Source organism: Jejuibacter sp. L23 (assembly GCF_050815825.1).
In the GTDB taxonomy this organism is placed as follows: domain Bacteria; phylum Pseudomonadota; class Gammaproteobacteria; order Enterobacterales; family Enterobacteriaceae; genus Jejubacter; species Jejubacter calystegiae.
Genome location: NZ_CP138199.1, coordinates 1,952,835 through 2,010,505, shown reverse-complemented (window position 1 = coordinate 2,010,505; position 57,671 = coordinate 1,952,835). Strand labels below are relative to the sequence as shown.

The window sequence follows — 57,671 nt, the reverse complement described above, 5'->3', positions numbered from 1 at the left end:
TTTCACTCGCGGCGATCCATCCTGCCGTAAGCGTTCTGTGTTTACAAATGCTTTAACATATCAGTTACACATGCCAGCCCCTGGTTCAGCTTAAGTTTTCTTATAGGTTGCACTGGCTCACACTTTTACGGGTTGCACCCATAAAAAATGTTAAGCGCGTCAGTAAACACCGCCCCTTCGGGTAAATCCAGAAAAAAATAAATCCGCATCTGTCATTAACAATTTGCTCTCTTTCAGTGTTGCTATCTCCGTCACATTTAACGTGGTTGCACAAAGTTGCAACATAATAGATATTGCCGGGTAGCAATATTTTTTCACAGACCCTAACGAGCAGAGACAGGAGTACAGGCATGGCCAGCACCACAATGGGGGTAAAACTGGATGAAGAGACCCGCGAGCGGATTAAAACCGCAGCCTCGCGAATCGATCGGACACCACACTGGCTAATTAAGCAGGCTATCTTTAATTACCTGCAGCGCCTGGAAAATAATGAGGAGCTGCCCGAACTGCCTGCATTACTGGCTGGCGCCGCCAATAATAGCGATGTCGACGACGCCAGCGCCCCGGTCGATGAAACACCCCAGCCGTTTCTGGAGTTTGCCGAACAGATCCTGCCTCAAAGCGTCAGCTGCGCCGCCATTACTGCCGCCTGGCGCCGCCCGGAAACCGATGCCGTACCGATGATCCTTGAGCAGGCCCGTCTGCCTGCCGATGTGGCCCAGAAGGCCCATACCCTCGCCCATCAATTGGCCAACAAGCTGCGTAATCAGAAAACCGCAGGCGGCCGTGCTGGTATGGTACAGGGGCTGTTACAGGAATTCTCACTCTCCTCCCAGGAGGGGGTGGCGCTGATGTGCCTGGCCGAAGCACTGCTGCGTATTCCCGATAAAGGCACCCGGGACGCGCTGATCCGCGACAAAATCAGTAACGGTAACTGGCAGTCGCACGTAGGCCGCAGTCCGTCGCTGTTCGTCAATGCCGCTACCTGGGGACTGCTGCTGACCGGGCGACTGGTTTCAACACATAATGAAGCCAATCTCTCCCGCTCCCTGAACCGTATTATCGGCAAGAGCGGTGAACCGCTGATCCGCAAAGGTGTGGATATGGCGATGCGCCTGATGGGCGAGCAGTTCGTCACCGGCGAAACCATCGCCGAAGCGCTGGCCAATGCCCGCCGTCTGGAAGATAAAGGCTTCCGCTACTCCTACGATATGCTGGGCGAGGCAGCCCTGACCGCTGCCGATGCCGACGCCTATATGCTGTCGTACCAGCAGGCGATCCACGCTATCGGCAAGGCCTCTAATGGTCGTGGTATCTATGAAGGTCCGGGAATTTCCATCAAGCTTTCCGCCCTGCATCCCCGCTATCGCCGTGCCCAGTTCGATCGGGTTATGGACGAACTCTACCCACGCCTTAAGGCGCTGACCCTGCTGGCGCGCCAGTACGATATCGGGATCAACATCGACGCTGAAGAGGCCAACCGGCTGGAGATCTCTCTCGATCTGCTGGAAAAACTGTGCTTTGAGCCGGAACTGGAAGGCTGGAACGGTATTGGTTTTGTTATCCAGGCTTACCAGAAGCGTTGCCCGTTCGTCATCGACTATCTGATCGATCTCGCCACTCGCAGCCGACGTCGCCTGATGATTCGCCTGGTGAAAGGCGCCTACTGGGACAGTGAAATCAAACAGGCCCAGGTAGAAGGGCTGGAAGGCTACCCGGTCTATACCCGTAAGGTGTACACCGATGTCTCCTACCTGGCGTGCGCCCGTAAGCTGCTGTCAGTGCCGAATCTTATCTATCCGCAGTTCGCCACCCATAACGCCCATTCACTGGCCGCTATCTACCATCTGGCCGGTCAGAACTACTACCCGGGACAGTATGAATTCCAGTGCCTGCACGGCATGGGCGAACCGCTCTACGAACAGGTGGTGGGAAAAATCAGCGACGGTAAGCTGAACCGCCCGTGCCGCATCTATGCGCCGGTGGGCACCCATGAAACGCTGCTGGCCTATCTGGTGCGCCGCCTGCTGGAAAACGGCGCCAATACCTCATTCGTCAACCGCATTGCCGATAGCACCCTTTCGATTGACGATCTGGTGGCCGACCCGGTCATGGCCGTCGATAAACTGAGCGCCCGGGAAGGCATGCCCGGACTGCCGCATCCGAAAATTCCGCTGCCGCGCGATCTGTACGGCGAGGATCGCGCCAACTCGCTGGGGCTGGATCTGGACAATGAACATCGTCTGGCTTCGCTTTCTTCCGCGCTGCTCAACAGCGCCAGCCAGAAGTGGCAGGCGCTGCCGATTCTGGAGCAAGAGGTAAAGGTTCACGAAAGCGAGCTTCAGGCGGTGATTAACCCGGCCGAGCCGACGGATATTGTCGGCTACGTGCGCGAAGCGCGGGATGAAGAGGTGGAACAGGCGCTGGATACCGCGGTGAATCAGGCCGATATCTGGTTCGCCACCCCACCCGCCGAGCGCGCTGCGATCCTCGAGCGTGCCGCCATTCTGATGGAGGATCAGATGCAGCCGCTGATCGGCATTCTGGTGCGAGAAGCGGGTAAAACCTTCAGCAACGCCATCGCCGAAGTGCGGGAGGCCGTGGACTTCCTGCGCTATTACGCCGGTCAGGTCAGCCATGACTTTGACAACGAGACTCATCGCCCACTGGGCCCCGTGGTCTGCATCAGCCCCTGGAACTTCCCACTGGCGATCTTCACCGGACAGGTAGCCGCCGCACTGGCCGCCGGTAACTGCGTGCTGGCGAAACCGGCAGAACAAACGCCGCTTATCGCCGCCCGGGGTATTGAACTACTACTGGAAGCAGGAGTACCGCCAGGCGTGGTGCAGTTGCTGCCGGGCCGCGGCGAAACCGTCGGCGCGCGCCTGACTTCCGATGACCGGGTTCGCGGCGTGATGTTTACCGGCTCTACCGAGGTCGCGACCCTGCTGCAACGCAACATCGCCAGCCGCCTCGATCCCCAGGGCCGCCCGACGCCGCTTATCGCCGAAACCGGCGGCCTGAACGCAATGATCGTCGATTCATCCGCCCTGACCGAGCAGGTGGTACAGGACGTGATTAGCTCCGCCTTTGACAGCGCCGGTCAGCGTTGCTCCGCTCTGCGCGTGCTCTGCCTGCAAGAAGAGGTGGCCGATCACACCCTGAAGATGCTGAAGGGCGCCATGGCCGAATGCCGTATGGGTAATCCTGGCCGCCTGACCACCGATATCGGACCGGTGATCGACAGCGAAGCCAAACAGAATATCGAACGCCATATCCAGACCATGCGCGCCAAAGGACGCAGGGTATTCCAGGCCGCTCAGGAAAACAGCCAGGACGTGCGCGAATGGCAGAGCGGCACCTTTGTGCCTCCGACGCTTATCGAGCTGGAAAGCTTTGACGAGATGAAGCGCGAAGTGTTTGGCCCGGTGCTGCACGTGGTGCGCTACAGCCGTGCGAAACTGAGCGCGCTGGTTCAGCAAATTAACGATGCCGGTTACGGCCTGACGCTCGGGGTTCATACCCGCATTGATGAAACCATCGCCCAGGTCACCTCACAGGCCCACGTAGGTAACATGTACGTTAACCGTAATATGGTTGGCGCCGTGGTCGGCGTCCAGCCTTTCGGCGGAGAAGGTCTTTCCGGAACAGGTCCGAAAGCGGGCGGTCCGCTCTATCTCTACCGTCTGTTGAGTAGCCGTCCGGAAGAGGCGGTGTTAACCACCCTCGCCCGCCATGACCGGATGTACCCGGCCAATATGCACCTGAAAGCAGCGCTGCAGGAAGCCCATAACGCCCTGACCGACTGGGCGGAAGAGCGTTCGGAATTCCGTGCTCTGTGCCAGCGCTATGCCGAACAGGCCCAGAGCGGTAGCCTGCGCGCCCTGCCCGGCCCCACCGGCGAGCGCAATACCTGGACCCTGATGCCCAGAACCCGGGTGCTGTGCGTGGCGGATAATGAAGAAGATGCGCTGATCCAGCTGGCGGCGGTTACTGCCGTAGGTAGCCGGGCGCTGTGGCCCGACGAGCCGATGCAGCGTGAACTGGCAAAACGTCTTCCCCAGAGCGTCAGCCAGCGTATCGACTTCGCCACCGCCGATAAGCTTTTCAGCCAGACCTTCGATGCGACTATCTTCCACGGTGATTCCGATCAGTTGCGTAAGCTGTGCGAATTTGTCGCCGCCCGGGATGGCGCCATCGTCACGGTACAGGGTTTCGCCCACGGCGAAACCAACCTGCTGCTGGAAAGGCTGTACGTTGAACGTTCGCTGAGCGTCAACACCGCAGCGGCAGGAGGGAACGCCAGCCTGATGACAATCGGCTAAGGCTCCGCTACAGTGAAAAGGCTCCTTATTAAAGGAGCCTTTTTCAGGGGAGTATTATGAAATATCGTTATCTTATTGCCGCCAGCCTGTTGCTGGGCCAGTCTGCCTGGGCCGCAGACTGCGCAGAGGCGCAATCGCAAACCGAAATGAATCAATGTGCCGCCGATGAATATAAAAAAGCGGACCAGCAGTTGAATCAGAGTTATCAGTCGCTGCTTAAGCGCGCCAACCCGCAGCAGCAGGAGCTGTTAAAGCTCTCGGAAGAGGCGTGGATCAAAGTACGCGATGCTGACTGTAAATTTGTCAGCTCCGGGGCCGAAGGCGGTAGTGCCCAGGCACTGGTATGGAATCAATGCCTGACGGACAAAACCCGTGAGCGCAGCGGTTTTCTGGAATCCTTTTCCCATTGCGACGAAGGGGATCTGAGTTGTCCGGTGCCCTCCCGGCGCTAGCGCGGACGAACCCCTTCCAGAATCATTTGCTGCACGCTGGCGACGGTCTGACGAAAGAAGCCGTCGTCTGCTAAGGTCTGGCCGGTAACCGCCTCAACCTGAGTGGAAAAATCAGCATAGTGCTGAGTCGTCGCCCAAATCATAAAGATCAGATGATGAGGATCGACCGGCGCCAGTTTACCTGCGGCCACCCATCCGCTGATGATCGCCGACTTTTCCGCCACCAGCCCTCGCAGATCCCCTTCCAGCTCTCCCATTAGCAAAGGCGCACCCTGCAGCATCTCCAGACAGAATAGCCGGGATGCCTGCGGATAATCCCGGGATACCTCCATCTTCAGCCGGATGTAGTCGCCAATTGCCGCCAGCGGCTCCAGATCGGTACGAAAGGCCCGCAGCGGCGCCAGCCAGATATCCAGAATCTGACGCATCACCGCCACATAGAGCGCCTCTTTCGACGGGTAATAGTAAAGCAGATTGGTTTTCGATACCCCGGCCCGTTCAGCGACCTGCTCCAGGCTGGCGCCATGAAGGCCGAAGCGTGAGAAATAGTCCAGCCCGGCGCTCAAAATCGCCGTTTTCTTCGCCGCGACCGCCTGTGAACGCCGCCCCGGTGTTGTTGCGCTGCCAGCCATGCGCTCACTCCCTGCCAGTTTTGGCGACAGAATAGCAAAACAGAACGCCGACAGCACCGTCGCCGACAAAGAAAACCGCCGGGACTCTCACCCCGGCGGCGGCAGAGGCAGGGTTAATGCCCCATGGTTAACAGCCCGGCAGATTATTCGCTGTTACGCGCGCCGTGGCTGTTTCTTCCCCCTTTTTTACCGGCCTCAGAGGCACGCTGTGGGTCATTCTTGAAGTTCCCACCGCTGCGCTGGCCACCTTTGCGGCCCGCTTCGGATGCTCTTGCCCGGTCTTCGGCAAAATTGCCTGAACCGCCACGATGGTTTGCCATTTCTGACCTCCGGAGTAAGTGAAATGGTGAGAGAGCATTACACCAACAAGATTTGATTCCGCGGCTGGCGCCCGACGCCAGTATTACCCACGTAATAACAAGGGTAGCCCAGCCGCCCCGACCGATCGGGGCATGGTTACATTTTGTAATACCATAACGAAATTACCGCCCCGTCCGGTTTCCTGACCAGGCTAACCCGCTCTTATGAAGTCAAAAAGCCGGGCAGAAAAAATGTGTCCTGATGCTACAGAGAGGACCGTATTTATGGTGCCCACTTGCGGTAAGTCATGGAAAGTGCGCTCTGGTTTGCACTCTGGCCAGCACGTCATAATCTTTATATTAATGCGGCGTTATGCCGCTTACATCATAAAACTGAGGAGTAAGACGAATGGCTAAAGTACTGGTGCTCTATTATTCCATGTATGGACACATTGAAACGATGGCCCGCGCTATCGTTGAGGGTGCTGAAAAGGTAAATGGTGCAGAGATAACGCTGAAACGCGTACCAGAAACCATGAAGCCTGACGTCTTCGAAAAAGCGGGTGGAAAAACCCAGAATGCACCGGTCGCCACTCCCCAGGAGCTGGCCGATTACGATGCCATTATCTTCGGTACCCCGACGCGCTTCGGCAATATGTCAGGCCAGATGCGCACCTTCCTGGACCAGACCGGGGGATTGTGGGCTTCCGGCGCGTTGTACGGCAAGCTGGCCAGCGTTTTCAGCTCTACCGGCACCGGCGGCGGCCAGGAGCACACCATTTCATCTACCTGGACTACCCTCGCCCACCACGGTATGGTGATCGTGCCCATCGGCTACGCCGCCCAGGAGCTGTTTGATATCTCCGTGGTACGCGGCGGTACCCCTTACGGCGCAACCACCATCGCTGGCGGTGACGGTTCCCGTCAGCCGAGCGAGGAAGAGCTGGCAATAGCCCGTTACCAGGGCGAGTATGTCGCAGGGCTGGCAGTCAAACTGAATGGTTAAGTCGGACCCCTACGGGAGGAAAGCATGTTAAATCAAGAGTCTAAAAAGCATAACGTTGGTGAATGGGCATCCTTGCGTAATACATCGCCGGAAATTGCCGAAGCGATTTTTGAAGTCGCAAAATACGATGAGAAAAAAGCGGAACAGATTTGGGAAGAAGGTAACGATGACGTCCTGGCCCTGGCCTTTTCCCGCACGGATAAAGATTCCCTGTTCTGGGGCGAGCAAACCATCGAACGTAAGAACGTCTGATCCTCCTGATATCAGCCCTCTCCCGGACCGGGAGAGGGTCACACCATTACTTGCCGGCAGCCGCCTGACGCATCACCTCATTGAACTTATCCATTGGGCAGAAGCCGTTATCGTCTGTCGGGCATCCCGCCAGCTCCAGCGTGACCCGCTGCGGAGGATTTTCCAGCGACAGCGGCTGGGCCTTACGCAGCTGATCGCTGCTCTGATAAACATACTCCACCTTCATCAGCTCGCGATTAGCGCGCCCGTCATGCCAACGCTGAAACACCAGTTTGCCCCCTATCGGGGTGTGCTCGTACTGCCCCGGCAGTTGATAAGGACGGAAATTAAGGGCGCTTAGCAGCGAGGCGATGTTGGAGTCATGCCCCACCAGCACCGTCAGTGCCGGAGCCTTGTCGGCCGACGCTTCCAGAGTCTTATCAATATAGTTAATCAGCGGCGCCGCCACGTTGCGGGCAACCTGGGGCGAAGTAAACAGCGACTCCTGGTAGCTATTTTTCAACGCCGACAGCAGTTGCCACTGGCGATCGCTCTTAATCTCGCCCCAGGCAACCTCCTGCTCCGGAAAGCCTTCGTAATACTGAAGGGTAAACGCATCCACCAGCGAATTCCCTACCTTAAGCGGCCCGCTAACGCCCGGCTCCTGGTTCAGCCTGGCGCTGAAGCTGTCTTTACCACCGCTTAACTCGCACTGATGCTGCTCTTTACAGACCGGGGAATCTTTATAGTCGGCGATCTCCTCCAACAGCTTAAAGCTGTCATCCAGCGCGTAGCGACTACGCTGGGCCTCCATCGCGCTAACAGCAGCTTTACTGAAAGCGGGATCGTCACGGGTGATCACCGGATTAAAGACCGGATCCATGGTGCCCATTTTAGCCTGATGATGAACCTGAATATTACAGCCCGGAAAGGCGCCAGCGGCAAAGAATTGCGCCGTCGCTACCGTGCGTTGCAGGCTATTCGCGTAGATATACGCCTGACTGTCACCGGGGCAGTCATCTCCTTTTACCAGCCCCTGCTCCCCCAGCCACTGGCGCATATAGCGGCCCATGTAGATTTCCAGTACCCCGCCTTTGGTCGTCAACTGACCACCCGGGACTTCCCATTTCGGCCAGGGATGGGAGGTAGACTGCTCCAGGACGCTGCCATTATTCGCCAGCGGCGCCCGCAGATTGTGACGGCTCATCATCAACACCTGACGCAACTGGTATCCCTCTGGAGTCTCCTGCGTGGCCCCCAGCGCGGGTAAAGTCAGTAGTGCTCCCAGGACGCCACAAATTATTCTTTTTTTCATTCGGTGATCCCTTTTTATTCACGTTTATTAGCGCCATGAGTGTGACAGATATTATTGGCTATGCCTCTGACGCCTGGCACAAAATAGCGTAACAGCCAGTCTGAACATTGCATTGCCAGGAAAAATCTTAAAAAAAATGAAATAATCCGAAACTGTCTATACTGACTTTATGTGCTGAAAGATCCCGGTACTTCGGACTTAGGTATATTTTCAGGTCAATGCTATCTTCTACCTGCCTCTCCCGGCAGGTTTTTTTTAGCCAAAAAAAACGGGCCCGCAGGCCCGCCTCCCTATACGGATACGATTACTACCCGGAACGAGCGAGCGATGCCAGCGAGCGAATATCATTGCCGGTCGGGGACTGGTGTACCCGCAGACCGAACTCATCAATGATGGCAAAGATATGGTCGAAGATATCGGCCTGAATCGCCTCATATTCCAGCCAGGCTACGGTATTGGTAAAGGCATAAACTTCAAGCGGCAGACCATTATCATCCGGCTGGAGTTGACGCACCATTTGCGTCATATCCCGACGGATACGTGGGTGGTTATACAGATATTCAGTCAAATAGGCGCGGAAGGTGCCTAAATTGGTCATACGCCGCCCGTTAAGCGGTGAAACCTCTGCCTGGCAATCGCGGTTAAACTCGTTCAGCTCTTTCTGTTTGGCATCCAGATAAGGCTTCAGCAGATTGCTGCGGGTAAGACGCGCTTCATCTTCCGGTGACAAAAAGTGAACGCTGGTGGTATCGATATTAAAGCTGCGCTTAATGCGACGCCCACCGGAGGCGGACATCCCACTCCAGTTTTTGAATGCGTCTGAGACCAGGGCATAGGTCGGAATGGTGGTAATGGTTTTATCCCAGTTCTGCACCTTGACCGTAGTCAGGCCGATATCGATAACATCGCCATCGGCACCATATTTCGGCATTTCCAGCCAGTCGCCAAGTTTCAGCATGTTGTTGGCCGACAGCTGAATCCCCGCCACCAGCCCCAGGATAGGATCCTTAAATACCAACATCAGAACCGCTGCCATGGCGCCCAGACCGCTGATCAAAATGGCCGGCGATCTCCCCATCAGCAGCGAAACCATCAGAATACCGACCACAATGGCGGCAATCAGCTTCACGCTCTGAAAAATGCCTCTTAACGGCAGTTGCGAAGAAAACGCAAAGCGACGCGACAGCCCCAAAAAGACATCCAGCAGCGAGAACAGCGCCAGCAGCGCATAGAGCATAATCCACAACTGGGCGCACAGAGAGAGGATCTCGCCAGCTTCATTGCGATGCAGCCAGATCACAGACTGAGCATTGACGATCACCCCCTGCAGCAACAGCGCCAGGCGGTGAAATAATTTATTCTGGGTAATGACCTGCAGCCAGAGCTTTGAACTGGCCTGGGCTTTTTTTTCAAAAGTTCTGAGGACAACCCGGTGCAGAATAAAATGAATGACTAATGCGGTAACAAGAATAATCGCCAGTACCAGTATCAGTGATGCGGTCTGGTTCAGTTCTATTCCATATCGCTTAAAAAACGAAGCTAACTCCTGCATAAATACTCCTTATTGTTCAGGCGCAAGTATCATGCCTCCTCCCGTGAGGGGTTGCAATTGCTTTGCCTGAACAGAAGGCAAACAGAGATCTGCCTGGAGTACGCAAGAAAAGTGACCGAAATGCCTGTCAGTACTGGCTGCCGCCAGGTTATCAGCGTTAAAATGCATTGTAGATACACTTTTTAACTCAGAGGGCTCCACGCCATGACAGGAAAACGCATTCGCAGGGAACAGCTCACCATCCGCCGTATGATCGCGCTGTACCAGCGCCGCTGTCCTCAGGCTCAGCCCGACGCAGAACACTATCAGAAGCTGTATGGTTATGCCGTGAAGCGCCTTGAGCGCTGCGCTTTTGGCGAAGAGAAACCAGCCTGCCGCCAGTGCCCGATTCACTGCTATCAACCGGCGCAGCGCGAAGAGATGCGAGAAATCATGCGCTGGGCCGGTCCACGTATGCTGTGGCGTCACCCGGTTCTGACCGTGCGCCATCTGATAGACGATCGGCGGCCGATCCCGCCGGTTCCGGAGAAGTTCCAGCCTAAAAAGCGCAAAGGTTAATGTCAGTATCCGGGCACTTCATCGGCCCGGTGTAGCGCCCGGGCATCGGACTCCGCCGTTTTTTCATGCTTCATCATGGTAAAGGCGATCAGAAACAGGCCAATCATAAAGGGCAGTTCATAGAGCTCTTCAATCAGATCCTGCCAGGCGTGATGGTGCAGGAACAGCGGCGCCAGCAGACGATGATGCTCGACGGTATCGGAAATCAGGAAAGTCACCACAACGACCACCATGGTCCAGAGCGGTAACCTTTCGTGACGGAACCGTTCAGCGACATTGCGGCGCAGTGCGGGTGAAAAGAAAAACGCCAGTACCAGCGTACCAATCAACACTACCGAAATAGCCCGGAATACCATTCTGGGCCCTTCCGGAAAGTAGTCGCGCCCCCAGCTAATCCCTCTGCCAAATAGCGTCAGCCACCACACCACCGACCACAGCCAGAACTGGCGCGATCCCTCCTCAAGGCTCCCCGGACGCATATAGAACAGCGTAAACAGCGCGCCGAATAACAGCCAGCAAGACTGCGCATCCTCTACCCATGCCACGGTTTTTCCACCAAGTAGTGGGAAGTGCACATCGGCAAAAAACGGGAATATCAGCGCAGCAGCGCCCAGCAGTAGCGGGGCGGCAGAAATTTTTTTGTCAAAAACCATAAGGCCTACAGGAATAACGAAAATTAAGGTTAACTTAAGGATACCGACTCTGTACGGGGCCGTTTTTTTCGTTACGTGCCTTTTATAAGTAAATTCTTAATTAAGCAGCATTTAAAATCAAAGAAATAGCCAAATCTTAGCGCAATGATGGAAACAAAATGACATTAATATAAATAATAATTAATTATAAAAACTCAAAAAATGACCATCAAGATGCATCCCATGGTAAGTTACTAAAACGCTCTTATGACAGCGAGCAGGAAGCACAGGATAGTCGCTGCGCCGTAGTGCGACAAACACGCCAACCATGACTTTGATTAAACGCAGAACGCTTTCTGCCATACTACCAGAGCGACGAGCAAGGCAGCGATACGAAGATAAAATAGATAAATGAACTTCGATTAGTCGATGAATCAATTAATGATTTTTAATATCCGATCTACGAGATATCAAATTTATGACGAGAACACAATGCTTTTGTTGTATGGGATGCGGGTTAAACTGCAGATTAATTAACAACCAAATAGATAATAATAGATTCTGCCATGATGAAAAATTAATAATCTGGCCGGATGAGAACTATTATTTCAAACTGGCAATTAACGAGCTTATTTTTAAGCCGTACCACAGGTCGATGCATGGGGGCATTATCGTTATCGATTTTTCCAGCGCAAACCTGCATCTGTTGATTCATAAACAGTGGATTCAGGTATTCAATAACATCGCATTACCCGTGTTGCTGGTCGTGGAACAGGTCATGCTGCCACTAGCCAACTACTGGCTAAAAAAGAACCATAAGGTGTATATCATGGTGGTGCAAAACAGCCAGCATAGTATCTTCAACCGCAGATTCAGCCTGATACAACAGAACCGATATCCACTGCCTTACCAGGGCCCCGTCTTTACAGAAAGGGAAGTCATGGTATTAAGGGCGAGATCGGAAGAAAACAGTACAAAAGCCATTGCCCGCCGACTGGGATGTAGCGTGAAGAGCGTCTATCAACACCAGTATTCGATAGGACGTAAGTTTGGAGGAGCGGCACAGCTACGCCGCCTGCGCGCCATGCACGCGCTGGTGTAACCGGCGCGCTCAAGCGCCCCTGTCACGGAGGCTGCCCGGCAAAGCACCCCTGTCCAAGTTTATGGTAGCGCCCCAGAGCGACAATATATTTCCGTTTGTGAGCGTTAATCGCGTTATTGCGCCACACATCGCCCGGCAGTAATGCCAGTTGGATCGCGCTCTCATCATCGCCCTGACATCCCTGCTGCACAATCACCCTGAACCAGGTATTGCCGCTATTTTTTAACGTTCCCGCCGCTTCATCCACCTCATAGCGAAAGACCATTTTGCGTGGACGCACCACCAGAATAGCGCTCACTGAAACCACCGGAACCGCATCCAGCCCCTGGCGCCGCTCGCGCCAGGGAATTAGCGTAACCGGTGTCTCTTTAAATTGCACCCGGTAGTAGCGTTCGCGATCGTCCTGAGGTCCCCGGTAGTAAAACTTAAAATAGTCCCGATGCCCGGACTGCAGGGTAAAACGTAGCGGCGAGTAAACCACCTCCAGCTCGCTGCCATCCACGCGCCGCTCTCCCCCAGCCCCCGGTCGGTCGATTTTCCAGGCCGTTATGGTGTACAGGTTGGCCCGCGGGCTATCATTCAGTATCGGCCATGAGATAAAACTCTGCTGCGGCGTCATATCGTAGACCGTTGAATCCAGCCGTATCGCCCGTGCCGGTAACGTCGCGGCACAGGCCAGAGCCAACAGAACCAACCGCCACCATCGCTTAAAACACACCCCGGGCCTCCTTAACGATCGACGCCTGTCCAGGTTGCAGTCACTTCCACCTCGCCGCTGGCGCTGACCGTACCCATCCAGTCCATACCATCCACCGTAAACTGCGAGCGTGAATCATCCATCGGAAACTGTAACTTAAGCGTGGCGGTAAAGAAGAAACCGTCATCCACCGCCGCATTCCAGGCAGTCTGCACCCAGTTGGCATCAGTCATATCGACGGCGGCATCGCCGCAGCTGTTGCGCCTTTTAACCGTCGCCCCACTGGCGGAGGTCCAGGAGAGCCAGGCCGGAATCGGTACATGCAGCGTACCATCCGTGGAGCTGAACAGGCAGTAAGGCACGCCGCGAATAGTCGTGGTATCTCCCACCACTCTGGCCATAATGCTGTCGGCCTGGCGCGACGCCGAAGTTGTCACCTTATATTCGAACTCAATAGGCTCCTGGTCGCCGATCTTCCCGGAGCGCGACGGATGGGAATTACCATCGCTGGAGACAATGCTGATGCCATACTCTTTGGGGATGATATTGAGCTGGCTGGAGGCAGTAAACTGATAGAAGCCAGACTCCGGGGTAACGGTATTATTAAAGTAAAAGGTGAATAGCGAATCTTTATTGGTCAGATCCTTCCCGGAATTTAGCACTTTACTAAAGAAAGCATTCGACAGAAAAACATACACCGAGTCGCCGCTGGTGGTAAAAACATTGGTATAGGTGGTGGAAGTGGCATAGCGCGTCCAGCTGGCGCCGTCGCCGCTGTACATGATTTCGGCGCTTCCTGGCGTAAAGCCCAGTTCAGCGGTATCCACTACCATCCGAAAATTCAGGGATGCGGTAACGCGCTGGGTCTGGCGCAGCGAATAAGAGACCATTTTGCATATCACGCCGGAATTACCGGAAACTACCCCCAACTGACAGAGATCGCCGCCGCCGTTAATGCTGGGGCTGCCATCGCTGGCGACCCAGATTTCCGACATGGCACCGGTGCTGTTAAGCGTCAGATGGCCCACTTTGGTGGCTGTCAGGGTGTAATAACGCCAGTTTGCACCAGATTCCAGATCCCGGCAGCGTACCCCGGAGGCATAGTCATATTCGGTCGTGGTATAACAGATATTCAGGACGAAGGCATCGCTGGCGCCCACCGCCTGTTGACGAAAATACTCATAAGCTGCCGGAGAAAAAGAGGCAAAACCATAGCTGCCGTTATAGACGTTACTGCCAGAGCGGGCGTGATAAAATCCCTCATCATCCATCACATCTGCACTGATATAGCCAGACGAGGGGCAAGTGCTGCCGCTGGACATACAGCGGATCCCCTGAAACGGCTGCACGATCGGCGACTGGCTTAACCACATATCAAAATAACGGTTGGCATAAGCCCAGCCCACATATCCCATATAGCCCAGGCTGGTCTGGTTGGTGGAATAGCGGGTCCAGATATTGGCCCCGGAAAAGCGCGGATCCAGGGAGTAAGGGGTAATAAAGTATTCATTATCGATATTGTTTTCGATAAACAAATAACTACTGGACCCCGAGCCGCTATTGGTGGCCGTTACCGCCAGCGCCGGCATCGCCAGCAGCCATCCGACGATCGACAGCGCAACCTTCCCTTTAGTAAACATCCTGATACTCTCCTGAACGGGAGGCGGTTCGTTTCTGGGGATCGCACTGAATATCGCCGACCCAGACCGCGCCACGCGCCTCCTTAAGATTTAGCTCTGCTTCGCAAACCGCTCCCCGGCTGTCGGTCAGGGTGATGATGGGGTAGCGTTTATCCACATCCATGGCGAATTCACCCCGGTCATCGGTACGGGTTTTACCGATATGGTTATGAATATCAGCGCTGGCGTAATAGCCGCCGCCCGGTGTTCTGACCCGGCCAAACACGGTGACCAGCTGCCTGATCTGCGGGTTGATCACCCCCACATTACCCGGGTACAGCACCACGCGACTGGTACGCCCGCTAACGATATCGACGCTGTCGCGGGCGTGCTTATCATTCATCAACTCAACCCGATATTCAGCGTAAGGCGGCAGGCTGATGAAATTCCGCTTGCCGGTCAGCGGATAGTTGCGGCCATTGATCTGAGCGATCATGCTGCCCTTTTCGCTAAAGCCGGTATTGACCACCACCCCCGCACGCTGAGACCCTTTGCCTGCGGCCAGGTTGTCTTTAGCCCAGGCAATGCTCCCCTGAGAGCTGAGGCTGAAATTCGAACTACTGTACGATGAGCGGGTGGCGGAAAGCGTACCGGCGTTATATTTCGTGTCGTAGTTCAGATAACCGCTGGCGGCGAAGTCATCAGAGCGATAACGGTTATCATCCCCGGATTGCTTAATCCGCTTCGAAAGCGATGCGCCCGCCTGGGTAATCACGCTATTGTCGATATTCTTGCGCAGCGTCAGGTTAGCCAACATACTGCCGTTTTCGCTCGATACCCCGGCGCTCAGCCAGGTGGAAAGCGGCAGTGAGATATCGATATTCACATATTTGTCACGCAGGCTTTCGCTGCTGTCGTACTGATAGCGCTGAATACCGGCGCGCAGCGATACCGAAGCATAGCGGTTGGAAAACAGCGACTGACTGTAATCCACGTTGGTATAGCGATTGCGGGTGTAGCGGTTATCGGTACGGCTGACGGTCAGTGAACCGAGCCACGGCGTTAGTTTGCGCAGATTGGCCGTTGCGCCCAGGGTTAAAAAATCATCCTTTTGCATCGGCAGACTGTCGCCAATATGGCTGAACTGCCGCGATCCCCACAATGAACCGTAGCCTCCCGGCAAATTGAGGTTAAGAGTCGAGATGCTCTGCCAGCTGCTGTCCGTCGCCAATAGAGCCTGCTGATTCAGACTTAGTAACTCATTAAAAGCGATGGAAATTTCGCTTTCAGTAACGCCGTTATTATCGAAGCCGTAAAGCGTGGTTTTAAGATTAACGCCCGACAGCCAGGGCTGACTGACCGCCGCCGCCACGCCGGAGATCCAGGTCTCTTTCTTACCGTAGTTAAGATTAGTATGACGTCGGTAGTCCATACGGTTGTATTCCAGCATGCCGCCAAACAGCTGCCATGAAAGGTCTCCCGTCACGCTCGAACTCCGGGCGAAGGTCTTGTTGATCTGCGCGCTGCGGGTACTGGCCACCCGGCCGTTGACCACCACCTGGACATCCACGTTATAAACGCCGAACGGCAGGCGCGAGGTGTCGATCTCGTAACTCCCCATGGGGAAGTTCTGGATACTGAGCAGCTTACCGTCGCGATAAACATGCACCTCCCCTGCTGCGGGCAGGAAAACCGTGACCGGCAGCAGCGACAGGGTATTATCCTCCACCCGGGTGCTGCTCTTATTGCCGTAGCTCATCCCATAGATACGACTGGAGTTCAGCGCGCTCATACTGGCAATGGATTGCAGGTTCCAGGTATCCACCATTCCCATGGCCAGACGATGACCGCGATAGTCGCGCTCGTACATGGCGCGGTACATTTCGCCACTGCGATCGCCGGTGCCCAGGCCATACAGCGAACCATTCAGATTAATATGATGCTCGCCCCAGGCCCAGGTGTTATCCAGAGTCATGTAGCTGCTGGCGTTATCCGTGCTGCGATACTGATTGTAATAGCTGCCAATGGTATAGTTCAGCACGCTGGATAGCCCCCGGGCGCTGGATTCCCCCAGAATATTAGTACGCGGCAGAATAGCCGCCGTCATCGCTTCTTTATTAACGGTTAGCTCCAGATAAAAAGATCGGGTATCCAGCGACAGAGCGGCATCTTTATTTAAGTAAACCCGCCGGCCGTCACCGATGCTTTTGTCCTGAAGCCCGGCCAGCAGCGACTTTAACTCTTCCGTCAGCTCGATACGTTCAGGGAGATCGCTCAGGGTCATACTGCTAATGCGAAATTCATTCTCTTTAATCGTTAATAGCGCATCGGCAATTTTCTGCTGGCTGCGTCGGGTATCAGTATCACCGGCAAAGCGAATGTAGACTGGCACCGTCATTCCCTGATACAGCGCGCTGGCAAACACCGCGGGAATCACATAATCGTTAATCCTTACCGGCGTCGTTTTTGATTCCGGAAACGCCGGGTAAGCAGAAAGCAGCAGGCCGACAAATAGCGTCCCTTTAACATACCCCTGACTGTCCATATCATTTCTCAGTTAACGTTTATATATTGTCCGTCATGCCAGATGCCAATACGCGTCCGTTTATTGGCGAGATCGGTGTATTTGATTTTTACCGTTACGCCCGGCATCAGGTAGTAACGTTCACGGCAACCCTGACCGCTCTCTTTTTGCTTATCCCGACAGGGCCCATATGAGATAACACGAAAAGAGACATTGCCGGTGTTGGTCACGGAGTCTCCGCTGTGGGTGTAGTCAAAATGTTGCTGGCGCGGCGCCACGACAAGGATGGTGCCGATAATGGCGGAAGTTGTGGCCTGGCCGGTTTTGTTATTTTTATCCTGCCCATATTCCGTCACAGGTTCGTCGGTCCAGGAAAGGCGATAGTAGCGTTCGCGATCGTCGGCCGGTCCCTGATAAAAGAAGCGGAAATTCTCTTTTGCCAGGCCGGGCATAATCATGCTGGCAGGAGTTGAAAGCAGTTCGCCTTTGCTTTCCATCGGGATAGTTTCGCCACCGGCCATGGGAGACGAGATACGTTCGACTCTGACGCTGACATAACGCGCCATATCCGTGGCGTTAATAATCTCTTTTGCCAGACTGGAAGCGTCAGAGCCCATCATGGCGGTCACTTCGCCCACGTTGATCGCCCGGGCGGAAAAGCTAATCGGGAGTGAAATAAGTAGAGGCAGTAACGTAGTCAACTTCATCGGAGATCCTTAAAAGGAGGTCAACGACCTCCTTACTCATACAAATGGGCTGGCGCGTGCCCGGAAGGATTTAGATGGTCCACACGGCGGTGAACTGAACGCGGACGTCACCGCTCCAGTAGCCGTCTGTCAGATCCTTGAATGCCGCCACGGTAGAGCCATCGGAAGTGGCGGAGTCAACGGAAAAGGTGAAGTTGCCCTGGGTACTAATGCGATCGCTGCCGGCATAAGCGGTGCTCACGGCCAGCGCATCCAGACCCGCAGAGACGTTATTCGCCGTATCGATCATGGTGGTGGCGGCCGTCTTGCTCAGCTTGCTGCCGTTCCAGTCAACGCCGATATCCAGAGTGGAAGCATCGGTGCTGCGGCTCAGGGTGTTACTCACAATCTGAGAAGTCAGCGTGAAGTCAGTCGCGCCGGACTGCCCCTGAATCGTGATATCAAAAGCACCGCTCTGGGTATTAAACGCTTTAATACCTTCAGCGTATTTAAAATTCAGGGATTTCAGCGGAGTGACCACCAGCGCGCTGGTGGTATCTTTAATTGCCGTTGCATCCCAGCTGGCGGTTGCCGAAGCGGTTACATCGGCCATTGCCTGAGAAGAGACCAGCGCCGCGGCGACAAAACCCGCCAATACGATTTTGTTCATTTGTATTTCCTTGAAATAATTAAATTGAGTCCTTTACAGGAATTGTTTCATATAACAATAAAGGTAATTCCATTTCATCCCGAAATAATCGTATTAAGCCTGCCTCCTATTTTATTCTGCAATATACACTTAATGTTATAGACCCGCTTGAGCTTTAAATTAAGCACAGCGGCAATCTGCTTAACGGTGCATCCATCAAGAAATAGACGAAGCACCATAATCTCCAGCTCACTGAATTTTTTGCGGCGCGGTTCACGAATTATTCGCCCACAGATAATACGCTCTATTTTCTGCTCGATTACGGATTTACCTTCGGCTACATAGATCACCATAGCGATATCTACGCTAACGCTGTACCAGTAAGAGGCCAGTGCCTCCGTGCTTTTATCTGCAACCAGAATCAGCTTCAGTCCGGTCTTAGTAAGGTGTTCGAGCCACAGACCGTTAGTAAAGCGTCTGATGTGATACCAGGAGAAATCAACAAAGATAAATCCCCTGTGAATATGGCTGCAACCTGGTCTGGTAAGTAATGTGTCAATTCCCAAAACCAAATAAAAATTACTCTCAGGCCATACACCATATTTACTATCAATACAGTTCAGCTTCTTTACGGAGTCAAGATTGCCGAGTTCACAATTAAAATGACAACTCAGACAGTGTACGGATTTATTTATCCCGGTCAGCATAGATGGAATATTTCCCCGGTAACGTCCTGTTAACTCGCTGTGATGACTATCTTATTTATTCATTGGTTACCTGACAACTTTATCTTTAATGTTTAGCGTCATTAAAGTAAATGGAAAAATCCTAATTGAAAATACTCATAAAATCACAACAGGCTTCTATTCCTGATGATGGCCATTGCCAGCTTGCACTACAATTTTCCAACCATTCGGATTTTCTCATCATGATACCAGGAATTTTCCCATGAATTTCGCTTATTAGGGTTAAAACAGGAAAGCACGAAATGTTAAAAAGCATCTTCGAACGAAATCTAAAACGCCGTATGGCCCTGGCAACGCCAGGGCCTTATTGGCGACAATGCTTTTTTTTTAAGTCAGATCATTATCGCTACTGATGTGATAAACAGTAAAAACCTGTCCCGATAGCGCTTCACGGCTCCAGCCCACATCATCGTCCCAGTACCTCTTGCCTTACGCTAATGTGATCACACGATCATTTTTGACCATTCTTGTATGGTACATAAGAAAATTCTGGCAAGAATACGGTGTATATAAGATGAAAATAAGAAATTTACGGTGGTGGATGATAGCGCTGGTGTCGCTGGGAACAATTATTAACGCCCTGGCGCGCAGCTCACTCAGCGTGGCGGCGCCCACGCTGTTCACGGAAATACACATTAATGAACAGCAGTACGCCTGGATCCTAAGCGCTTTTCAGCTCGCCTATACCATCGCTCAACCTATTTGCGGGTTTTTGATCGATATCATGGGGCTGAAGCTGGGCTTCTTCATCATGATCGTCATCTGGTCGGTGGTGAATATGGCGCATGCGACCTGTCACTCCTGGGGCGGTCTGGCTTTTCTTCGCGGTTTAATGGGGCTAAGCGAAGCCTCAGCGATTCCCGCTGGCGTGAAGTGTAATTCCGAATGGTTCCCGGCCCGGGAGCGCGGGATCGCTGGTGGGATCGCCAATATTGGCACCTCCATTGGCGCTATGCTGGCGCCGCCTCTGGTCGCCTGGGCTATTATGGCTTACAACTGGGAAATGGCCTTTGTTATCACTGGTGCAATGGGGCTGGTGTTTGCAGCTATCTGGTGGTTTGGTTATAACTCTCCGGACAAACATCCAGCGATAAGTGCCAGCGAAAAGGCGCTGATAGATAATGGCCAGGAGGTACACCTCAAAGCGACGGCGGCCCGCCCTTCGATTAAATCTATCCTGACTCAGCGAAACTTCTGGGGGATCGCCCTGCCCCGGTTTCTGGCCGATCCGGCCTGGGGCACCATTAACTTCTGGCTACCGGTCTATCTGATGACCGTACGCCATTTACCGCTGAAGGACATTGCGCTGTTCGCCTGGCTGCCCTTTCTGGCTGCCGACTTTGGCGGTATGGCGGGCGGCTTTCTGAATAACCTGATGATGAAGCGTTCGGCGATCTCCACGGTAAACGCCCGTCGGGTTGGCTTTACGGCAGGCGCTTTTCTGATGCTGCCGCTGGCGCTGGTCGGGTTTGTCGAAAGCCCTTACCTCGCCATTGCCCTGGTCTCTGTCTGCGGTTTTGCCCACCAAATGCTCTCCACCCAGGTCATTACCATGGCAACAGACCTGTTTCCCCGCAATGAGACTTCGACGGTCAGCGGCTTCGCCGGAACTGCGGGCTGGAGCGGGATTCTACTCTGCACGCTGATTATGGGTTCCCTGGTCCATACCGTGGGCTACAACCCGTTCTTTATGATCCTGAGCGTAATGGATCTTATTGGCGCCATCCTGCTCTGGACTCTGGTGAAGGAGCCGGTCGAGTCAACCGCGGTGCTGCTTACCGAGAGCTAGCGGTGTAACAAACACAAAGTGCCTCTTTCACCGGCGATCACGCCAACGTAAGAGGCACTCTGAGTTAAACAAATCGATATCCCTGCTTCATGACAGGAAAAATGGTTCTTATATTAGCGCGTCACGGTAAATTTAATGACATACAGTGACATTCTCCCCTGTTGCAAATTTAAAAATAAACTAAAAACTATCTCATTATAAAAAAACACACTTCCCCCATTTCGTTTACCACAACGCAAGATGCCAGGGTATAATATCCCCTTTCCTTCTTACACCATTCAGGAAGATTAATGAACGCTGTATTTTTACGGATATCCCCTGTCGCCCTTGGATTGCTTCTCTGCTCATGGGAAAGTACCGCACAAACCACCGATCTGTTTCATCGAAGCACTCTGACCGGAGACTGGAATGGTACGCGAAATCAACTGGAAAATAGTGGCATCAGACTGACCGGAGAATATGTATCCGAAACTGCTGGCGTATTACACGGCGGCCAGGAACATGGTACCCGCTATGCTCAACAAATTCGGATTGGCGCGACCTTCGATCTGAATAGATTACTTGATAGCGAACGGGCGGGTACGCTACAGATAACCCTTAACGATCGCCGCGGACGTAGTGTGTCCGAAGATTTGATTGGAAACCGGCTACCGGTTCAGGAGGTGTACGGCGGGCTTTATACCCGATTATCAGAATTAAGTTATGCCAACACATTATTGACACCGGACCTGACCTATAAGCTGGGACTGATGGCAATGGGTAATGATTTCGGCGGGATGTCGATATTAACGAATTTTATGAATGCCGCATTCTGTGCCCACCCGCTTTCCCTGTCTGGCGGTAGCGGCTGGAGTAATTATCCGAATGCTCACTTTGGTGTGGAACTAAGCTATCACATTAATGATAACTGGCGCATTCAGACGGCGGTTTTCGATGTTAATCCCCGAACCAATAGCGCGCCATCTAAAGCTTTTAAACCCTTCAGTAGCGGTACCACCGGCGCCATTATCCCTGTTGAGATTATTTATCACCACCAGAGTCAGCTTCCTGGCGAATATAAATTTGGCTACTATCACGATACTTCGCGGGTAGAGCGTATCGGAAATGAACAGGGCCGCTCTTCCGGGCGTGATGGCGCTTATATTCTCGCCGATCAAACCCTGTGGCAATCGGACAGTCATCAAACCCGTAACCTTCATCTGTTTGGACAATGGACCGTTGCCGATAAATCCACCTCTCCTTTCCGGCACTGGTATTCCGCCGGGCTGGTGTTGAATAGCCCCTTTATCAGTCGCCCCCATGATGCGATCGCCATCGGCTATGGTCGGGCCATCTATAACGAAAAAAGCCGTGATGCCGATATCAACAGTATGCTCGCTCAGGGCGACTATGCCGAAGCTAGCGAAGCCAGTGGTTTGAGCCATGCCGAACAGCTGGTCGAGCTGACCTATACCCTACAGGCAACGCCCTGGTTAAGCCTGCGCCCCAGCCTGCAATACATCAAAGAGCCCGGCGCATTTTCCAGTAAGGAGATCAAAAATGCCTGGGTGGCCGGAATACAGCTGAAAATGGCCCTCTGATCCCAAAGCGCCCTCTTCACAGGAAGAGGGCGTTTACCTTAGCGCAGTCTCTTAATCATCCAGCGCATATGCGATAACGTAATCGCCACGATCCGGAGACTGGCGTGCGCCGCCTGCGGAAATCAGGATGTACTGCTTGCCGGTCTTCGGCGAAATGTAGCTCATGGGACCGCCGCCACTGCCCACCGGCAGTCGGGCTTTCCAAACCTCTTCGCCAGTCGAAGAGTCATAAGCGCGCAGGTAGTAATCCTGGGTTCCGGCGATAAACACCAGTCCGCCCTGAGTGGCCAGGGTACCGCCCAGGGTCGGCATACCTATCGGCATTTTCATCTTCATTTTGATGCCGAACGGGCCGGTATCCTGCACCGTACCTACCGGCACCTGCCAGACGACTTTACGTGTCTTCAGATCCACGGCGGAAAGGGTACCGAACGGCGGTTTCTGGCACGGAATGCCCAACGGCGACATAAAGCGGTTTTTATTGACCGCGTAAGGCGTGCCTTTCAACGGAACCGCGCCCATACCGGTATTCACCGACTCTCCACCGTTGCTGGCGGCAACGTTGGCATCCACCTTCTGGGGAATCATCTGTACCCACAGACCCAGACGCATATCGTTAACGAAGATGTAGTGATTATTTGGATCCGTCGACAGGCTTCCCCAGTTCATTCCGCCCAGCGATCCCGGAAAACTAAGGGAAACATCGGTACCCGGCGCCGTAAACAAACCGTCATAGCGCATAGACTTAAAGCTAATGCGGCACATCAGCTGGTCGAACGGCGTGGCGCCCCACATATCCGACTCTTTCAAAGTCTGGGTGCCGATCTGCGGCATACCAACGGAAACCGGCTGAGTATGGGAATACTGCTCATTCGGGATATTAGCCGTTTTAACCGGCATTTCTTTCACATCGGTCAGCGGCTTGCCGGTCAGGCGGTCCAGGACAAAGATTTGCCCGGCTTTGGTACCAAAGACCACAGCGGGTTTCGTTGAGCCATTATCCATCGGGAAATCGATCAGACTGGGCTGCATCGGTACATCAAAGTCCCAGAGATCGTTGTGTACCGTCTGGTATAACCAACGCTCTTTACCGGTCGTGGCGTCCAGCGCCATCACCGAGGTAGCGTACTTGTGATCCAACGGCGTACGGTTTGCCCCCCACAGATCCACAGACGAGCTGCCCATCGGGATAAACACCGTGTTCATGGCCGGATCGTAGGACATCGGCGCCCAGGAGTTCGGGGTGCTGCGGGCAAAGGTCTGGCCCGGCGCCAGTTTCATATTCGGATCGGCATGTCCCGGGTCAAACGCCCAGCGCATCTCACCGCTAATCACATCGAAACCGCGCAGTACACCGCCTGGCATATCAGTCTGCACATTGTCGGCTATGCGTCCCCCAACCACCACGGTGGTGCCAGCCAGGGTCGGCGCCGAGGTCAGCTGATACTTAGGATCCGCCGCATCCCCCAGCCCTGCTTTCAGATCGACAATGCCGTTATCGCCGAAGCTGGCGCAGAACTCACCGTTATCCGCATTGATAGCGATAAGGCGCGCATCAATGGTATTCATCAGGATACGGCGCTGGCAGGTATCTCCGGCAGCAAGCGCCGGGGCAGGAACCGGCGTGGAACCAGGTACGCTCGGCTGGGTCAACGGTTTGGTGGCGTCGAAATACGCCAGACCGCGACAGCGCTCCCAGACCTGAGATTTGGCGTTGATTTCCCGCTTCCAAATCTCTTTACCGCTGTCGGCGTCCACCGCAATCACGTTATTGTGCGGAGTACAGAGGAACACGCGATCGCCAACCTGCAGCGGCGTCTGTTGGTCCTCCGCGCCGTTGCCGTCCGGGCTAATCGGAGTATCGCCGGTATGGAACGTCCAGGCGACCTTAAGATCCTTCACGTTATCACGAGTGATCTGGTCCAGTGCCACAAAGCGGCTGCCGCCTGGCGTATTGCCATAGTTATCCCAGTTCTTCTGAGCATTGGCCTTGTCGAGCGGCGCCAACGGCAGTTGTTTACCATTAAACGCCACGGTCGGATGCGGTACAAACATCTGCGCGAAGGCCGTCACCAGCCCGATGGCCAGCACCGCGCACAGTCCATAACTGATTACCGATAGCGGCGCCTTGTTCTCACGTTTACGTAACGCAGGCCAGGTGGCAAACGCCAGCAGCATCAGTCCGGCGGGAACCATCAGTCGGGAGACCAGCGGCCAGAATTCCAGACCGGCATCTACCAGCGCCCAAATCAGAGTCCCGACAAACACCAGCAGGAACAACACTACCGCCGAGGATTTACCTCGTAGAAACTGTAGCGCTGATAACAGCGTAACAATACCTGCAATAAGGAAGTACCAACTTCCTCCCAGCATCGCCAGCTTTGCGCCGCCGATAGCGAAAAATCCCCCCGTGACAATCAAAATCACGGCCAGCAAATAACACCATAGCTTAAGCTTTGTGCCAGGTCTGGAAGACGAGTCAGACATACAAAGCATCTCCTGAATTAGTAATCTTTCATCCACAGTCCCCGCTTTCCCTGAAGGCCCGAGCGGCACGCGGGCGCCGATGAGTCAATCCCTGTAACCCTGTACAGTCATTTACAAATCAGCCTGCAAATGATGCGACGAATCTTTTGGTACGTCAACATAACCCCATGAATCAAAAGAGCCTTAAAGGATAAAAGCATTACCTAACAGAATGTAACTAAAGGTGATTTTTATTTTTCTCGTCGGTTGCTGAATTGTAAAAACGAAGGACTGAGTCGATAAACCTTAGCGGCAGAGATAAGGAAGAGCGCCGATAAACGGCCCCCCGTTAAAACCAGGGAGCCGGAATTCAGGAGATTGCGAGCGCCTTACGGCGCCGCGCTAAACAGCTCGCCGATTTTCACCGCCAGCCAGCCCACTGGCGTGGTAGCACCACCGACCAGGTTGGTGATTTCAGACATCCCTTCCGGAACGGGTATGCTGGAGTTCACAGCCGCCTGAGTATATTCCGCCGAGATATCGGTACCGACGTACAGAATACAGGTCACAATCAGCATGCCGGTGATAAACATCCTGAACATATTGCGCTTACAGAACGGCGTGACCATGGCCAACAGGAACATCAGCGAGGCAAGGTCGACAAAGGGCAATACCCGGTTTCCCGGCAGGATAATCGATAGCGCAACCGCCGCAGGAATCAGCAGTAATCCAGTTGCCAGCACCGAAGGCTCGCCGATAAGCAACGCCGTATCCATACCAATATAGAAATCCCGCCCCGGAAATTTGGCCTTCAGCTTTGCTTCGGCTGCGTCACGGACAATAAGCAGCCCCTGCACCAGAATTTCGATCATCTTAGGCAACAGTAACATTGCGGCAGACACCTTAATCGCCAGAGAAACCGCATCGGAGATACCGTAACCGGCCAGTAACGCCAGCAGCAGTCCCAGAACAAATCCCAACGTCAGCGGCTCGCCTAATACGCCAAACTTTTTATTGATACTCTCCGGATCAAAGTTAATCTTATTGATAAGCGGAATCTTATCGATAATATAATTACAAATAATACCGAAAGGTACGTAGGTTATACAGGTAAGATGGGGAAATGAAATCCCCTTTAAGTTATAGTTCTTCTGTAAATAAGGCGCCGTCAGATCTGCTGCCAGCAGCGTTAAGATAAAGATAGCAAAGGTGATCCCCACTGCCAGCCAGTAATTATGGGTACCAGCATACACCACCGATCCCATAATAAGAAAAATCCAGTAATTAAAAATATCGATATTGACAGTTTTCGTCAGCTTAAGCAGCAGCATCACCAGGTTGATCGCAATAAAACCGATAACCACCGGCAGCATCAGCGGCGAGCCCCAGCCAATGGTGGAGGCCGTAGGCCAGCCAGTATCGACTACAGTCAGCTGCAAACCAATACGCTCCACCATAGCCTGTGATGCCGGGCCAAGGTTGGTCAATAGCAGTCCAATGACCAACCCCACCCCTTCGAAACCGATCCCGACCAGCATACCGGCCTTAAATGCCGTTGTGATTTTTACGCCGAAACACAGCGCAATAATAAAGAATATTACCGGCATCATTACCGATGCCCCCAGACTAATAATGCTGTTAATAATATCCATCATCTATCCCCTCAAGAAAGGCGCGCCAGTTTGGGCACGAACAAAGCCGTGCCCAAAAGGCATCTGATATTTCAGCCTGGACGTTCAGTTATTAACTGAGCTTATTGAGTAATATCTCAGAGAATAATTTCGGCGAATGACTGAATGCGTCGATGGTGCTTCCGGCAATATGCGGCGTTATCGTAACGTTATTCAGCGAATAAAAGGCACTATCGTCAGGAAAGGGTTCATCATCGAAGGTATCAAGCGCCGCCCCCATGATGTCACCAGCCTGCAGCGCGGCAATCATATCGCCTTCATTAATCAACCCTGAACGCGCCGTATTAACAATAATGGCGCTGTTTTTCATGAGCCGAAAATGGTGAGCGTTGATCAGATGATGCGTCTCTTCCGTTAAGCGCGCATGCAAGGAGACCACATCCGCCTGACGCACCAGATCGTCCAGTTCATCCACCCGCCTGTAACGCTCATGGTCTGAAACATATCTGTCATAGAAGATAATTTCGCAGCCAAACCCTTCCAGAAAACGGGCCACTAACTGAGCGATATGCCCGAATCCGACCAGACCAACCACCTTGTTGCCCAGTTCCGGAATCGCGCTCTGGTTTGGATTATCAATGCGCCAGAAACGATCGCGTAGCGCATCATGGGAACGGGCGATATTGCGCATCTCCGCCAGAATCATACCTACGGTGAACTCCGCCACGCTACGGGCATTACGCCCCGGCGTATTGAGGATTTCAATGCCCCTGGCCCGGGCGATTTCGTCATTGACATTTTCCGTGCCGCCTCGTAGCACCCCAATATATTTAAGCTGCGGCAGCGCCTGTAGTACCGCAGCATTCACGGGCGCGAACTGGGTAATCAGGATCCCGGCGTCTTCTGCCCCCTGGAGCAGTTCGCCGGGCAGCGCCACGGCTTCGGCGCCCTCCTGCTCTATCCGCAGGTTATCCTCCTGTAGCTTTTCAACAGACGGATGATGCCATTCGCGCACCACCACCTCGATGCCACTGGCGCGGAGCAGACGAAGTCCGTCCTCCATCATCGTATGATTAATAAACAGATCGGCTATCGCAAGACATTTCATTTTTTATTCCCCACGTATTAGCGCATCAACATTCCGCCGGTCACATCCAGGGTCGCGCCGGTCATATAGCTGGCCTTTGGCGATACCATAAATACGCCGATATCGGCGATCTCTTCGGGTTGAGATACCCGCCCTACGGGGATGCGGCTAACGTAATAATCAGGATCGCGCTCCAGGTTTTTGCGTATCATCGCGGTATCCATAATGCCGACCGCAATATTGTTAACATTAATGTTCTGCCGGGCCACTTCCCGCGCCAGCGAGATGGAAAACGCCACCAGCCCGGCTTTGCTCGCCGCATAGTGGGCATGACCGGTGGTTGAACCGTGGAAAGCGGCCTGCGAGGTAATATTCAGGATGCTGCCCTTCCGACCGCTCGTAATACAGCGATTCACAAACAGCTGGCTAAGATGAAATACCGCCTTCAGATTGACGTTCATCACCCGATCCCAATCCTGCTGGCTGATTTCACTGACGTAGCCCGATAGCCAGATACCGGCGTTGTTGATCAGGATGTCGGCGTTTCCCAACTTGTCGATACAGCTCGCCATCAGGTTTTCACGGCTTTGCTCATCAGCCAGATCGGTTTTCACCGCGATAATGGAAACCGGGTAGCGGGCTCGGATACTTTCCACCAGCTGCTGCGGATTTTCCTCCTCACTCATCCAGGTAAAGCAGATATTGGCCCCTTCCCGAGCCAGAGCATGGACAAACGCTTTCCCCAGCCCGGTCGCGCCGCCGGTAATTATGGCCGTACGGTTTTTCAGATTCAGATCCATAGGTTTCCTCACTTAGTGCGTGACATAGTTACTGCAGGATCTCCACGGAGACTGCATTTCGGATAACAGATGCTTATAAAGCTGATATTTGTCCTGGTAGACCTGACGGTTTTCCGGGTTCGGCGTAACGGTTCGGGAAACGTGCACCATCGCATTCGACGCGGCGAACACGTCGTCATACCAGCCCACCATTACGGCGGCAGTCATGGCGGTTCCCAGCGTGCCGTGTTCCTTCACATCCACAATTTCCAGTGTGGACTGAAAGATATCGGCGAACAGCTGCAGCCAGACGGGCGAATTGGTCACACCACCGGCAATCCGGATAGTCCGACTCAGGGAAGGATTGAGGTTGCGCAGACGCTCCGTGTGGTACAGATGACTAAACGCCACGCCTTCATAAATCGCCCGCAGAAAATGGGCTTTCTTATGGAAGCTATTGACGCCGATAAAGCCCGCCGACGCATCCGGAATCGCATTGGAGCCAAAGACGAACGGGAAAAACAGCAGATGGCTTTCTTCCGGCGTGGTTGAGGCCACCAGCGAATTGCAGAGCTCGTAGACTGAACGCCCGTGGGCGGCAGCATCCTTTTTATCGCTCTCCATGAAGTTATTGATAAACCATTCGAGATTGCTGGCTGACGTAGGGCTGGCTTCGGTAATCAGCCATTTTCCGGCAATGGGATAAACTGACGTCATAAACAACGCTTCGTCGATCACCGGCTGGTCGGTCACGTACTCGTTAATGCTCCAGGTGCCGGTGATGATCGCCATCTTATTCAGATCATTGATGCCCGACGCGACGGATGAAGCTGAAATATCAAACACGCCGCCGGACACCGGCGTTCCCGCACACAGCCCCGTGAGCGCCGCCACCTCTTGCGTTATATAACCGCAGCATTCTGTCGACATTCGGAACGGCGGCAGCTTGCTTCTGATATCGGCCAGCCCCCACCATTCCAGAAGCGCATCATCGTAACAGCAGTCGCGTACGTTAATCAGGTTAGTGCCGGAAATATCGGTCAGCTCCAGAAAAGCTTCACCGGTCAGATAAAAGCGAATCAGGTCTTTAACCATAAAAATATGGCGGGTATTTTGCAGCGCTTGCGGTTCGTTATCCTTCAGCCACGCCAGCAGAGCCACCGGCTGGCCGGCCCAGATCGACTGCATGGTTTTGGGTAATATCTCACTGACAAAACCGGGATCGCTCTGCCAGCGTGCCACCCAGGCCTTAGCCCGGCTATCGGTAGAGATAATGCCGTTTCTGACGGGATTCCCATCTCCGTCAACCAGATAAAGGCCATTGCCGTGACCGGTCACCGCCACGCCTTTAATCTGCGCCGCATCGATTCCCGCGCTTTCAATGGCCTGTTTAATGACTCCGACATTCGCGGCCCAGAGTTCGTGAATGTCACGCTCGGTGTGAAACTCCCCGGGTGTCAGCATGACGGTCGATTTGGAGGCCATCGCAACCGCGCGCCCACTGCTATCGTAAATAGCCGCTTTGGTGACGGTGCCGCCATTATCGATGCCCATTACGAATTCATCTTTCATAACCGTGGACTCCTTTTTCTTTCCACAGGCCAGATTCACTGGTCGTTATTCCGCTGAATCCGGCATGGAATATTTTTTCTACCAGGTAGCTGCGTTTCACAAAGCCACCTGCAATAAACTGCACATCAAAGCCTTTGAGGTTTCGGCTGATCAATTCCAGACACTGACAGGCATATTCCGCAGGCAATATTTCAATGGCATTGGGCGGATTGTGTTTAATGACGTCCAGCGACTGATCGAGCGAGCGGGAGTCAATTAATAGCACCCTGAAAATCGTTAATAGCCCTTCTTTCTGCGCATACCTGAGTGCGGAAAGATTAGAAGAAATAACACCATCCACCTTGTAGTAAGATTTCAGAAGGCTGACGCCAAACTGATCGGGTTTAAACCCGCCCAACAGTTCAAGATGAACCAGCGCCTTTTTGCCACTTTGATGGCAGCGACCAATCAGTGACTGTAAATTACCGATATTGGCTTCAGATAGCAGAATATAATCTGACTGACTGGCAAGCGCTTTTTCGAAATATTTATATTTTCTTACTGAAGGTATAATGGTGTTATTTAACTGCATAATAATTTCCGAAGTTATTTAGCCATATAAAGGCTGTATGCATCCTGCGGCGTGGCGCCTTGATGAATAATCGCATTCAGACCGGCGACCACCTTCGCCGGATGAGGGTCCTGAGTGATGTTGCGCCCAACCGCAACGCCCTTCGCCCCCATCTGCATACAGTGATGAACGAACGTAAAGTAACCGTCGATCCCGGTTTTGGGGCCGCCCAGCGCCAGCACCGGCACGCTGGAGGCTTCTACAATCATTCTGTCTTCCGCACTGCCGCTGAACCGGGTTTTGATAATGTCCGCACCCAGCTCCACCGCCGCGCGCGCCGCGGCGGCAATCACAACTGGATTGTTTGAGTCATCGGACGTTACCGGGTAGCCGTAAGGCAGTGATTCAACGATCAGAGGCAGATTCCAGGCATCGGCCGCCTGCGCCAGGCGCATGGCCAGATTGTGGGTTTTCTCTTCGTTGAAGGCGCCGGGGAAGGTCATACATACCACCCCTTCTGCCCCCACCTTTAGCGCATCTTCAACGGAAAAAACCTGAGCGGTATCGGGGACGGTGTTATCAAAAATATTCACGGTTCCATCAACGCGCAACACAATGGGAACAGCATTAAGTTCATCCTTAAAATTTTTAAGCATCCCATAGGTTACCAGGGCGCAATCCAGCCCCTGTTCGACCAGAGAAGGAAGCTGGCGAAGCGTATTATCAATACCATCAGTTTTGGTAGAAAAGTAGTATCCATCCAAAGCCAGGGTAATGGATTTACCATCTTTTGCAAAAATGCGAGAAAGGCGACGTTGTTTAGACATGGTTTACTCCTTAGCAAGAAAAACAAAAAAAGCCCTCAGAGACTCACGTCTCTGAGGGCTTTCTCTTCACTGACCCCGATGATAATGATTCAGATTACCAAATCATTATCCGCATTTTTTACCTGAATGAGTAGGTTCTAAATTCGTTGAATGTAAAACCTCTCCCATCGCGTGATTAATATCTAGCACGACGCCCGTTTTTATGTCTATTCCATGATATCAAAATGAGAGACTCATCACATATTTGATGAGTCCGGTCGTAAAAAAAGAATAGTAACTGGTATATAAAAATATATTAACCCGCACACACATGGAGTGTACATAAATTTAACGCAGCAGAGATTGACCATGCGAAGCGCTTTTATGGCGACAGATTAGCGGCCCCATCAGCGGCCATGTCGATAACACTAAATGCCCATGCACCCTCTTTCAGCGCCCGTTCCTTATCATGACACGCGGTTCAGCTGATGCAGGATAGCCGCCATCAGGCAATTTTTCATTAACATGGAGATAGTCATCGGTCCCACACCACCTGGAACCGGCGTAATCGCGCTCACTATTTCTTTAACATCATTAAAATCAACATCGCCGCACAATTTTCCCGTGTTATCGCGATGAATTCCAACATCAATGACCACAGCGCCGGGTTTAACATAATCCCGATTGATAGCGCGGGGCTTCCCTATGGCGACAATTAAAATATCGGCACGCTGACAGATTTTCGCAAGATGCCGGGTTTGTGAATGACAAATGGTAACGGTGGCATTTTCACGCAACAGCAGTTGCGCGACTGGTTTACCGACAATGTTGCTGCGCCCCACCACCACACACTCTTTCCCAGCAATTCCGATATGGCTACGCTTCAGTAATTCGATAATACCCGCAGGCGTACAGGGAGCAAATCCGGGATGCCCTGTGCTCAAAGCGCCAATATTTTGCGGATGAAAACCATCCACATCTTTATCGGGTCTGATTGCCTGAATCACCGCCTGTTGATCGATGGCCTCCGGCAGCGGCAGCTGCACCAGAATGCCATCGACATCATCACGCTGATTAAGCATATCGATTTGTTCCAGCAGTGCCGCCTGGGTTAATGATTCGGGGAAGGAGAGCACTAAAGAGCGTATTCCCGTCTCCTCACAGCTCTGATGCTTATTCTTTACATAAATCGCTGAGGCAGGGTCATTTCCTATAAGAATAACGGCAAGCGTTACCTTATATGAGTTGCTAATCAGTTGCGCCCTTAATTCCTCTTTAATCTCAGCGGCAATAACTTTTCCATTAATGAGTTCCATGATGCCTCACTCCCTTTAAAAAAGGCCACTAATCTCGCCGTTCTCATTGACATCTATCACATTCGCTGCCGGTATTTTAGGCAGGCCAGGCATCGTCAAAATGGAGCCTGTCAGCGCGACGACAAACCCGGCACCCGCTGAAACATAGATTTCACGCACGTTGATCGTAAACCCGGTCGGCCGACCAAGTAACGTCGGCACATCAGAGAGTGAATACTGGGTTTTAGCCATGCATACTGGAAAATGACCAAAGCCCATATCTTCTATATTTTCCAACATGCTGCGAGCACCTTCGCTGTACGTCACGCCTTCGGCGCCATAAATTTCTTTCGCGATGGTTTCAATCTTCTCCTTCAAGGGCATCTGATCCGGATAGAGCAACCGGAACTGCGCAGAGTCATCATCTAACGCATCAACCACCTGATTCGCCAGTTCCACTCCCCCTTTTCCGCCTTGTTCCCAGACGTTAGTCAGAGCGAAACGACACCCCATGTCCAGACAATACTGACGAATGAATTCATGTTCTTTGGGTGAATCTGAGGTATAAGCATTGAGCGCCACAACAATGGGTAGGCCATATTTTTTTAGATTCTCAATATGCTTACCAAGATTAACAACTCCCTTTTTCAGGGCTTCAATATTTTCGCCCTGCCACTCATTTTTCCCTACTCCACCGTTATATTTTAATGCCTTTGTCGTCGCCACCAGCACGGCGCAATCAGGACGCAAACCGCTCATACGGCATTTAATATCAAAAAATTTCTCGGCGCCCAGATCGGCACCGAATCCTGCTTCAGTAACGACAATATCGGCCAGTTTCAGGGCGTGCGACGTCGCTCTTACGCTATTGCATCCATGAGCGATATTCGCAAAAGGTCCGCCGTGAATAATAGCTGGCGTATTTTCCAGGGTCTGAATCAAGTTGGGTTTAATGGCATCTTTTAGCAAGCTTGCCATAGCGCCAACAGCATTCAGATCGCCAGCAGTAACGGGCCTCCCGTCACGGGTTCTGGCAACGATGATACGGGATAGCCGCTGCTTGAGATCGTTAATATCCCGGGCCAGACAAAGAATAGCCATGACTTCAGAGGCAACGGTAATGACAAATCCCTCCTCCCGGGGCACACCATCTTTTAGTCCCCCTAACCCGACCACCATATGACGCAACGTGCGATCGTTCATATCCATACAGCGCTTAAATGCGATTCTCCTGGGATCGATATTTAATACGTTTCCCTGAAAGATATGGTTATCGAGCATGGCAGCCAGCAAATTATTTGCCGATGTAATCGCATGAAAGTCACCCGTAAAATGAAGGTTGAGATCTTCCATCGGCACTACCTGTGCATAACCGCCTCCAGCTGCCCCGCCTTTCATACCGAAACAGGGCCCAAGAGAAGGTTCGCGCAGAGCCACAATGGCATTTTTCCCAATGACATTGAGGGCCTGCCCTAAACCCGCCGTTACCGTCGTTTTGCCTTCTCCTGCAGGTGTTGGATTGATAGCAGTCACCAAAATCAATTTGCCATTTTTATTTTCAGCTATTTTTGGCCACAGACTATTACTGAACTTTGCCTTATACTTACCAAAAAGTTCGATATCATCTTTATCGATATGTAGTTTTTCAGCAATAGTTTGAATTGGCATAAGGCTGGCTTCATGAGCAATCTGGATGTCCGATTTCATTTATACTATTCCTCTGTAAGTTTTTATCAGCGTCGCGATAGATTAAGCATTCTTATTCATGATGACATTTCATTTTTATTTTCCGATACTGATTTCAGCGCCCTGGTCAAGCGAATAACTATGGGTGATAATATTATCAGGGCAATTAAATTCGGCAGCACCATCAAGCCATTAAACATATCCGCCATACTCCAGACAAGGTCAACTTTAAATAACGAAGCGCAAAATATAAAAACAATAACAATGGCCTGATAAATTCTTACGGCCTTTTTACTCCCAAAAAGATAACGAATGTTAATCTCTCCATAATAGTACCAGCCAATGATGGTTGAAAAAGCGAAAAAAAGTAACGCAAAGGATATAAATAAACTACCAAACCACCCATATACATAATTGTAAGCCATCTGGGTAAGCTCTATACCTTGCATCCCTGAATATACCGACATAAACGATGCGACTTTTCGACCGCTATGATCCCACATACTCAGTCCTGAGGTAATAATCGCCAGCGCGGTGAGAGTAACGATAACGGCGACAACAAAAACCCCCATCATGGCGATAAACCCTTGCTCTTCCTGGCGCTCCACTTTGGCCAGGGCATGGGCATGTGGCGTTGACCCCATACCTGCTTCATTAGAGAAAAGCCCACGGGCGATACCAAAGCGCATCGCTTCCTGAATCGCGATGCCAACGCCGCCGCCAAGGACAGCCTGAGGGTTAAATGCCGCGATAAAAATCGCCTTAAAGGCCGGAATAATATACTGGTAATTGTAAATTAATATAAATAACGTCCCCAGCAGATAAAAAACAGCCTTGATTGGGACGATTTTCTCTGCAAAGGAAGCAATACTCCCTATGCCGCCAATAATGACGAATCCCGTTAATGCTGCCAATATTAACCCGCAAACCCATAATGGTATATGCAGCGAACCATGAAATGCCGAAGCAATCGAGTTAGACTGAACCATATTACCAATAAAGCCAAGTGCCAAAATGACAAGCACGGCAAAAATAACGGCTAACCATTTGCAATGCAATCCATTTTCAATATACCAGGCTGGACCACCAACGACTTGCCCTTCTTTATCTGTAGTACGGAACTTTTGCCCCAGTATTGCCTCAGCATAAATAGTCGCCATACCAAGAAATGAGGAGACCCACATCCAAAAAATAGCACCAGGCCCACCTGCAAGAATAGCTGTCGCGGGTCCGGCCAGATTACCGGTACCAACCTGCCCGGCAATGGCCGTCGTTACTGCCTGAAAAGAACTCATGCCTTTTTTATCAGCACGTTTGCCAAATAATGAGATGTTGCCAAACAGGCATCGACAACCGCTTTTAAAATAACGGAGTTGAACAAAACCCAATGCTATTGTGTAATATATCCCAACACCGCAAAGCAGGAATATCAATAATGTATTCCATAATAAGTCATTAACCTGCCCAACGAAAAAAATCAAGGTATTCATTTTGCCTGCCTCTTGTTGAATTTCTGAAAATAGCGTCGCTGTTATATACCCTCACCTTGTCAACCGCGGCTTTAATGCGTACTAACTATTCAATATAGATGGCATACAGCGTTAACCCCACGACAGGATGCAAACCGTCAGGCATCCTGTCGTTTGTCTACAGACTTATTTCAACCGGCAGACAGCCGCAAAAAAGATGGCGATCGCCATAGACATCGTCCAGGCGCTTAACTGCTGGCCAATATTTGACCCTGGCTTTATCTTTATCCGGGAATACGGCCTCCTCCCTGCTATAGGGATGTTTCCATTCCTCTATCAATTCTTCCTGAACATGTGGCGCATTTAGCAAAGGATTATCGGTTTCCGGCCAGTCTCCGGCAGCAATTCGTTGGGCTTCCGCATAAATCGCGCGCATCGCTGAAATAAAGCGATCGAGTTCTTCCTTACTTTCTGACTCCGTTGGCTCAACCATAAGCGTACCTGAAACAGGGAATGACATTGTCGGCGCATGGAACCCATAATCAATTAAACGTTTAGCGATATCCATTTCACTAACCCCAAAGCGCGCTTTTAACGGTCGTATATCCAGAATACATTCATGCGCAACATAACCCTCAACACCATGATATAGCACTGGAAAAATATCATTTAGCTTTCTGGCAATATAATTTGCATTCAGAATGGCAACCTGCGTAGCTTTTTTTAATCCTGCCCCACCCATCATGCGAATATACATCCAACTGATAGGCAAAATGGAAGCGCTGCCGAAAGGCGCGGCGCTAACTGCCCCCTGATGTGTGATCCTTCCCTGCGCATGAACGACACAATGTCCGGGCACAAAATCAGCCAGATGAGTTTTTACACCGATGGGCCCCATACCAGGCCCGCCTCCGCCATGGGGAATACTGAAAGTTTTATGCAAATTAAAATGGGAGACATCAGCGCCAATATAGCCCGGAGAACTGATACCAACCTGCGCATTTAGATTAGCACCGTCCAAATAGACCTGACCACCATAGTGATGAACTATCTGGCAAACTCGACGAATACCATCTTCATAAACGCCATGCGTTGAAGGGTAAGTCACCATGATGCAGGAGAGAGACTCTGCTGCCTGCGCCGCTTTAGCTTCCAGGTCGGCAATATCAATATTCCCATGCTCATCGCAGTCGACGACAACCACGGTCATTCCCGCCATATGGGCCGATGCCGGATTAGTACCATGCGCGGATGCGGGGATCAGGCAGATATGGCGCTGCTGCTGCCCAAGGCTGTGCTGATAGCGTCTGATAGTCAATAAACCGGCATATTCTCCCTGAGCCCCCGAATTAGGTTGCATACAAATCGCGTCATAACCGCTGATGGTTAACAGCCACCGGGAGAGTTGCTCGATCAACTGCTGATAACCCTGGGCCTGCTCTATCGGACAGAAAGGATGAAGGCGGCCGAATTCAGGCCAGGTAATCGGTATCATTTCGACCGCCGCATTAAGCTTCATGGTACAAGATCCCAGCGGAATCATCGCCTGATTCAGTGCCAGATCCTTCTGTTCCAGCCTCCTCAGATAGCGCATCATTTCTGTTTCACTGTGATAGCGGTGAAAAACGGGGTGGATAAGAATGGGTTCAACGCGCCGTAGCGTTCCGTCAAAAGTCGCAGGCGCCTTCATCACTCGGTCATCAAGCGCTTCCACATCGAAACCGTGCTTTTGACCTGCCAGAACCGACCAGATAGTTAGAATATCTTCGCGCGTTGTGGTTTCATCCAGGGAGATTCCCACGCAATCAGGAAGATCGCTACGCACATTAATGCGATAATCCTGAGCGCGCCGCAGTACATCCGCCTTATTGGCGACTTTTATGGTCAGAGTATCGAACCACTGACGGTTAAGAATCGAGAACCCCGCCTGTCTGAGCCCCATAGCCAGAATGTTCGTTAACCGATGGATGCGCGAAGCGATACGTACAAGCCCCTTCGGACCATGGTAAACGGCATACATACCGGCGATGACTGCCAGCAACACCTGGGAAGTGCATATATTGGAATTGGCTTTTTCACGACGAATATGCTGTTCTCGCGTTTGCATAGCCATACGTAATGCCGGACGCCCGGCAGCATCCCTGGATAAACCAATTATACGGCCTGGCATCGCACGCTTATGCTCTTCCTTACAGGCGAAGAAAGCGGCATGAGGCCCTCCATAGCCCATCGGAACCCCAAACCGTTGAGCGGAGCCGAAAACAATATCGGCCCCCATCTCCCCGGGCGATTTTAGTAGCACCAGCGCTAATGGATCGGCGCAAACGCAGGTAACAACGTTGTGCGTTTTTAAGACGTCAATTACAGCGCCGAGCGCGTAAACCTCGCCACTACTGCCAGTGACAGGCAATAATGCGCCAAAGAATGCCATGTCGATCGCCTCCAAATCGGAAGCGATGTCTCCGACAACGATATCGAACCCCAGCGTTTCAGCTCGTGTTTTAATGACATCCAGAACCTGTGGATGGATATCACGGCACACAAAAAAGCGATGTGCATCTTTATTAGACGATATGCGCCAGGCCATAGCCATGGCTTCCGCAGCGGCGGTGGCTTCATCCAGCAAAGAGGCGGAAGCAACAGGTAATCCGCTAAGATCCATTGTCATCTGCTGAAAATTCAATAACGCTTCAAGTCTTCCCTGAGACGCTTCTGGCTGATAAGGCGTATATGCGGTATACCACCCGGGATTTTCCAGCACATTTCTTCGAATGACATCAGGCATCAGCGTATCGTAATAGCCCATACCGATAAATGATTTGTAATACTGATTACCTGCTGCGATTCTCTTTAGTTCATCCAGAGCAAGATGTTGTTGAACACCGTCACCAACCTGAATGTCGTTTTCCAGCAATAAATCCGCAGGTACTATTTTATCAATGAGCTGTTCTAATGTTGTTAAGCCCAAAGCCGCCAACATTTTAGATATTTGTTTTTCTGATGGACCGATATGGCGATGAATAAACTCATCACGGTTTTCTAATCGGCTTAATGATGTTGTCATAATAAACATTCCTTACTGGTAATCAGCTTGCTTGTCACCTTATCTGGCTATCAACGTCATAAATTACTCGGCGATAAGCGCTTGATACTCCTGAGGACTATAAAGATCATTCAGTTGTGACGGATCACTGCTCTTAATAACGAATATCCAGCCATCTTCATAGGGTGAATGGTTAATGAGCTCAGGCATATCCACAAGCCCGGCGTTGACCTCAATAACTTCTCCGCTGATTGGCGCGTAAATATCTGAAGCAGCTTTAACCGACTCCGCCGTTGCACAATTTTCATTCATCTCATAGTTTTTTTGACTTTCAGGCAAATCAATAAAAACCATATCACCCAATAATGACTGCGCGTGTTCAGTGATGCCTACCCGATATAAACCATTGCCTTCATCTTTTAACCACTCGTGCGTATCGGTATATTTAAGTTCTGTCGGAATATTGTTCATAACGCATGTTCCCTTGTTATATTCTCTGCTGCTGTAACGTCTGGAAATTTAGACGTGTTCCGGAAATGTTAATCAACAACACGCTTGCCGTTGCGAACGAAGACGGGTTTTACGATCCGAACTACCTGCGGTTCGCCTCGCAAAATAACGCTCGCCTGATCGACCACGTTTGTCGGTACCCGCGCAAGGGCGATACTGCAATGCAGCGTGGGGGAAAACGAACCGCTGGTTATCACACCGCTGCACGTATTACCTTGCCGATCTTCGCATATAACCGGAAGATGATTCCGCAAAACACCTTTGCCCTGCATAATCAGGCCAACAAGTTGTTCATTCACGGCGTTACGCTGTTTTTCCAGCGCTTTTCTTCCAACAAAACCACGATCCTGAGGTTCCCAGCTAATTGTCCATTCCATATTTGCAACCAGCGGCGAGGTTGTTTCATCCATCTCCTGACCATAAAGATTCATGCCAGCCTCCAGGCGGAGAGTGTCGCGCGCTCCCAGCCCGCAGCACCGAACGCCGGCCTGTTCCAGTTTTTGCCAAAACTCTTCAGCCAGTTCTGAAGGCAGAGCGATTTCATAGCCTTTCTCGCCGGTATAGCCGGTAGTCGCAATAAATAGTCGACCGGTTTGAATACCAAAAAACGGCTTCATGCCTGCAATATCCTCGCGCTGAGCGGGCGTAAGCAATTGCAAAACTTTATGTTGGGCATTCGGCCCCTGGATCGCAATCAGAGAGAGATCGTCACGAACGTCGATCGCAACAGAATAATACGCGGCGTGCTTTTCTATCCAGGCAAGATCTTTCTCTCGGGTCGCTGAATTCACCACCATACGGCAAAAGCCGCGCGTGAAGAAATAGACTATCAGATCGTCAATAACTCCGCCCTCGGGCGTTAACATTGCTGAATACAGCGCCTTTCCCGGCGTCGTTAACTTAGCAACATCATTCGCTAATAAATAGCGTAAAAATAGAAATGTCTTTTCACCATGCAAATCAATAATTGTCATGTGGGAAACATCGAACATTCCCGCATCGTTCCGCACTGCATGATGCTCGTTAATTTGCGAGCCATAGTGTAAAGGCATTAACCAGCCATGAAAGTCGACCATTAGCGCCTGTTTTTTTTCATGCTGGAAATATAATGCTGTTCTCTTAAGATCGGACATTAATCCCCCTCATAGGCGTTCATATTAGATAAGATAACCACACAATAAATGGAGGTATGGATTGTCGTTGCTGACAATAAATAAAAGTGTGAAGATAATCACATTTGGTATATTTTAAATAAAAAAAGCGTCGTCAACCAAAGAAATATCCATAATAAAAACAAATTAACTCATTGTTATATAATAAAATAAAAGAGAATCAGAAACATCACCGCCACTAAAAAGACATATTAATCACCACTCATAAGATATAGCTGAACGCTTAAACCACTCCTTTTTAAGCTGACTCGTTTCATATCATCTTATCAAAAAGAGACACTAGCAACGTTATTTAATCGTTAGCAAAAAACACCCCAAAATATATAAAAAACAGATAAGCCTCCTCGTTTCAGTCCCCATATTGCGGTGGTTCCAGCGCAGCGTTCTTAACCGGCCATTCACCAGAGATATTGAAAATTCTTCAGTAGCCCTGCCTTTTCTGACGATATCCATAATATACGCCACGAAGCACAATCGCCCTACGGCCTATCAAAAAACTCATTCTCGTTTTAGTAAAACGTATCATTATGAGACATCCCGCATGGCTTTTATCCGTTTCGCGGAGCTTTTCCATACGGATACAGAAACGAGATCTTCGTCATGTTCATGTTGAACTATTGAAAGAAAAACCAGACTATTCCATTGTTATTTATTTGATTTTTCTTTTCTGGATTTCATAGGCTTCATATTTATTTCCTGACGCCTCGAGACACATTCCCGGGAACGCCACTGATAAAAATCTTTATGTCCCCGGCAAAAATTGCTCACAGTACCCTGAGTTGGCTCAATGCTTGCTCTTATCAGATTACTCCTGACAACAAGGAAAATCCGATGAGCGGCCATACCATCATCGTGACCACGATCGTCACCTATATCATCGCCATGCCAGGCGTATCGCTGTATGCAAAATCAAACATCAAAAATACCGACGATTATCATCTGGCGAGTCGACACCCTGGTACCATAATGCTGGCCGGTACGTTGGCCGTAGCGCAAATTACCACTTGCAAGCGGGTCGTCATCACAGTTGGGATTATCATCGCGTTTTTTAGCCGACAGATAATCGAACTGCTGGTTTTCGCTTTTACGATCCACGCAGCGGGACCATTTGCCGCCTGTCTTTTTGGTCTACTGGCCGATAATGTCACGCCTCGCGCCGGTCTGTTCTGGCAGATCGCCGGGGCCCCCCCAGGACATTTACGCCGTTATTGTCGGTTCTTTGGTCAGTCTGTCCAGTTTTCTGCTGGTTCTGAAATACGACAAATTCCGGGGCATTCCCGGGTCGCCATTTACTGAAAAGAGATCATAGCGAGATCTCTTTTTACCGCTTTTTCTTCGGGGTTATCCCTAATGTAAGCCGCCGTGGCGCCACCGCAGCAAACGGCGCCGGATACCGGAATATAAATCCGCCGATATCCAGAGCTACGTCGGGGTTAATCATTGTTAAAACACCTATAAGAAATAAGCAATGTTATGAATAAGAGCAAAAAAGACATGACCCTACCGCCAGACCTGTCCGGTCTTTCCGGCACCGGCCCGGTTCGTCGTCATAAACCAATCTACCGGGATTCTCTTCCCCCTTGTAACCACGCCTGTCCAGCAGGCGAAAATATTCAGGCCTGGCTCGCACTGGCGCAGGAAGGACGCAATGAAGAAGCCTGGCAAAGCCTGATTGAAAACAACCCTATGCCCGCTGTCCATGGCCGGGTCTGCTACCATCCGTGCGAAAATAGCTGTAACCGTGCCCAGGTGGATCAATCCGTCAGTATTCACGCCGTCGAGCGTTACCTTGGCGACCAGGCGCTGAAAAACGGCTGGAAACCGACGTGGAGCGCGACGCCCAGCGGTAAAAAAGTGCTGATTATCGGCGCCGGGCCGTCCGGGCTTTCCTGCGCCTGGCATTTACGGCGCCTGGGTCATCAGGTCGAAATTCACGAAGCAGGCCCGATGGCTGGCGGCATGATGCGCTTTGGCATCCCAGCCTACCGTATGCCCAGAGACATTCTGGATCGCGAAATCCAACAGATTCTGGATACCGGCGTCACGTTGAAGTTGAATCACAAAGTGGAAGATGTGATGGCGGAAAAACAGCGTGGAGGATTTGACGCCGTATTTATGGCTATCGGCGCCCATCTGGCGAAAAAAGTGGATATTCCCGCCAGAGAGGCGGGAAAAATTCTGGACGCCGTAAGTTATCTGGATGCCGTCGAACGTGGCGAAGCGCCGAAACTGGGGCGCCGCGTCGCCATATACGGCGGCGGCAATACTGCCATGGATGCCTCGCGTACCGCCCGTCGCCTTGGCGCCGAAGAGGTGATGATCATCTATCGCCGGGATCGGGAACACATGCCAGCCCACGCGTTTGAAGCTGACGAAGCTATAGAAGAAGGTATTAAGATTAACTGGTTGCGTACCATCCGCCAGATCGACAGCGACGCCATGACCATCGAAGAGATGGAAGTCGATGCCAACGGTCGTCCTCAGCCCACCGGGCGTTTTGAAACACTTAATGCCGACAGCCTGATTCTGGCGCTGGGTCAGGAGGTCGATCTCGCGGTGCTGAAGCGCATTCCTGGAATCGTGCTGCACAATGACGGAGTGGTCGATGTCGATGAACATATGATGACCAGCGTTTCCGGCATTTTCGCCGGTGGAGACATGGTGCCCTCCGAACGTACGGTCACAATCGCTACCGGCCACGGCAAAAAAGCGGCTCGTCATATCGACGGCTGGCTACGCAACCAGCCCTACAGCAAACCGGAGCCGGTTCCCGTCATGGAATATCCCGGCCTGCATCTGTGGTACAACACCGATGCCGATGCCGCCCATCAGCCGGAAATCACCCCGGAACAACGTGAAGGATTCGATGAAATCATCGGCGGACTGACCGATGCTCAGGCGCGTTATGAGGCCACTCGCTGCTACTCCTGCGGCAACTGTTTTGAATGCGACGGTTGTTACGGCGCCTGCCCGGAAGGCGCCGTCATTAAATTGGGCAAAGGACTGCGATACCGCTTCGATTACACCCTTTGTTCCGGGTGCGCCGCCTGCTTCCAGCAGTGCCCTTGTCACGCTATAGAAATGGTCGCAGAGGAGGCCCGCAAATGAGCGAACAGCATAATACGATGGTGATGATGGATGGCAGCGAGGCCGCTGCCTGGATTGCCTATAAAGTCAGCGAAATCTGCGCTATTTACCCCATTACGCCCTCTTCCAATATGGCGGAGCTGGCCGATGAGTGGGCGACCCGACAGGTAACGAATATCTGGGGCGACGTACCGACCATTATGGAGATGCAGCACGAAGGCGGCGCAGCGGGCACGGTGCACGGCGCGTTACAGGCTGGCGCGCTCAGCACCACCTTTACCGCCTCTCAGGGACTGATGTTAATGCTGCCCAATATGTATAAAATCGCCGGCGAGCTCACCAGCGCGGTATTCCACGTTGCGGCCCGGTCACTGGCGGCACAGGGATTATCCATCTTCGGCGATCATCAGGACGTTATGGCCGCCAGAACCACCGGTTTCGCCATGCTTTGTGCAGCGTCTGTCCAGCAGGCCCAGGATATGGCGATGATAGCCCATGCGGCAACGCTGGCGTCACGCATTCCTTTTATTCACTTTTTAGACGGTTTTCGCACCTCTCACGAGGTCAATAAAATATCTCGCCTGAGCGACGAGCAAATCCGCGCCATGATCGACGATCGCCTGGTGCGCGAACACCGGGCCAGAGCGCTCAATCCCGATCGCCCAGTGATGCGCGGTACGGCACAGAACCCGGATACCTACTTTCAGGGACGCGAAAGCGTAAACGCCTACTACGATCGCGTGCCGCAAATCGTCGAACAAACCATGGAGAGTTTCGCTCAACTGACCGGCCGACGTTATCATCTGGTTGATTATCATGGCGCGCCCGACGCTGAACAGGTCATGGTGATTATGGGCTCCGGCGCCTCAACGGCGCGTCAGACGATCGACGTTCTGAATGCCCGGGGCGGTAAATACGGCGTGGTGACCGTACACCTGTTCCGTCCTTTCCCGGCGGAAGCTCTGGTAAACGCTCTTCCCGCCACCGCGAAGTTCGTTACGGTAATGGATCGTACCAAAGAACCCGGCGCCAATGGCGAGCCGCTCTACCTTGATACGCTGGGAGCGCTGGTTGCAGCGTTACAGCAGGGGAAAATGGCCCAATTGCCGGTACTAAGCGGCGGCCGCTACGGCCTGTCATCGAAAGAGTTTACGCCAGCTATGGTGAAAGCCGTGCTGGAAAACCAGCAGCGCCCAAACGCAAGGCGTTTCTTTACCATCGGAATCCACGACGATGTCACGCACCTCAGCCTGGAGTGGGACGAAAGCTGGCATATTGAGCCGAATAACCAGGTCCGCGCTCTGTTCTTCGGCCTGGGTGCCGACGGCACCGTCGGCGCCAATAAAAACAGCATCAAGATTATCGGCGAACTTCCCGAATATCACGCTCAGGGATACTTTGTTTACGATTCGAAAAAGTCAGGTTCGCGTACGACATCCCACTTACGGTTTGGCCCCGATCCTATCGACGCGCCTTATCTGATCGGTTCGGCGAACTTTATTGGCTGCCATCAGTTCAACTTCGTGGAGAATCTGGAGCTGTTGGCCTGGGCCGCGCCGCAGGCCACTTTCCTGCTAAACAGCCCCTATTCCGCGGCTGAGGTCTGGTCTCACCTGCCGGCCGACGTACAGCGCCAAATCCAGCAGAAAAAACTCTCTTTCTATGTGATCAATGCCGCCGACGTCGCCCGGGATACGGGAATGGGCTCACGCATTAACACCATTATGCAGACCTGCTTTTTCGCGCTGTCTGACGTTATGCCCAAACAGCGCGCCATCACACTTATCAAAAAGAGCATTGAGAAAACCTATCTCAAGAAAGGGCGTGCCGTGGTCGATAAAAACTTTGCCGCCGTCGACGCGACGCTGGCGAACTTACATCGGGTCACGGTGCCGCAGCAGATAACCGGCGCGGCGGAGATGGGATGGTCTATTGCGCCGGAAGCGCCGCGTTTTGTACGTGAAGTCACCGCCCAGATGCTGCAGGATCGCGGCGATCGTATTCCGGTGTCAATGTTACCTGCCGACGGCACCTGGCCTACCGCAACGGCGCGCTGGGAAAAGCGCGACATCGCACTGGAAATCCCCGAATGGCGAGAAGAACTCTGCATTCAGTGCGGCAACTGTTCATTTGTCTGCCCTCATGCCGCCATCCGCGCGAAATTTTATCACCAGGATTGGCTCGATGGCGCGCCGCAGGGCTTCAAAAGCGCGCCAATCAGCGCCCGCGGCTTCCCCGATACGCGCTATACCCTGCAAGTGTATCCTCAGGATTGTACCGGCTGTAATCTTTGTGTCGAAGCCTGTCCGGTACGCGCGAAGGATGACGCAGGGAATGAGATTCGGGCTATCAACCTGACGGATAAACTGCCCATTCTGGCACGCGAAAAAGATTCTCTGGCCAGGTTCCGCCGCATTCCATGGCCAGAGCGTTCAACTATCGACTTTTCTACCGTACGCGGCGTGCAGTATCTGGAGCCGCTGTTTGAATTCTCCGGTGCCTGTTCAGGCTGCGGTGAAACGCCGTATCTGAAAACGCTGACCCAACTATTCGGCGACCGCATGATGGTGGCCAACGCGACGGGATGTTCGTCAATATATGGCGGTAATCTGCCCACGACGCCGTGGTCGCAAAACCGTGACGGAAGGGGCCCCGCCTGGTCCAACTCGCTATTTGAGGACAACGCCGAATTCGGTCTGGGATTCCGCCTGACGGCCGATCACCACAGACATCAGGCAACGCTGGCGCTACAGGCGTTCGCGCAGCGTCTGGATCGGGCGCTGATCGATGAAATAATCGACGCTCCTCAGCAGACTGAATCGGATATTCAGCGCCAGCGCCAACGCCTGGCAAAAGTGCGCGAACGTTTGGCCAACGACTCTTCCACGCAAGCGCTGAATCTGTCCAGCTTGCTGGATCATTTAATTCGTCGCTCCGTTTGGATCGTCGGCGGAGACGGCTGGGCCTATGATATTGGTTCTTCGGGGTTGGATCACGTACTGGCTTCCGGCCGTGACGTGAACGTGCTGGTGATGGATACTGAAGTCTATTCCAACACCGGTGGGCAGATGTCCAAATCCACGCCTCTGGGCGCTACCGCCAGATTTGCCGTCGGCGGTAAGACCATGGCGAAAAAAGATATTGCGCTCCAGGCCATCTCTTACGGTAACGTCTATGTGGCCAGGGTGGCCTTCGGCGCGAACCCCCAGCAGACGCTACAGGCCATGCGCGAAGCCGAAGCCTACCCCGGACCTTCGCTGATTATCGCCTACAGCCACTGCATCGCTCACGGTATTGATATGCAGCAGGGTCTACAGCAGCAGAAGCGTGCTGTAGATTCCGGGCACTGGCCGCTGATTCGCTACAATCCGGTACTGCGTGAAAAAGGCCATAATCCATTCACCCTCGACTGCCTGCGCCCCACTATTCCTCTGTACGAATATCGCAAACACGAGACGCGATTCCTGGCGCTAATGCGTCAGAATCCCGAGGAGGCGCAACGGCTGATGGATATCGCGCAACACGTGGCCTGGCAAAAATGGACCACTTATGAAAGCATTGCAGACAGACCCGCAAGCGCCTTCCATCCAGATGCTCGTCGATAGCCATTCAGGCTCAGGGGTCGCCAACGGCGGCCCCTGCTTTCCAACCTACTGTCACGACATTACCAGCCGTCGCGCCAGCTCCACATAGTATTTGAGCCCCAACAGCATCGCTTCCTGTCTGGGATTGAAATGAGCGTTATGCAGCGCAGGTTGTTCCCCCTGCCCGCTCCCGACGCCCAGCCAGGCAAAACAGACCGGCGCCAGCGCCTGATATTCTGAAAAATCCTCGCCGACGCACATGGGTTCGGGCTCCAGCCTGAGACCAGACTCACCCACCAGATGTCGTATCACATCAGCGGCGATATCACATAACCCTTCATCATTTACTATGGCCGAGTAGTCCCAATCGTCGAAAATCACCTCAGCATCGCAGCGATGAGCCAGTGCGACGCCCTGTACAATGCGTGTTATCGCCTGCTTCAGCTGCCGACGGACCGATACGCTAAAGGTGCGATTGGTGCCACAGAGACGGGCATCGTCTGGAATCGCCGCGGTAGTGCCGTCGCCGCACACCAGGCTACATACAGAGAGCACGGCGCTATCACGGGGATTCACTTCCCGGGACACGATCGTCTGCAATGCCAGCAGCGTTTCAGCAGCAGCAACGCAGGGATCAACAAGCAGATGCGGCATAGAACTATGCCCCCCTTTACCCTGTAATCGGATATTAAAGGTATCGCGATTCGCAGTAGCGATACCGCGCTTCAGGGCAATGGTACCGCAGGCCAGAGCCGGTAAAACGTGCAACGCGAAAAACATCCCGACGCCCTGTAAAGCGCCGGACTCGACCAACTCTTTCGCACCGCCTGGCGACATCTCTTCGCCGCGCTGAAAAATAAAAAGGAGCTCGCCCTTCAGACGTTGTTGGCAATCAGCCAGCATGCTCGCGGCGCCCATCAGCATGGCGGTATGCATATCATGCCCGCAGGCGTGCATCAGCCCGGGTCTTATGGACTGGAAAGGCAAACCGGTCTTCTCCGTTACCGGCAGTGCGTCAATATCGGCGCGAAAAGCGATCGTCCTCCCCGGATGGGCACCCTTCAGCCGTACCACAACGCCGGTCGGCGCCGGACGCGTAATCTGCAACGCAGGGAAAGTCGAGAGTTGTTGGACAATATATTCAGTGGTCGCCGTCTCCTGATGAGACAGTTCCGGATAGCGATGAATGGCGGCGCGCCAGTCACACATTTGCTGGTAGAGTCGCTGCCAGTCAGGATTGAAAGTCATGATCGTCTCCGTTTACACAGAAACGATAAACGCAGCATTAAGCGTGCCAGTATGCGTGTCAGAGGGTATAGCACGCGAAAAGCCTGGCGCCGCGGGATAACGAAAATTCCCCCCAGAGATTCGTTCAGAGTGTCTCTTTCTGACGCCTCGCGAAAAAGGAATAGAGTCAATAAGATGAACGCTAAGTTAATGACCGAAGATAGCCATCAGCATATGCAGAAGCTCTTTATCTGCGGGACGAGTTCTTTTTTTAGCGACGCTATATGAGGCATTCGCAACACGAAACGCGATCACGGTAGAGTAATGAAACAGATGGTTAGGCAGACTGAAAGCATTCTCCTGCCATCCTGTTCTTGCTGAATGTATCGAGAATATCTTCCTGAAAACGCAAAAAAAGGGGTTAGCCTAAGCTAACCCCTTTTCAAATTTGATGGCGGAAGCGCAGAGATTCGAACTCTGGGAGGGTTTCCCCTCGCCGGTTTTCAAGACCGGTGCCTTCAACCGCTCGGCCACACTTCCGTAATGAGGCGCACTATAAACATCCCCCCGCCGTCTGTAAAGACTCAATGTGTTCGATCGGGCGAAAAAGCAGCAACCCGGGTTTATTTGTCGCTAATATCGACAAATCGTTCAGCAATACAGCAACATGCCGACCATATCTCTCCTGCAACGCGGTGCTATCGCTTCACGGGCCGGTTTTCCGGGATGACGATAAACAGGATCGAATAAAAATCGATTTATCAATAACAAAGCACGTTCTGCGGCATCCATCACAAAGCGCACATTTTGAGTAAAGATGGGTAAACCCCCTTTCCCCCTCGCAGTCGCCCCTCTATTCTCAGACGCTACTACACCTGTATATAAAAAGAGAGTGACTAATGGATCGCATCATTACCTCTTCACGCGACAGAGCGTCGCTGCTCAGCACCAATAAAGTGCTGCGTAACACCTATTTTCTTCTGGGACTGACTCTGGCTTTTTCGGCCCTGACCGCCACTGCCAGCACCATGCTGGCGCTGCCGTCTCCGGGACTGATTCTGACTCTGGTCGGTATGTATGGCCTGATGTTCCTGACCTATCGTCTGGCTAACAAGCCATCCGGTATCCTGGCGGCCTTTGCCTTTACCGGCTTCCTTGGCTATATCCTTGGGCCGATCCTGAACAGCTACCTCTCCGCCGGCATGGGCGATATTATCGGCATGGCGCTGGGCGGTACCGCACTGGTCTTCTTCTGCTGCTCGGCTTATGTGCTGACCACCCGCAAGGATATGTCCTTCCTGGGCGGTATGCTGATGGCGGGTATCGTAGTGGTTCTGGTGGGGATGGTCGCTAACCTGTTCCTGCAGATTCCGGCACTACACCTGGCAATCAGCGCGTTGTTTATCCTGATCTCTTCTGGCGCGATTCTGTTTGAGACCAGCAATATTATCCACGGCGGCGAGACCAACTATATCCGCGCCACCGTTAGCCTGTATGTCTCGCTGTACAACATCTTTGTCAGCCTGCTCAGCATTCTGGGCTTCGCCAGCCGCGACTAACGAGACCTGGCGTTCCACACCAACCCCGCTCCGGCGGGGTTTTGTTTTTTGGGCCGCCGGAAATTTGCTAGACTGACCGCCGTTTGACAGTAACGGACAGCATCCCGTGTTGATATTTGAAGGTAAAGAGTTCGAAACCGATAGCGAAGGCTATCTGAAAAACAGCAGTGAATGGAGTGAAGCGCTGGCACCGGTTATCGCTCAGCGCGAAGGTATTACCCTGACGCCAGAACACTGGGAAGTGGTACGCTTCGTGCGCGACTTTTATCTGGAGTTTAATACCTCCCCCGCCATTCGCATGCTGGTGAAGGCCATGGCAAAGAAATTCGGTGAAGAGAAAGGCAACAGCCGCTATCTGTACCGTCTGTTTCCTAAGGGGCCAGCAAAGCAGGCCACAAAGATAGCTGGCCTGCCCAAGCCGGTGAAGTGCATCTAAATTCCGTCCTGATAACGGATATCAAAGCGGCCCCATTCCTGCGACGAGGTGTGGGGCTCCTTAACAACGCGCTCCACCAGCGCGCCGCGCGGACCACCCTGCTCCAGCCAGGCCATGAGTTGTTCCACCTGAGCCTTATCGCCACAGGCCAGCACTTCCACACTGCCATCATCCAGATTACAGGCATACCCGGTCAGCCCCAGGCGGCGAGCCTCCCGCTGCGTGTTATAGCGAAACCCCACGCCCTGGACCCGTCCGTATACCCAGGCGATCGTACATATCGACATGCAATTTCTCCCTTTCGTCTGATGTAACGCGTTGCAATTCCCCGATGAACTCGGGAGAATGGCGCCCATTTTCTTTCTGCCAGACATAATATTATGAGCGTACGTTTAGTATTAGCCAAAGGGCGCGAGAAGTCGCTGCTGCGCCGTCATCCATGGGTCTTTTCCGGCGCTATCGCCCGGGTGGAGGGTAAGGCCTCACCTGGCGAGACCGTGGATGTCGTGGACCACAAAGGGGGCTGGCTGGCCCGCGCCGCCTGGTCCCCCGCTTCGCAGATCCGCGCCCGGGTCTGGACCTTCGATTACGACGAAGCGGTGGACATCGACTTCTTTACCCGCCGCCTGCAAAAAGCGCAACAGTGGCGTAACTGGCTGGCCGCCCGTGACGGCCTTGACAGCTACCGCCTGATCGCCGGTGAGTCCGACGGCCTGCCCGGCATTACTATCGACCGTTTTGGCGACTTTTTAGTATTGCAACTGCTCTCTGCCGGCGCCGAATATCAGCGTCCGGCGCTGGTGAGCGCGCTGCAGAGCCTGTATCCCGACTGCAGCATTTACGATCGCTCCGATGTCGCGGTGCGTAAAAAAGAGGGGTTGGCCCTGACTCAGGGACCGGTATGCGGCGAACTGCCCCCGGACCTGCTGACCATCGAAGAGCATGGGATGAAGCTGCTGGTAGATATTAAAGCGGGCCACAAAACCGGCTATTACCTGGACCAACGCGACAGCCGATTCGCTACCCGTCGCTATGTGAAAGATAGGCGAGTGCTGAACTGCTTCTCTTATACCGGCGGTTTTGCGGTATCGGCGCTGCTTGGTGGCTGCCGCGAAGTTATCAGTGTGGATACCTCGGAAGAGGCGCTGGCTATCGCACGTCAGAACGTTACGCTGAATCAGCAGGATCTCAGCCGCACGCAGTTTGTTCGCGACGATGTCTTTAAGCTGCTGCGTCGCTATCGCGAGCAGGGTGAAACCTTTGACGTTATCGTGATGGATCCGCCGAAATTCGTCGAAAACAAGAACCAGCTTGCCGGCGCCTGCCGCGGCTATAAGGACATCAATCTACTGGCATTGCAGTTACTTAACCCTGGCGGCATTCTACTGACCTTCTCCTGTTCCGGGCTGATGGCCAGCGATTTATTCCAGAAAATTGTGGCGGATGCCGCCGTCGATGCCGGTCGTGATGTACAATTTATAGAGCAGTTCCGTCAGGCGGCCGATCATCCGGTGATCGCCTCCTACCCGGAGGGGCTGTATCTGAAAGGATTTGCCTGCCGTCTTATGTGACTTGATAAAGGGATGCACCGCCCTCATATCTGAGGAATAACCTGTGTTCCCGGGAGGTGACGATGATTGCCAGCAAATTCGGTATTGGTCAGCAGGTACGCCACTCGCTGCTGGGTTATCTTGGCGTAGTCGTGGACATTGATCCCGTCTACTCGCTGGATGAGCCCTCGGCAGATGAACTGGCCGTCAGCGACGATCTACGGGCGGCCCCCTGGTACCACGTGGTGATGGAAGATGACGACGGTCAGCCAGTGCACACCTACCTGGCCGAAGCCCAACTGAGCGGTGAGCTTCAGCATGAGCACCCGGAACAACCGACGCTGGACGAACTGGCTGCATCGATTCGCCAGCAGCTTCAGGCGCCGCGCTTGCGTAACTAACCGCGTCAGCCACCTCTCCCGTCCCCCCGCTCGCCACACTGGCGGCCGGGGGGGTTACTGTTTTCGCCGCCGATTACTTCTCGAGCCCCAGCCGGGGAATTTCGATAGCCGGGCAGCGATCCATCACCACCTGTAATCCCGACTCCCGTGCCAGTACCGCCGCCTGTTCATTAATGACCCCAAGCTGCAGCCACAGAACTTTCGCACCAATGGCGATAGCCTCTTGCGCCACCCCCCATGCCGCTTCGGCATTGCGGAAAACATCCACCATATCGATTTTTTCCGCTATCTCTTCCAGGCTGCCGTAACCCTGCTGTCCCAGCAGCGTTTTACCGGCGACCTTTGGCGATACCGGGATCACCCGGTAGCCCTGTTCCAGCAGGTACTTCATCACCCGATAGCTGGGGCGATCCGGCTTATCGCTCGCGCCCACCAGCGCGATGGTGCGGGTCTCCGTCAGAATCTGGCTAATTTCACTGTCTGTCATCATGCTCTCCCAAAAACGATTAGGCTGAGTACCAGTGTAAAACACCGCGCGCCACCTCTCCACGCCCGCGGCTTTTTTGATTTCATACGTTTGCAGCACCGGTAGCATCCAGTAAGCTGTAGCCAATCCAACGATCACAGCAGGAAAACCAACATGGAACTGACAACCCGCACTCTGGCGCCGCACAAACATATCGCCCTGGTGGCACACGATCACTGTAAAGAGATGCTGATGAAGTGGGTGGAACGCCACAAGGCGCAGCTGGCTAAACATACCCTGTATGGTACCGGTACCACCGGTAATCTGATTCAGCGCGCCACGGGGCTTGAAGTTAATGCCATGCTGAGCGGCCCGATGGGCGGCGACCAGCAAGTTGGCGCACTGATATCCGAGGGTAAGATTGACGTACTGATCTTCTTCTGGGATCCGCTCAACGCCGTGCCCCATGACCCCGATGTCAAAGCGCTGCTGCGACTGGCCACGGTCTGGAATATTCCGGTGGCCACCAATCTGTCCACCGCTGACTTTATTATTCAGTCTCCTCACTTTAACGACAGCGTGGATATCCTGATTCCGGATTATCAACGCTATCTCGCGTCGCGCCTGAAGTAACTCAGGGCTTACGCGCCACCGGGACACCCAGCGCTTTAAGCACCTCCACAAACGGCGATGGCTGATCCCGGTTATACAGTAGCCACACCCGATGACGGGCTCGGGTCAGCGCCACATACAGCAGACGCCGCTCTTCGGCATCGGGAAAATCCTCGGGCTGCGGTAGCAGCGCCTGCTCCATAATCGACTCGCGCGCCGGTGCCGGGAAACCGTCCTTCCCCTCCTGCAGCCCCAGAATAATGACATAGTCCGCCTGCTGCCCCTTACTGGCGTGAACGGTCATAAAATCGATGTGCAGTTTCGGCCAGCGAGTCTGCGCCTTTTCCAGCACGGCTGGTCGCAGATGATGATAGCGGGCCAGTATCAGAATGCGCTGTTCCGGCTTAACGTAACCGCTGAGCTTATCCAGCAGCGGCTCCAGCCTGTCATCCGGCAGCAAGGTGACGGCTTTCTTATCCCCCTTGCTCAGGCTGTTCAGTGGCTTCGTCAGCTGATGCGGATTCTGCTGGATAAAGCCGTTGGCGATGTCGCCGATACGGCTGTTAAAGCGATAGGTGGTATCGAGCGCGCAGCTATCGCCTTCTCCAAAGTGGTGGGTGAAAGCCGTGGTCAGCGCCATTTCCGCGCCGCTAAAACGGTAAATGGCCTGCCAGTCATCCCCTACGGCGAACAGCGTGGTATGGGCATTCTGACGCCGCAGCGCCGCCAGCAGCGCCGCGCGCTGTGGGGAGATATCCTGAAACTCATCCACCAGAATGTGTTTCCAGGGGCTGATAAAACGCCCCTTGTCGAGTACGTTAATCGCCTGGTGAATCAGGCCTGAGAAATCCACCGCGCCTTCATCCTTCAGCGCCGTCTTCCATGCCTTCAGCAACGGCGCCATCAGCTTAACCCGCCTCTGAAACCGTTCACGCTGCGGCTCCGGACAGTCGGCAATCATCTGCGCCTGGCTACCACCGTGCATTCGCATCAGCCCCAGCCAGCGATCGAGCCGCCCGGCAAGGCGGCGAGCCAGTTTCTCATTCTGCCAGAACTCCCCTTCCGGCACCTCCCACTCCAGCTCTTCCGTCAGCCACTGACGCCAGCCTTTAGCCTGGGCTTTTTTCTCGCGGCACTGCTGACGCCAGCACTCAAGCAACAGAGCATGGCGCGCGGCGCTATCGCTCTCCAGTGTACTTATCTGAGGCGCTTTACGCCCTCCCTGCTGGATAATATGCAGCGCCAGCGCGTGGAAAGTACGGGCCGTTATGCCTTCCGCTCCGGCCTGTAGCCGCTGTTCGATACGTTCATCCATTTCGCGGGCCGCATCGCGCCCGAAGGCCAGTAGCAAAATCTGGTCGGCACTGGCTTCGCCGCGTACCAGCAACCAGCCAACACGGGCCACCAGTACCGAGGTTTTACCACTGCCCGCACCGGCCAGCACCAGTAGCGCAGATTCGCCATTTACTACTGCCCGTGCCTGGGAGGGATTGAGCGGCGAGCTTTCCACCTGTTCAAAAAATTCGGCGTATTGCTCAAGCATTCTTTCCGTCCATGCCTGATTAATCACCAGCCGACGCGCTTCGCCCTCTTCCAGCCAGGCCTGACACTGATGCCAGAGTTCCCGGCAGTTATCAAACGCCTCCATACGTTCATGCGGCAGCGGCAGCGCGGTAAAGGCATCGCGGATCTTCTCCTGCAACGCCTGCATTTCTCCACGCTTCAGCCAGTGCTCTGTATCACGCCCGGCAAGCTCTTCCAGGGTCTGACGCAAAACCTCTGCGGCAACGTTACTCATCTCTTCACTCCAGCTCTGCCACTCACTTTGCAGATGCTGGAAAAAGCGGCGGGTTTCCCCCCATTCGGTGCCATGCAGGCGCACTACTTTATTCTGCGGCAGCACGAACTCCAGCTCACCCCATACCAGGCCGCGTTTACAGTTGATATCCAGTAGCTGATTAAAGGGAATGAGGTACTGATGGCGTTCGCCGGAAACTTCAACGCCGGCGCTCAACAGCCGGACGCGATCGTAAGGATGCTGCGCCATGCGTTTGCCAAGAGAAGTTGCTTTTAATTCCATGCTGATATTCGATCCTGCCCTGTGACTCATGGAGACGTTCAGTTTACCTGTGAGAGAAATCCCGCTCCAGGCAAAAACGCGTTACAATTGGCGTGGTTATTGATTGTGCCGATATTCGGCTAACGTAAGAGTGATTATGCGCACCGTTCTTAATATTCTCAATTTTGTCCTGGGTGGATTTTTCACCACGCTTTCCTGGCTGCTGGCGACGCTGGTAAGCATCCTGTTGATTTTTACGCTACCGCTTACCCGCTCCTGCTGGGAGATTACCAAACTGTCATTACTGCCTTACGGCAACGAAGCGGTGCACGTCGACCTCCTTTCTCCCGGTAATAAGAATTCACTGATGAATGCGGGGGGAACGCTGCTGAATATCTTCTGGGTGGTGTTCTTTGGCTGGTGGCTGTGCCTGATGCACATTGCTGCGGGCATTGCCCAGTGTCTGACCATTATCGGTATTCCGGTAGGTATCGCTAACTTCAAGATTGCCGCCATCGCCTTATGGCCGGTGGGGCGACGGGTTGTCTCTGTCGAAACCGCGCGCGCGGCGCGCGAGGCCAATGCCCGCAGTCAGTTTCGGTAAGCCGAGGTTACCGTGCCCAAACTCAGTCCCCTGCTGCGCCACTACACATGGAACAGCACCTGGCTCTATAACCTGCGGATTTTTATCGCCCTGAGTGGCGCCACTCTGGTGCCCTGGTGGCTTAACGAAGTCAAACTGACTATCCCCATCACCCTGGGAGTCGTTGCCGCCGCTCTGGCGGATCTGGATGACCGGCTGGCTGGCAGGCTGCGCAACCTGCTGATTACCTTGATCTGCTTTTTTATCGCCTCGGTTTCCGTGGAACTGCTGTTTCCCTGGCCCTGGCTGTTCGCCGCCGGGCTGACCACCTCGACCATTGGCTTTATCCTACTGGGCTGTCTGGGTCAGCGCTACGCCACCATCGCCTTCGGCGCCCTGCTGATCGCCATCTATACCATGTTGGGGATCACGCTGTTCGATAACTGGTACCAGCAGCCGGTACTCCTGCTGGCGGGCGCTATCTGGTACAACCTGCTGACCCTGGTGGGGCATCTGATCTTCCCGGTACGCCCTCTGCAGGACAATCTGGCGCGCTGTTATGAGCAACTGGCCCACTATCTGGAACTGAAGTCACGCCAGTTCGATCCCGATATCGAAGACGAAAGCCAGGAGCCTCTGGTTAACCTGGCGATGGCCAACGGCGAGCTGGTTCAGACGCTGAATCAGACCAAAGCCTCTTTGTTGACCCGTCTGCGCGGCGATCGGGGCCAGCGCGGCACCCGGCGAACCCTGCACTACTATTTTGTTGCTCAGGACATTCACGAACGCGCCAGCTCTTCGCATGTGCAATATCAGACGCTGCGGGTGAAGTTTCGCCACAGCGATCTGATGTTCCGCTTCCAGCGCTTACTCTCTATGCAGGCGCTGGCCTGTCAGCAGCTTTCCCGTTCGATTCTGCTACGCACCCCCTACCAGCACGATCCACGTTTCGAGCGTGCGTTTACCCACCTGGAGGCAGCCATTGACCAGCTACCGGATAATGCTATCGCCAGTCGTGAGCGGGAAGCCATTGGCTTTCTGATAGCCAACCTACGGGCTATCGATGCCCAACTGGCGACCATTGAGTCAGAGCAGGCGCTGGCTATGCCCGCCGATCCTAACGAAAACCGTCTCTCCGATGATGGTCTTAGCGGCTTTAGCGATATCAGGCTACGCCTGAGTCGCCATCTGACGCCGGAGTCAGCGCTGTTTCGTCACGCGGTACGAATGTCGATCGTACTGTGCGTGGGCTATGCCTTTATTCAGGTAACCGGCCTGCAGCGCGGCTACTGGATCCTGCTAACCAGCCTGTTTGTGTGTCAACCCAACTATAACGCCACCCGACGCCGCCTGGCGTTGCGTATTATCGGTACCCTGCTGGGGGTGGCGATCGGCCTGCCTGTGCTGTGGCTGGTGCCGTCACTGGAAGGGCAACTCGCGCTTATCGTGATTACCGGCGTGCTGTTCTTTGCCTTCCGCAACGTCCAGTATGCCCACGCGACGGTCTTTATCACCATGCTGGTACTGCTGTGTTTTAACCTGCTGGGTGAAGGGTTTGTGGTGGCGCTACCTCGGATTGTCGATACTCTCATTGGCTGTGCTATCGCCTGGGCCGCGGTCAGCTTTATCTGGCCGGACTGGCGCTTC

The 57,671-nt window shown here is 53.1% G+C and carries 46 protein-coding genes and 1 tRNA gene (1 of these 47 only partly in view); 18 read left to right on the top strand and 29 right to left on the bottom strand.

Translation table 11 applies throughout. The annotated features are described in order from the left end of the window. The first annotated feature begins 350 nt into the window (after positions 1–350). Together putA and SCU88_RS09185 are read left to right on the top strand one after the other, a co-directional pair. Positions 351–4,325, top strand: a complete 3,975-nt coding sequence (gene putA / locus SCU88_RS09190; protein ID WP_175339815.1) for a trifunctional transcriptional regulator/proline dehydrogenase/L-glutamate gamma-semialdehyde dehydrogenase — start codon at positions 351–353, stop codon at positions 4,323–4,325. Between the two features lie 56 nt (positions 4,326–4,381). Next, entirely contained in the window at positions 4,382–4,777 is a 396-nt protein-coding gene (locus SCU88_RS09185; RefSeq protein WP_138096905.1) for a lysozyme inhibitor LprI family protein, read from the top strand. Here the strand turns inward: SCU88_RS09185 and rutR are convergent. Then, positions 4,774–5,409, bottom strand: a complete 636-nt coding sequence (gene rutR / locus SCU88_RS09180; RefSeq protein WP_138096903.1) for an HTH-type transcriptional regulator RutR — start codon at positions 5,407–5,409, stop codon at positions 4,774–4,776. The two genes, SCU88_RS09185 and rutR, sit on opposite strands and share 4 nt — an antisense overlap. 143 nt (positions 5,410–5,552) lie before the next feature. After that, positions 5,553–5,729, bottom strand: a complete 177-nt coding sequence (locus SCU88_RS09175) for a general stress protein (protein ID WP_138096901.1) — start codon at positions 5,727–5,729, stop codon at positions 5,553–5,555. A gap of 388 nt (positions 5,730–6,117) precedes the next feature. On the opposite strand from SCU88_RS09175, the gene wrbA reads away from it, so the two are divergent. Both wrbA and SCU88_RS09165 read left to right on the top strand, forming a co-directional pair. Continuing rightward, positions 6,118–6,714, top strand: a complete 597-nt coding sequence (gene wrbA, locus SCU88_RS09170) for an NAD(P)H:quinone oxidoreductase (protein ID WP_138096899.1) — start codon at positions 6,118–6,120, stop codon at positions 6,712–6,714. 24 nt (positions 6,715–6,738) lie between these two features. Beyond that, the gene (locus SCU88_RS09165) at positions 6,739–6,966 is read left to right on the top strand and encodes a YccJ family protein (protein WP_138096897.1); all 228 of its coding nucleotides are present in this window, start codon (positions 6,739–6,741) and stop codon (positions 6,964–6,966) included. 46 nt (positions 6,967–7,012) lie between these two features. Here SCU88_RS09165 and agp read toward each other — a convergent pair whose 3' ends face one another. Both agp and SCU88_RS09155 read right to left on the bottom strand, forming a co-directional pair. Further along, complete coding sequence (gene agp, locus SCU88_RS09160; protein ID WP_175339814.1) at positions 7,013–8,260, bottom strand: bifunctional glucose-1-phosphatase/inositol phosphatase; 1,248 nt, start codon at positions 8,258–8,260, stop codon at positions 7,013–7,015. A 307-nt stretch (positions 8,261–8,567) separates the two neighbouring features. Further along, complete coding sequence (locus SCU88_RS09155; RefSeq protein ID WP_138096893.1) at positions 8,568–9,812, bottom strand: mechanosensitive ion channel family protein; 1,245 nt, start codon at positions 9,810–9,812, stop codon at positions 8,568–8,570. Between the two features lie 204 nt (positions 9,813–10,016). Here SCU88_RS09155 and SCU88_RS09150 point away from each other — a divergent pair, with 204 nt between their 5' ends. Next, positions 10,017–10,370 carry a nitrous oxide-stimulated promoter family protein gene (locus SCU88_RS09150; RefSeq protein WP_175339813.1) on the top strand — a complete coding sequence of 118 codons (354 nt, stop codon included), beginning with the start codon at positions 10,017–10,019 and terminating at the stop codon, positions 10,368–10,370. Positions 10,371–10,372: 2 nt separating this feature from the next. Here SCU88_RS09150 and SCU88_RS09145 read toward each other — a convergent pair whose 3' ends face one another. Beyond that, a complete protein-coding gene (locus tag SCU88_RS09145; RefSeq protein WP_175339812.1) occupies positions 10,373–11,023 on the bottom strand; it encodes a hypothetical protein in 651 nt (216 codons plus the stop codon). 457 nt (positions 11,024–11,480) lie between these two features. Here SCU88_RS09145 and SCU88_RS09140 point away from each other — a divergent pair, with 457 nt between their 5' ends. Beyond that, the gene (locus tag SCU88_RS09140) at positions 11,481–12,104 is read left to right on the top strand and encodes a LuxR C-terminal-related transcriptional regulator (RefSeq protein WP_175339811.1); all 624 of its coding nucleotides are present in this window, start codon (positions 11,481–11,483) and stop codon (positions 12,102–12,104) included. A 22-nt stretch (positions 12,105–12,126) separates the two neighbouring features. Here the strand turns inward: SCU88_RS09140 and SCU88_RS09135 are convergent, their stop codons facing one another. The 6 genes from SCU88_RS09135 to SCU88_RS09110 form a co-directional block, all read right to left on the bottom strand. Then, positions 12,127–12,822: a molecular chaperone gene (locus SCU88_RS09135; RefSeq protein WP_431810117.1), complete on the bottom strand. Its 696-nt coding sequence runs from the start codon at positions 12,820–12,822 to the stop codon at positions 12,127–12,129. Between the two features lie 11 nt (positions 12,823–12,833). Further along, entirely contained in the window at positions 12,834–14,441 is a 1,608-nt protein-coding gene (locus tag SCU88_RS09130) for a fimbrial protein (protein WP_175339810.1), read from the bottom strand. Beyond that, a complete protein-coding gene (locus tag SCU88_RS09125) occupies positions 14,431–16,965 on the bottom strand; it encodes a TcfC E-set like domain-containing protein (protein WP_175339809.1) in 2,535 nt (844 codons plus the stop codon). Before SCU88_RS09125 ends, SCU88_RS09130 begins: the two co-directional genes overlap by 11 nt. Positions 16,966–16,973: 8 nt before the next feature. After that, positions 16,974–17,651: a hypothetical protein gene (locus tag SCU88_RS09120; protein WP_175339808.1), complete on the bottom strand. Its 678-nt coding sequence runs from the start codon at positions 17,649–17,651 to the stop codon at positions 16,974–16,976. A 70-nt stretch (positions 17,652–17,721) separates the two neighbouring features. After that, positions 17,722–18,300 carry a common pilus major fimbrillin subunit EcpA gene (gene ecpA, locus SCU88_RS09115; protein ID WP_175339807.1) on the bottom strand — a complete coding sequence of 193 codons (579 nt, stop codon included), beginning with the start codon at positions 18,298–18,300 and terminating at the stop codon, positions 17,722–17,724. 74 nt (positions 18,301–18,374) lie between these two features. Beyond that, positions 18,375–18,986 carry a response regulator transcription factor gene (locus tag SCU88_RS09110; protein ID WP_175339806.1) on the bottom strand — a complete coding sequence of 204 codons (612 nt, stop codon included), beginning with the start codon at positions 18,984–18,986 and terminating at the stop codon, positions 18,375–18,377. Positions 18,987–19,539: 553 nt separating this feature from the next. On the opposite strand from SCU88_RS09110, the gene SCU88_RS09105 reads away from it, so the two are divergent. Continuing rightward, the gene (locus SCU88_RS09105) at positions 19,540–20,814 is read left to right on the top strand and encodes an MFS transporter (protein ID WP_175339805.1); all 1,275 of its coding nucleotides are present in this window, start codon (positions 19,540–19,542) and stop codon (positions 20,812–20,814) included. A gap of 290 nt (positions 20,815–21,104) precedes the next feature. Next, complete coding sequence (locus tag SCU88_RS09100) at positions 21,105–22,394, top strand: carbohydrate porin (protein WP_175339804.1); 1,290 nt, start codon at positions 21,105–21,107, stop codon at positions 22,392–22,394. 51 nt (positions 22,395–22,445) lie between these two features. Here SCU88_RS09100 and SCU88_RS09095 read toward each other — a convergent pair whose 3' ends face one another. The 13 genes from SCU88_RS09095 to gcvT form a co-directional block, all read right to left on the bottom strand. After that, a complete protein-coding gene (locus SCU88_RS09095) occupies positions 22,446–24,881 on the bottom strand; it encodes a membrane-bound PQQ-dependent dehydrogenase, glucose/quinate/shikimate family (RefSeq protein WP_175339803.1) in 2,436 nt (811 codons plus the stop codon). Between the two features lie 368 nt (positions 24,882–25,249). Further along, entirely contained in the window at positions 25,250–26,512 is a 1,263-nt protein-coding gene (locus SCU88_RS09090; protein ID WP_175339975.1) for a PTS transporter subunit IIC, read from the bottom strand. 91 nt (positions 26,513–26,603) lie between these two features. After that, on the bottom strand, positions 26,604–27,599 hold the full coding sequence (locus SCU88_RS09085) for a 2-hydroxyacid dehydrogenase (protein ID WP_175339802.1): 996 nt from the start codon (positions 27,597–27,599) through the stop codon (positions 26,604–26,606). A 17-nt stretch (positions 27,600–27,616) separates the two neighbouring features. Beyond that, positions 27,617–28,378, bottom strand: coding sequence for an SDR family oxidoreductase (locus SCU88_RS09080; RefSeq protein ID WP_175339801.1), 762 nt, complete (start codon positions 28,376–28,378; stop codon positions 27,617–27,619). Between the two features lie 12 nt (positions 28,379–28,390). Beyond that, on the bottom strand, positions 28,391–29,929 hold the full coding sequence (locus SCU88_RS09075) for an FGGY-family carbohydrate kinase (RefSeq protein WP_138096877.1): 1,539 nt from the start codon (positions 29,927–29,929) through the stop codon (positions 28,391–28,393). After that, positions 29,919–30,500, bottom strand: coding sequence for a glycerol-3-phosphate responsive antiterminator (locus tag SCU88_RS09070; protein WP_175339800.1), 582 nt, complete (start codon positions 30,498–30,500; stop codon positions 29,919–29,921). Before SCU88_RS09070 ends, SCU88_RS09075 begins: the two co-directional genes overlap by 11 nt. Before the next feature lie 14 nt (positions 30,501–30,514). Continuing rightward, positions 30,515–31,306 carry a phospho-2-dehydro-3-deoxyheptonate aldolase gene (locus tag SCU88_RS09065; protein ID WP_175339799.1) on the bottom strand — a complete coding sequence of 264 codons (792 nt, stop codon included), beginning with the start codon at positions 31,304–31,306 and terminating at the stop codon, positions 30,515–30,517. A gap of 446 nt (positions 31,307–31,752) precedes the next feature. After that, the gene (gene folD, locus SCU88_RS09060; protein ID WP_431810116.1) at positions 31,753–32,601 is read right to left on the bottom strand and encodes a bifunctional methylenetetrahydrofolate dehydrogenase/methenyltetrahydrofolate cyclohydrolase FolD; all 849 of its coding nucleotides are present in this window, start codon (positions 32,599–32,601) and stop codon (positions 31,753–31,755) included. Positions 32,602–32,616: 15 nt separating this feature from the next. Next, positions 32,617–34,287: a formate--tetrahydrofolate ligase gene (locus SCU88_RS09055; RefSeq protein ID WP_175339798.1), complete on the bottom strand. Its 1,671-nt coding sequence runs from the start codon at positions 34,285–34,287 to the stop codon at positions 32,617–32,619. A 56-nt stretch (positions 34,288–34,343) separates the two neighbouring features. Continuing rightward, on the bottom strand, positions 34,344–35,756 hold the full coding sequence (locus tag SCU88_RS09050; RefSeq protein WP_175339797.1) for an amino acid carrier protein: 1,413 nt from the start codon (positions 35,754–35,756) through the stop codon (positions 34,344–34,346). Between the two features lie 157 nt (positions 35,757–35,913). Next, positions 35,914–38,799, bottom strand: coding sequence for an aminomethyl-transferring glycine dehydrogenase (gene gcvP, locus SCU88_RS09045; RefSeq protein WP_175339796.1), 2,886 nt, complete (start codon positions 38,797–38,799; stop codon positions 35,914–35,916). A gap of 63 nt (positions 38,800–38,862) precedes the next feature. After that, on the bottom strand, positions 38,863–39,249 hold the full coding sequence (gene gcvH / locus SCU88_RS09040) for a glycine cleavage system protein GcvH (RefSeq protein WP_138096863.1): 387 nt from the start codon (positions 39,247–39,249) through the stop codon (positions 38,863–38,865). A gap of 68 nt (positions 39,250–39,317) precedes the next feature. After that, on the bottom strand, positions 39,318–40,421 hold the full coding sequence (gene gcvT / locus SCU88_RS09035) for a glycine cleavage system aminomethyltransferase GcvT (RefSeq protein ID WP_175339795.1): 1,104 nt from the start codon (positions 40,419–40,421) through the stop codon (positions 39,318–39,320). Positions 40,422–41,291: 870 nt separating this feature from the next. On the opposite strand from gcvT, the gene SCU88_RS09030 reads away from it, so the two are divergent. The 3 genes from SCU88_RS09030 to nifJ all read left to right on the top strand — a co-directional run bounded on the left by SCU88_RS09030 (position 41,292) and on the right by nifJ (position 47,152). Continuing rightward, positions 41,292–41,756, top strand: coding sequence for a hypothetical protein (locus SCU88_RS09030; protein ID WP_175339794.1), 465 nt, complete (start codon positions 41,292–41,294; stop codon positions 41,754–41,756). 177 nt (positions 41,757–41,933) lie between these two features. Next, complete coding sequence (locus SCU88_RS09025; protein ID WP_138096857.1) at positions 41,934–43,568, top strand: NAD(P)-binding protein; 1,635 nt, start codon at positions 41,934–41,936, stop codon at positions 43,566–43,568. 17 nt (positions 43,569–43,585) lie between these two features. Beyond that, positions 43,586–47,152 carry a pyruvate:ferredoxin (flavodoxin) oxidoreductase gene (gene nifJ / locus SCU88_RS09020; RefSeq protein ID WP_431810159.1) on the top strand — a complete coding sequence of 1,189 codons (3,567 nt, stop codon included), beginning with the start codon at positions 43,586–43,588 and terminating at the stop codon, positions 47,150–47,152. 51 nt (positions 47,153–47,203) lie between these two features. Here nifJ and SCU88_RS09015 read toward each other — a convergent pair whose 3' ends face one another. After that, positions 47,204–48,379, bottom strand: coding sequence for an amidohydrolase (locus SCU88_RS09015; RefSeq protein ID WP_175339792.1), 1,176 nt, complete (start codon positions 48,377–48,379; stop codon positions 47,204–47,206). Between the two features lie 431 nt (positions 48,380–48,810). After that, positions 48,811–48,898 (bottom strand) — tRNA-Ser (locus SCU88_RS09010). A gap of 359 nt (positions 48,899–49,257) precedes the next feature. On the opposite strand from SCU88_RS09010, the gene yccA reads away from it, so the two are divergent. Further along, positions 49,258–49,917, top strand: a complete 660-nt coding sequence (gene yccA / locus SCU88_RS09005) for an FtsH protease modulator YccA (RefSeq protein ID WP_138096736.1) — start codon at positions 49,258–49,260, stop codon at positions 49,915–49,917. Positions 49,918–50,023: 106 nt separating this feature from the next. After that, positions 50,024–50,353: a sulfurtransferase TusE gene (tusE, locus tag SCU88_RS09000; RefSeq protein WP_175339791.1), complete on the top strand. Its 330-nt coding sequence runs from the start codon at positions 50,024–50,026 to the stop codon at positions 50,351–50,353. On the opposite strand, the gene yccX is transcribed toward tusE, so the two are convergent. Then, a complete protein-coding gene (yccX, locus tag SCU88_RS08995; protein ID WP_175339790.1) occupies positions 50,350–50,640 on the bottom strand; it encodes an acylphosphatase in 291 nt (96 codons plus the stop codon). The two genes, tusE and yccX, sit on opposite strands and share 4 nt — an antisense overlap. A gap of 93 nt (positions 50,641–50,733) precedes the next feature. Here yccX and rlmI point away from each other — a divergent pair, with 93 nt between their 5' ends. Beyond that, complete coding sequence (gene rlmI / locus SCU88_RS08990; RefSeq protein ID WP_175339789.1) at positions 50,734–51,924, top strand: 23S rRNA (cytosine(1962)-C(5))-methyltransferase RlmI; 1,191 nt, start codon at positions 50,734–50,736, stop codon at positions 51,922–51,924. Between the two features lie 62 nt (positions 51,925–51,986). Further along, entirely contained in the window at positions 51,987–52,304 is a 318-nt protein-coding gene (gene hspQ, locus SCU88_RS08985; RefSeq protein WP_138096727.1) for a heat shock protein HspQ, read from the top strand. A gap of 73 nt (positions 52,305–52,377) precedes the next feature. On the opposite strand, the gene SCU88_RS08980 is transcribed toward hspQ, so the two are convergent. After that, complete coding sequence (locus SCU88_RS08980) at positions 52,378–52,791, bottom strand: CoA-binding protein (RefSeq protein WP_168198872.1); 414 nt, start codon at positions 52,789–52,791, stop codon at positions 52,378–52,380. A 153-nt stretch (positions 52,792–52,944) separates the two neighbouring features. On the opposite strand from SCU88_RS08980, the gene mgsA reads away from it, so the two are divergent. Next, positions 52,945–53,403 (top strand): methylglyoxal synthase, encoded by a 459-nt coding sequence (gene mgsA / locus SCU88_RS08975; RefSeq protein ID WP_175339788.1) that lies wholly within the window; start codon positions 52,945–52,947, stop codon positions 53,401–53,403. A gap of 1 nt (position 53,404) precedes the next feature. On the opposite strand, the gene helD is transcribed toward mgsA, so the two are convergent. Beyond that, complete coding sequence (helD, locus tag SCU88_RS08970) at positions 53,405–55,462, bottom strand: DNA helicase IV (RefSeq protein ID WP_175339787.1); 2,058 nt, start codon at positions 55,460–55,462, stop codon at positions 53,405–53,407. Positions 55,463–55,598: 136 nt separating this feature from the next. Here helD and SCU88_RS08965 point away from each other — a divergent pair, with 136 nt between their 5' ends. Next, positions 55,599–56,045, top strand: a complete 447-nt coding sequence (locus tag SCU88_RS08965; protein ID WP_138096719.1) for a YccF domain-containing protein — start codon at positions 55,599–55,601, stop codon at positions 56,043–56,045. Between the two features lie 12 nt (positions 56,046–56,057). Beyond that, positions 56,058–57,671 carry the 5' portion of a YccS family putative transporter gene (gene yccS / locus SCU88_RS08960; RefSeq protein WP_175339786.1) on the top strand. The gene runs 537 nt beyond the window's last position, so the window shows 1,614 of its 2,151 coding nt (coding positions 1–1,614); it begins with the start codon at positions 56,058–56,060; the stop codon falls past the right edge of the window.

Excerpts from the sequence above, each read along its gene's own strand:
- mgsA (WP_175339788.1), top strand. The coding sequence starts at position 52,945 with ATGGAACTGACAACCCGCACTCTGGCGCCGCACAAACATATCGCCCTG.
- SCU88_RS09145 (WP_175339812.1), bottom strand. The coding sequence starts at position 11,023 with ATGGTTTTTGACAAAAAAATTTCTGCCGCCCCGCTACTGCTGGGCGCT.
- SCU88_RS09095 (WP_175339803.1), bottom strand. The coding sequence starts at position 24,881 with ATGTCTGACTCGTCTTCCAGACCTGGCACAAAGCTTAAGCTATGGTGT.
- SCU88_RS09125 (WP_175339809.1), bottom strand. The coding sequence starts at position 16,965 with ATGGACAGTCAGGGGTATGTTAAAGGGACGCTATTTGTCGGCCTGCTG.
- SCU88_RS09175 (WP_138096901.1), bottom strand. The coding sequence starts at position 5,729 with ATGGCAAACCATCGTGGCGGTTCAGGCAATTTTGCCGAAGACCGGGCA.
- folD (WP_431810116.1), bottom strand. The coding sequence starts at position 32,601 with ATGGAACTCATTAATGGAAAAGTTATTGCCGCTGAGATTAAAGAGGAA.
- yccA (WP_138096736.1), top strand. The coding sequence starts at position 49,258 with ATGGATCGCATCATTACCTCTTCACGCGACAGAGCGTCGCTGCTCAGC.
- putA (WP_175339815.1), top strand. The coding sequence starts at position 351 with ATGGCCAGCACCACAATGGGGGTAAAACTGGATGAAGAGACCCGCGAG.
- rutR (WP_138096903.1), bottom strand. The coding sequence starts at position 5,409 with ATGGCTGGCAGCGCAACAACACCGGGGCGGCGTTCACAGGCGGTCGCG.
- SCU88_RS09070 (WP_175339800.1), bottom strand. The coding sequence starts at position 30,500 with ATGCAGTTAAATAACACCATTATACCTTCAGTAAGAAAATATAAATAT.
- SCU88_RS09110 (WP_175339806.1), bottom strand. The coding sequence starts at position 18,986 with ATGCTGACCGGGATAAATAAATCCGTACACTGTCTGAGTTGTCATTTT.
- ecpA (WP_175339807.1), bottom strand. The coding sequence starts at position 18,300 with ATGAACAAAATCGTATTGGCGGGTTTTGTCGCCGCGGCGCTGGTCTCT.
- SCU88_RS09090 (WP_175339975.1), bottom strand. The coding sequence starts at position 26,512 with ATGGATATTATTAACAGCATTATTAGTCTGGGGGCATCGGTAATGATG.
- SCU88_RS09080 (WP_175339801.1), bottom strand. The coding sequence starts at position 28,378 with ATGGATCTGAATCTGAAAAACCGTACGGCCATAATTACCGGCGGCGCG.
- SCU88_RS09140 (WP_175339811.1), top strand. The coding sequence starts at position 11,481 with ATGACGAGAACACAATGCTTTTGTTGTATGGGATGCGGGTTAAACTGC.
- rlmI (WP_175339789.1), top strand. The coding sequence starts at position 50,734 with ATGAGCGTACGTTTAGTATTAGCCAAAGGGCGCGAGAAGTCGCTGCTG.
- helD (WP_175339787.1), bottom strand. The coding sequence starts at position 55,462 with ATGGAATTAAAAGCAACTTCTCTTGGCAAACGCATGGCGCAGCATCCT.
- gcvH (WP_138096863.1), bottom strand. The coding sequence starts at position 39,249 with ATGAACAATATTCCGACAGAACTTAAATATACCGATACGCACGAGTGG.
- SCU88_RS09155 (WP_138096893.1), bottom strand. The coding sequence starts at position 9,812 with ATGCAGGAGTTAGCTTCGTTTTTTAAGCGATATGGAATAGAACTGAAC.
- SCU88_RS09105 (WP_175339805.1), top strand. The coding sequence starts at position 19,540 with ATGAAAATAAGAAATTTACGGTGGTGGATGATAGCGCTGGTGTCGCTG.
- SCU88_RS09025 (WP_138096857.1), top strand. The coding sequence starts at position 41,934 with ATGAATAAGAGCAAAAAAGACATGACCCTACCGCCAGACCTGTCCGGT.
- SCU88_RS09165 (WP_138096897.1), top strand. The coding sequence starts at position 6,739 with ATGTTAAATCAAGAGTCTAAAAAGCATAACGTTGGTGAATGGGCATCC.
- SCU88_RS09075 (WP_138096877.1), bottom strand. The coding sequence starts at position 29,929 with ATGAAAGATGAATTCGTAATGGGCATCGATAATGGCGGCACCGTCACC.
- SCU88_RS09065 (WP_175339799.1), bottom strand. The coding sequence starts at position 31,306 with ATGTCTAAACAACGTCGCCTTTCTCGCATTTTTGCAAAAGATGGTAAA.
- wrbA (WP_138096899.1), top strand. The coding sequence starts at position 6,118 with ATGGCTAAAGTACTGGTGCTCTATTATTCCATGTATGGACACATTGAA.
- SCU88_RS09030 (WP_175339794.1), top strand. The coding sequence starts at position 41,292 with ATGAGCGGCCATACCATCATCGTGACCACGATCGTCACCTATATCATC.
- SCU88_RS09185 (WP_138096905.1), top strand. The coding sequence starts at position 4,382 with ATGAAATATCGTTATCTTATTGCCGCCAGCCTGTTGCTGGGCCAGTCT.
- gcvT (WP_175339795.1), bottom strand. The coding sequence starts at position 40,421 with ATGTCCGATCTTAAGAGAACAGCATTATATTTCCAGCATGAAAAAAAA.
- SCU88_RS09015 (WP_175339792.1), bottom strand. The coding sequence starts at position 48,379 with ATGACTTTCAATCCTGACTGGCAGCGACTCTACCAGCAAATGTGTGAC.
- SCU88_RS09100 (WP_175339804.1), top strand. The coding sequence starts at position 21,105 with ATGAACGCTGTATTTTTACGGATATCCCCTGTCGCCCTTGGATTGCTT.
- SCU88_RS09050 (WP_175339797.1), bottom strand. The coding sequence starts at position 35,756 with ATGAATACCTTGATTTTTTTCGTTGGGCAGGTTAATGACTTATTATGG.
- SCU88_RS09150 (WP_175339813.1), top strand. The coding sequence starts at position 10,017 with ATGACAGGAAAACGCATTCGCAGGGAACAGCTCACCATCCGCCGTATG.
- SCU88_RS09055 (WP_175339798.1), bottom strand. The coding sequence starts at position 34,287 with ATGAAATCGGACATCCAGATTGCTCATGAAGCCAGCCTTATGCCAATT.
- hspQ (WP_138096727.1), top strand. The coding sequence starts at position 51,987 with ATGATTGCCAGCAAATTCGGTATTGGTCAGCAGGTACGCCACTCGCTG.
- yccX (WP_175339790.1), bottom strand. The coding sequence starts at position 50,640 with ATGTCGATATGTACGATCGCCTGGGTATACGGACGGGTCCAGGGCGTG.
- gcvP (WP_175339796.1), bottom strand. The coding sequence starts at position 38,799 with ATGACAACATCATTAAGCCGATTAGAAAACCGTGATGAGTTTATTCAT.
- SCU88_RS09130 (WP_175339810.1), bottom strand. The coding sequence starts at position 14,441 with ATGTTTACTAAAGGGAAGGTTGCGCTGTCGATCGTCGGATGGCTGCTG.
- nifJ (WP_431810159.1), top strand. The coding sequence starts at position 43,586 with ATGGTGATGATGGATGGCAGCGAGGCCGCTGCCTGGATTGCCTATAAA.
- SCU88_RS09085 (WP_175339802.1), bottom strand. The coding sequence starts at position 27,599 with ATGAAATGTCTTGCGATAGCCGATCTGTTTATTAATCATACGATGATG.
- SCU88_RS08965 (WP_138096719.1), top strand. The coding sequence starts at position 55,599 with ATGCGCACCGTTCTTAATATTCTCAATTTTGTCCTGGGTGGATTTTTC.
- SCU88_RS09120 (WP_175339808.1), bottom strand. The coding sequence starts at position 17,651 with ATGAAGTTGACTACGTTACTGCCTCTACTTATTTCACTCCCGATTAGC.
- SCU88_RS08980 (WP_168198872.1), bottom strand. The coding sequence starts at position 52,791 with ATGACAGACAGTGAAATTAGCCAGATTCTGACGGAGACCCGCACCATC.
- agp (WP_175339814.1), bottom strand. The coding sequence starts at position 8,260 with ATGAAAAAAAGAATAATTTGTGGCGTCCTGGGAGCACTACTGACTTTA.